The 57,671-nt window shown below is 41.5% G+C and carries 50 protein-coding genes (1 of these 50 running past the window's edge); 41 read left to right on the top strand and 9 right to left on the bottom strand.

Going from position 1 to position 57,671, the window contains the following annotated elements; genetic code table 11:
• On the top strand, positions 1-1,807 hold the 3' portion of the coding sequence (locus I1J71_RS05415; RefSeq protein WP_195184002.1) for a sucrose-specific PTS transporter subunit IIBC. Its footprint begins 98 nt before the window's first position; only the last 1,807 of its 1,905 coding nucleotides appear in the window; the start codon falls outside the window, past its left edge; the stop codon is at positions 1,805-1,807.
• 139 nt (positions 1,808-1,946) lie between these two features.
• On the top strand, positions 1,947-2,834 hold the full coding sequence (scrK, locus tag I1J71_RS05410) for a fructokinase ScrK (protein ID WP_036759224.1): 888 nt from the start codon (positions 1,947-1,949) through the stop codon (positions 2,832-2,834).
• A 42-nt stretch (positions 2,835-2,876) separates the two neighbouring features.
• Here scrK and I1J71_RS05405 read toward each other — a convergent pair whose 3' ends face one another.
• Positions 2,877-4,067: a cation diffusion facilitator family transporter gene (locus tag I1J71_RS05405; RefSeq protein ID WP_195184001.1), complete on the bottom strand. Its 1,191-nt coding sequence runs from the start codon at positions 4,065-4,067 to the stop codon at positions 2,877-2,879.
• A gap of 270 nt (positions 4,068-4,337) precedes the next feature.
• On the opposite strand from I1J71_RS05405, the gene I1J71_RS05400 reads away from it, so the two are divergent.
• From I1J71_RS05400 to I1J71_RS05335, 14 genes are all read left to right on the top strand, one after another.
• On the top strand, positions 4,338-7,022 hold the full coding sequence (locus I1J71_RS05400; protein WP_195184000.1) for a cation-translocating P-type ATPase: 2,685 nt from the start codon (positions 4,338-4,340) through the stop codon (positions 7,020-7,022).
• A gap of 104 nt (positions 7,023-7,126) precedes the next feature.
• On the top strand, positions 7,127-7,537 hold the full coding sequence (locus tag I1J71_RS05395; RefSeq protein ID WP_195183999.1) for a peptide deformylase: 411 nt from the start codon (positions 7,127-7,129) through the stop codon (positions 7,535-7,537).
• Between the two features lie 98 nt (positions 7,538-7,635).
• Positions 7,636-7,800 (top strand): DUF3953 domain-containing protein, encoded by a 165-nt coding sequence (locus I1J71_RS05390; RefSeq protein ID WP_060956070.1) that lies wholly within the window; start codon positions 7,636-7,638, stop codon positions 7,798-7,800.
• 79 nt (positions 7,801-7,879) lie between these two features.
• The gene (gene yaaA / locus I1J71_RS05385; protein ID WP_195183998.1) at positions 7,880-8,602 is read left to right on the top strand and encodes a peroxide stress protein YaaA; all 723 of its coding nucleotides are present in this window, start codon (positions 7,880-7,882) and stop codon (positions 8,600-8,602) included.
• 276 nt (positions 8,603-8,878) lie between these two features.
• Entirely contained in the window at positions 8,879-10,165 is a 1,287-nt protein-coding gene (locus I1J71_RS05380) for a homoserine dehydrogenase (protein ID WP_195183997.1), read from the top strand.
• Position 10,166: 1 nt separating this feature from the next.
• Positions 10,167-11,036 (top strand): homoserine kinase, encoded by an 870-nt coding sequence (gene thrB / locus I1J71_RS05375; protein ID WP_195183996.1) that lies wholly within the window; start codon positions 10,167-10,169, stop codon positions 11,034-11,036.
• A gap of 277 nt (positions 11,037-11,313) precedes the next feature.
• Entirely contained in the window at positions 11,314-12,252 is a 939-nt protein-coding gene (gene msrB / locus I1J71_RS05370; protein WP_195183995.1) for a peptide-methionine (R)-S-oxide reductase MsrB, read from the top strand.
• A 49-nt stretch (positions 12,253-12,301) separates the two neighbouring features.
• Entirely contained in the window at positions 12,302-14,026 is a 1,725-nt protein-coding gene (locus I1J71_RS05365) for an ABC transporter ATP-binding protein (RefSeq protein ID WP_195183994.1), read from the top strand.
• A gap of 1 nt (position 14,027) precedes the next feature.
• Positions 14,028-15,776, top strand: a complete 1,749-nt coding sequence (locus I1J71_RS05360) for an ABC transporter ATP-binding protein (RefSeq protein WP_195183993.1) — start codon at positions 14,028-14,030, stop codon at positions 15,774-15,776.
• Positions 15,777-15,897: 121 nt separating this feature from the next.
• Positions 15,898-17,157, top strand: coding sequence for a TRZ/ATZ family protein (locus I1J71_RS05355; protein ID WP_195183992.1), 1,260 nt, complete (start codon positions 15,898-15,900; stop codon positions 17,155-17,157).
• A gap of 180 nt (positions 17,158-17,337) precedes the next feature.
• A protein-coding gene (gene prfB / locus I1J71_RS05350; protein ID WP_115253954.1) for a peptide chain release factor 2 occupies positions 17,338-18,433 on the top strand; the annotation gives its coding sequence in 2 pieces (ribosomal slippage) (positions 17,338-17,409 and positions 17,411-18,433; 1,095 coding nt in all).
• A gap of 15 nt (positions 18,434-18,448) precedes the next feature.
• Entirely contained in the window at positions 18,449-19,141 is a 693-nt protein-coding gene (gene ftsE, locus I1J71_RS05345) for a cell division ATP-binding protein FtsE (RefSeq protein ID WP_004251332.1), read from the top strand.
• The gene (gene ftsX, locus I1J71_RS05340) at positions 19,134-20,060 is read left to right on the top strand and encodes a permease-like cell division protein FtsX (protein ID WP_004251331.1); all 927 of its coding nucleotides are present in this window, start codon (positions 19,134-19,136) and stop codon (positions 20,058-20,060) included. Before ftsE ends, ftsX begins: the two co-directional genes overlap by 8 nt.
• A gap of 181 nt (positions 20,061-20,241) precedes the next feature.
• Positions 20,242-21,396 (top strand): MFS transporter, encoded by a 1,155-nt coding sequence (locus I1J71_RS05335; RefSeq protein ID WP_195183991.1) that lies wholly within the window; start codon positions 20,242-20,244, stop codon positions 21,394-21,396.
• Between the two features lie 40 nt (positions 21,397-21,436).
• Here the strand turns inward: I1J71_RS05335 and I1J71_RS05330 are convergent, their stop codons facing one another.
• A complete protein-coding gene (locus I1J71_RS05330; protein ID WP_195183990.1) occupies positions 21,437-22,057 on the bottom strand; it encodes a TVP38/TMEM64 family protein in 621 nt (206 codons plus the stop codon).
• Between the two features lie 210 nt (positions 22,058-22,267).
• Between I1J71_RS05330 and I1J71_RS05325 the strand changes: the two genes are divergently transcribed.
• The 21 genes from I1J71_RS05325 to dtd all read left to right on the top strand — a co-directional run bounded on the left by I1J71_RS05325 (position 22,268) and on the right by dtd (position 47,385).
• Positions 22,268-25,330, top strand: coding sequence for a DEAD/DEAH box helicase family protein (locus tag I1J71_RS05325; protein ID WP_195183989.1), 3,063 nt, complete (start codon positions 22,268-22,270; stop codon positions 25,328-25,330).
• The gene (locus I1J71_RS05320) at positions 25,330-26,940 is read left to right on the top strand and encodes an HsdM family class I SAM-dependent methyltransferase (protein WP_195183988.1); all 1,611 of its coding nucleotides are present in this window, start codon (positions 25,330-25,332) and stop codon (positions 26,938-26,940) included. Before I1J71_RS05325 ends, I1J71_RS05320 begins: the two co-directional genes overlap by 1 nt.
• Entirely contained in the window at positions 26,927-28,075 is a 1,149-nt protein-coding gene (locus I1J71_RS05315; RefSeq protein ID WP_195183987.1) for a restriction endonuclease subunit S, read from the top strand. Before I1J71_RS05320 ends, I1J71_RS05315 begins: the two co-directional genes overlap by 14 nt.
• Before the next feature lie 16 nt (positions 28,076-28,091).
• Positions 28,092-29,069, top strand: a complete 978-nt coding sequence (locus tag I1J71_RS05310; RefSeq protein ID WP_195183986.1) for a hypothetical protein — start codon at positions 28,092-28,094, stop codon at positions 29,067-29,069.
• The gene (locus I1J71_RS05305; RefSeq protein ID WP_195183985.1) at positions 29,069-29,644 is read left to right on the top strand and encodes a hypothetical protein; all 576 of its coding nucleotides are present in this window, start codon (positions 29,069-29,071) and stop codon (positions 29,642-29,644) included. The genes I1J71_RS05310 and I1J71_RS05305 overlap by 1 nt, the downstream gene beginning before the upstream one ends.
• A 128-nt stretch (positions 29,645-29,772) precedes the next feature.
• Positions 29,773-30,111, top strand: a complete 339-nt coding sequence (locus tag I1J71_RS05300) for a type II toxin-antitoxin system RelE/ParE family toxin (protein WP_195183984.1) — start codon at positions 29,773-29,775, stop codon at positions 30,109-30,111.
• Entirely contained in the window at positions 30,104-31,189 is a 1,086-nt protein-coding gene (locus I1J71_RS05295) for a HigA family addiction module antitoxin (protein WP_195183983.1), read from the top strand. The genes I1J71_RS05300 and I1J71_RS05295 overlap by 8 nt, the downstream gene beginning before the upstream one ends.
• 129 nt (positions 31,190-31,318) lie before the next feature.
• Positions 31,319-31,723, top strand: coding sequence for a YbgA family protein (locus I1J71_RS05290; protein ID WP_195183982.1), 405 nt, complete (start codon positions 31,319-31,321; stop codon positions 31,721-31,723).
• A complete protein-coding gene (locus I1J71_RS05285; protein ID WP_195183981.1) occupies positions 31,707-32,072 on the top strand; it encodes a TIGR02328 family protein in 366 nt (121 codons plus the stop codon). The genes I1J71_RS05290 and I1J71_RS05285 overlap by 17 nt, the downstream gene beginning before the upstream one ends.
• Before the next feature lie 580 nt (positions 32,073-32,652).
• Positions 32,653-34,902 (top strand): 5-methyltetrahydropteroyltriglutamate--homocysteine S-methyltransferase, encoded by a 2,250-nt coding sequence (gene metE, locus I1J71_RS05280; RefSeq protein WP_195183980.1) that lies wholly within the window; start codon positions 32,653-32,655, stop codon positions 34,900-34,902.
• A gap of 62 nt (positions 34,903-34,964) precedes the next feature.
• On the top strand, positions 34,965-35,825 hold the full coding sequence (gene metF / locus I1J71_RS05275) for a methylenetetrahydrofolate reductase [NAD(P)H] (protein WP_096408101.1): 861 nt from the start codon (positions 34,965-34,967) through the stop codon (positions 35,823-35,825).
• A 361-nt stretch (positions 35,826-36,186) separates the two neighbouring features.
• Positions 36,187-38,397: a polyribonucleotide nucleotidyltransferase gene (gene pnp / locus I1J71_RS05270; protein ID WP_195183979.1), complete on the top strand. Its 2,211-nt coding sequence runs from the start codon at positions 36,187-36,189 to the stop codon at positions 38,395-38,397.
• Between the two features lie 14 nt (positions 38,398-38,411).
• Positions 38,412-39,029, top strand: a complete 618-nt coding sequence (gene cysE, locus I1J71_RS05265) for a serine O-acetyltransferase (RefSeq protein WP_074324843.1) — start codon at positions 38,412-38,414, stop codon at positions 39,027-39,029.
• Between the two features lie 11 nt (positions 39,030-39,040).
• Positions 39,041-39,907, top strand: a complete 867-nt coding sequence (locus I1J71_RS05260; protein WP_195183978.1) for a GNAT family N-acetyltransferase — start codon at positions 39,041-39,043, stop codon at positions 39,905-39,907.
• 3 nt (positions 39,908-39,910) lie between these two features.
• Positions 39,911-40,672: a nucleoside phosphorylase gene (locus I1J71_RS05255; protein ID WP_004251278.1), complete on the top strand. Its 762-nt coding sequence runs from the start codon at positions 39,911-39,913 to the stop codon at positions 40,670-40,672.
• Between the two features lie 43 nt (positions 40,673-40,715).
• On the top strand, positions 40,716-42,059 hold the full coding sequence (gene cysS / locus I1J71_RS05250; RefSeq protein WP_195183977.1) for a cysteine--tRNA ligase: 1,344 nt from the start codon (positions 40,716-40,718) through the stop codon (positions 42,057-42,059).
• A complete protein-coding gene (locus I1J71_RS05245) occupies positions 42,052-42,438 on the top strand; it encodes a Mini-ribonuclease 3 (RefSeq protein WP_004251273.1) in 387 nt (128 codons plus the stop codon). Before cysS ends, I1J71_RS05245 begins: the two co-directional genes overlap by 8 nt.
• A 2-nt stretch (positions 42,439-42,440) precedes the next feature.
• Entirely contained in the window at positions 42,441-43,310 is an 870-nt protein-coding gene (locus tag I1J71_RS05240) for a helix-turn-helix domain-containing protein (RefSeq protein ID WP_195183976.1), read from the top strand.
• Between the two features lie 112 nt (positions 43,311-43,422).
• Positions 43,423-44,553: an ABC transporter ATP-binding protein gene (locus tag I1J71_RS05235; RefSeq protein ID WP_004251267.1), complete on the top strand. Its 1,131-nt coding sequence runs from the start codon at positions 43,423-43,425 to the stop codon at positions 44,551-44,553.
• A gap of 141 nt (positions 44,554-44,694) precedes the next feature.
• On the top strand, positions 44,695-46,911 hold the full coding sequence (locus I1J71_RS05230; protein WP_195183975.1) for a RelA/SpoT family protein: 2,217 nt from the start codon (positions 44,695-44,697) through the stop codon (positions 46,909-46,911).
• Positions 46,912-46,941: 30 nt separating this feature from the next.
• Positions 46,942-47,385 carry a D-aminoacyl-tRNA deacylase gene (dtd, locus tag I1J71_RS05225; RefSeq protein WP_195183974.1) on the top strand — a complete coding sequence of 148 codons (444 nt, stop codon included), beginning with the start codon at positions 46,942-46,944 and terminating at the stop codon, positions 47,383-47,385.
• Positions 47,386-47,425: 40 nt separating this feature from the next.
• Here the strand turns inward: dtd and I1J71_RS05220 are convergent, their stop codons facing one another.
• The 5 genes from I1J71_RS05220 to I1J71_RS05200 all read right to left on the bottom strand — a co-directional run bounded on the left by I1J71_RS05220 (position 47,426) and on the right by I1J71_RS05200 (position 51,292).
• A complete protein-coding gene (locus I1J71_RS05220; RefSeq protein ID WP_016465543.1) occupies positions 47,426-48,076 on the bottom strand; it encodes a metal-dependent transcriptional regulator in 651 nt (216 codons plus the stop codon).
• A gap of 81 nt (positions 48,077-48,157) precedes the next feature.
• A complete protein-coding gene (gene tpx / locus I1J71_RS05215) occupies positions 48,158-48,652 on the bottom strand; it encodes a thiol peroxidase (RefSeq protein ID WP_195183973.1) in 495 nt (164 codons plus the stop codon).
• A gap of 108 nt (positions 48,653-48,760) precedes the next feature.
• Entirely contained in the window at positions 48,761-49,693 is a 933-nt protein-coding gene (locus I1J71_RS05210; RefSeq protein ID WP_195183972.1) for a metal ABC transporter substrate-binding protein, read from the bottom strand.
• 31 nt (positions 49,694-49,724) lie between these two features.
• The gene (locus tag I1J71_RS05205) at positions 49,725-50,573 is read right to left on the bottom strand and encodes a metal ABC transporter permease (RefSeq protein WP_195183971.1); all 849 of its coding nucleotides are present in this window, start codon (positions 50,571-50,573) and stop codon (positions 49,725-49,727) included.
• On the bottom strand, positions 50,570-51,292 hold the full coding sequence (locus I1J71_RS05200) for a metal ABC transporter ATP-binding protein (RefSeq protein WP_016465546.1): 723 nt from the start codon (positions 51,290-51,292) through the stop codon (positions 50,570-50,572). Before I1J71_RS05200 ends, I1J71_RS05205 begins: the two co-directional genes overlap by 4 nt.
• Positions 51,293-51,471: 179 nt before the next feature.
• Here I1J71_RS05200 and I1J71_RS05195 point away from each other — a divergent pair, with 179 nt between their 5' ends.
• Positions 51,472-53,364, top strand: coding sequence for a M13 family metallopeptidase (locus I1J71_RS05195; protein ID WP_195183970.1), 1,893 nt, complete (start codon positions 51,472-51,474; stop codon positions 53,362-53,364).
• 38 nt (positions 53,365-53,402) lie between these two features.
• On the opposite strand, the gene I1J71_RS05190 is transcribed toward I1J71_RS05195, so the two are convergent.
• Positions 53,403-54,032, bottom strand: a complete 630-nt coding sequence (locus tag I1J71_RS05190; RefSeq protein ID WP_195183969.1) for an MBL fold metallo-hydrolase — start codon at positions 54,030-54,032, stop codon at positions 53,403-53,405.
• Between the two features lie 104 nt (positions 54,033-54,136).
• On the bottom strand, positions 54,137-55,213 hold the full coding sequence (locus I1J71_RS05185; RefSeq protein ID WP_195184003.1) for a DUF2974 domain-containing protein: 1,077 nt from the start codon (positions 55,211-55,213) through the stop codon (positions 54,137-54,139).
• A gap of 95 nt (positions 55,214-55,308) precedes the next feature.
• Here I1J71_RS05185 and I1J71_RS05180 point away from each other — a divergent pair, with 95 nt between their 5' ends.
• The 3 genes from I1J71_RS05180 to I1J71_RS05170 form a co-directional block, all read left to right on the top strand.
• Complete coding sequence (locus I1J71_RS05180) at positions 55,309-55,986, top strand: response regulator transcription factor (protein WP_000548968.1); 678 nt, start codon at positions 55,309-55,311, stop codon at positions 55,984-55,986.
• Entirely contained in the window at positions 55,979-56,953 is a 975-nt protein-coding gene (locus I1J71_RS05175; RefSeq protein ID WP_195183968.1) for a sensor histidine kinase, read from the top strand. The genes I1J71_RS05180 and I1J71_RS05175 overlap by 8 nt, the downstream gene beginning before the upstream one ends.
• Before the next feature lie 434 nt (positions 56,954-57,387).
• A partial coding sequence (locus tag I1J71_RS05170) for an ATP-binding cassette domain-containing protein (RefSeq protein WP_195183967.1) occupies positions 57,388-57,671 on the top strand: 284 nt, incomplete at its 3' end.

Genomic DNA, 57,671 nt, shown 5'->3' with positions numbered 1-57,671 from the left:
GGTAAAAGATGAAGCGAAAATCAATAAGGATGCTATCGAGAACTTGGAAAAAGTTCAAGGTGCTTTCTTTAACTCAGGTCAATACCAAATCATCTTTGGTACTGGTACAGTAAACAAGATGTACGATGAAGTCGTAGCTCTTGGTTTGCCAACTTCTACAAAATCTGAAATGAAAGCAGAAGCTGCAAAACAAGGAAATTGGTTCCAACGTGCCATCCGTACTTTCGGTGACGTCTTTGTACCTCTTTTGCCAGCAATCGTTGCTACTGGTTTGTTTATGGGAATTCGTGGGGCTATTGTTCAAGATCAAGTTTTGGCTTTGTTTGGAACAACTGCAGAAGCTTTTAAAGCAACAAACTTCTATACCTATTCAGTTGTTTTGACAGATACAGCTTTTGCCTTCTTCCCAGCCTTAATCTGTTGGTCAGCCTTTCGAGTCTTCGGTGGAAATCCATTGCTTGGTTTGGTTCTAGGATTGATGATGGTAAACTCATCCTTACCAAATGCCTGGGCTGTGGCCTCTGGTGACGCTCAACCAATCCTCTTCTTTGGTTTTATCAAAGTTGTCGGCTATCAAAACTCAGTTTTACCAGCCTTCTTCGTTGGTCTGACTGGTGCTAAACTAGAAAAGTGGCTCCGTAAGCGTATTCCAGATGTATTAGATTTACTCCTTGTACCATTCTTGACTTTCTTAGTAATGTCTATTTTGGCCTTGTTTGTCATTGGACCTGTATTCCACGAAGTTGAAAGCTATGTCAAAGTCGCTACTGTTTGGTTGCTCAGTCTTCCAATGGGTCTAGGTGGATTAATCCTTGGTGGTGTTCATCAGGTCATCGTTGTTACAGGTGTTCACCATATCTTCAATCTCTTGGAGGCTAACCTTGTTACTTCTACAGGTTCAGATCCTCTTAATGCTATTATTACAGCAGCTATGACTGCTCAACTTGGAGCAACGCTTGCTGTTGGTGTAAAAACAAAGAATCCCAAAATTAAAGCTCTTGCCTTCCCAGCTGCACTTTCTGCTGGACTTGGTATCACTGAACCAGCTATTTTTGGTATCAATCTTCGCTATGGTAAACCGTTTATCATGGGGCTTATCGCCGGTGCTGCTGGTGGTTGGTTAGCAAACATTCTAGGTTTGGCAGGTACTAGCTTTGGTATTACGATCATTCCTGGAACACTTCTCTATATCAACGGTCAACTCCTTAAGTATGTCTTTATGGTCTTAGTTACAACTGCCCTTGGTTTCGGTTTGACATATGCTTTTGGTTACAAAGAAGAAACAGAAGTTGTTGAAGAAACAGTTTCTGAAGAAACTACAGTGGTAAATGAAGAAGTACCAGCAACTCTTCAAGACGAAACAATCCAAACACCAATCGTTGGTGACGTTGTTGCTCTTTCAAATGTGAATGACCCAGTATTCTCAAGCGGAGCTATGGGACAAGGAATCGCCGTGAAACCTAGTCAAGATGTTGTCTATGCACCAGCTGATGCTGAAGTGACAATCGTCTTCCCAACTGGCCATGCTTATGGATTGAGAACAGCTAACGGTGCTGAAATCTTAATTCACGTTGGTATCGATACTGTTTCAATGAACGGTGAAGGCTTCAACCATAAAGTTGCTCAAGGTGACAAGGTTAAAGCTGGAGATGTTCTTGGAACATTTGACTCAGCTAAGATTGCTGCTGCAGGACTTGATAACACTACTATGGTTATCGTAACAAACACTGCAGACTTTGCTTCAGTAAATCCAGTTGCTTCTGGATCAGTTGCTAAGGGTGACGCAGTCATTGAAGTTAAAGCTTAATAAATCAAAAAACGAACAAATGTCATGTTTGTTCGTTTTTGATTGAATGGTAAAATTTACAGAGGAAAATCTAAAATATTGAGCAATTTTCAGTCTGGAAATATGCTATAATAGAGAAAATAAATACAAGAGGTTTATCATGACAAAACTATACGGAAGTTTGGAAGCGGGCGGTACAAAATTTGTCTGTGCTGTCGGAGATGAAAACTATAACGTTGTAGAAAAGGTACAATTTCCTACAACAACACCTATTGAAACAATCGATAAAACTATAGAGTTCTTCTCAAAATTCGACAATCTTGCAGGACTTGCCATTGGTTCATTTGGTCCAATTGATATCGATAAAAACTCAAAAACTTACGGCTTTATCACAACAACTCCAAAACCTAACTGGGCAAATGTAGACTTGCTTGGTGCTCTTCGTCGCGCTCTAAACGTGCCAATGTACTTCACAACAGACGTAAACAGTTCTGCATACGGTGAAGTGGTTGCTCGTAATAATGCCGGCGGTCGTATTGAAAACTTGGTTTATTACACAATCGGTACAGGTATCGGTGCAGGTGTTATCCAACGTGGCGGGTTTATTGGCGGTGTTGGTCACCCTGAGATGGGTCATTATTATGTGGCTAGACACCCAATGGACATTGAAAAAGAATTTAAAGGTGTTTGTCCTTTCCATAATGGATGTTTGGAAGGTTATGCAGCTGGTCCAAGTTTGGAAGCTCGTACAGGTGTTCGTGGGGAAAACATTGAACTCAACAACTCTGTCTGGGATGTTCAAGCCTACTACATTGCTCAAGCTGCAGTGAATGCGACTGTAACTTTCCGTCCAGATGTCATCGTCTTTGGTGGTGGGGTTATGGCTCAACAACATATGCTTGACCGCGTACGTGAGAAATTCACAGCCCTACTCAATGGCTACCTACCAGTTCCAGATGTACGTGACTATATCGTGACTCCAGCTGTTGCTGGCAATGGTTCAGCTACACTAGGAAACTTCGTTCTTGCTAAGAGCGTTGCAAAATAAGAATATAAAAAATTCCCAACTGAGAAAGTTGGGAGTTTTGCTTTAGTCTTTTTCTATTTTGGTTTCCTGATGGAAAATATTTTGCCAAGTTTCGTGGCGGCGCCAGATACTGGTATGAATGGTATCACCGACTTGGTAGCGGATGAGTTTAGTCTTTTGACTGATAGAAGTTAGATGAAGCTCCTTGATAGCAGAGGTTAATTCTTTTTCAGACTTATAGGCATCTTTGTCCAGTTCTTGTCCGTCCTGGCGGATATAAATGAAGTCTTCTGCAAGTAATTCCTCCAGTTGATTTCCTTGGTCAATCAGTTGCTCTCTCATGAGCAATTTTTTATAGACATTATCTAGGATTTCATCCTCAGGGATTGGTGCTGGTTCGATATGAATGTCTGTATCAAAGACACCAAAGCGTTCTGATAACATGGATTCGACCTGGTCCGCAATTTCGTGACTTTCAAAAACAGACAGATCTGGGTTCATTTCAAGTGTGATGTCCAGATAAATATTGCTTCCGTAGGTACGACCCCTTTGAGATTTGACCTTGCTAATCTTAGGAATTTCCATGATAGCCTTTTGGTAATCTTCTAGCAAGTGTTCATCAAAACCATCAGAAAGGCTGAAGGATGACTCGATAAAGATATCATAAGCAGTTTTAAGAATAAAGAAGGTAATGATAATAGCGACCAACTTATCCACGATTGGATAGTTGAAGCTACTAGCCAGGATAGCAATAGAAGTTCCAAGAGATGTTACCGCATCTGATAAATTATCCTTAGCGGCTGCCTTGAGGGCCTTTGATTTAGCTTGCTTACTCAGATGGGTATTGTAGAGATAAACGGCAAACATGATGATAGCAGAGATGACTCCCAGAGTCGCACCAAGTGGGTCAATGACCGTTTGTTCTCGGCTGAGTATCTTTTGAATGGTGTCACGTAGAACATCAAAGCCAACGTAAAACATGATGATGGAAGTGATGAGACTTGCCAAATCCTCTATTTTCCAGTGGCCGAAGCGATGATCTCTATCTGCCGGTTGGCGAGCCAAACGAATCCCGATGAGAAGGGCCACGTTTCCAACGATATCTGAAACGTTGTTAAAACCATCTGCCACCAAACTGGATGAATGGAGGAGGTGTCCGGTCGCTAGCTTAGCTGCAGACAAGAATAGATAGGTCAAGATGCTGATAATGGCACCACGCTCAGCTAATTTTAAGTTTGAAACCGATTGATTCATCTAACTCCCCTTCTAGCATTTTAGTATTCTTTCATTATACTGGTTTTCTAAGGAAAATTCAAATGTGGGAAGTAAGTTAAATACACCTCAAAACTTGAAAACTTTTGAAATTCTGATATAATAGAACTACTCAAGGGAGTAGCTGGCGGTTAACCGCGATAGTGTCGTCATTACGAATTATTTCCGGCACTATATTAAACAGCGAGACTTGTTTTTTTAAAAAACAGGTCTCTTTTTTTGTAAAAAGAGGCCAAAAAGGAGGAGACTGTTTTGTCAAAAGAACAAAATAAAGACTTGTTTTACACACAAGCCTCAGAAGAAGTCCTAAAGAACTTGGACTCATCTATCGAAGGTTTGTCAACGGCTCAAGCTCAAGAACGCCTAGCGACTTATGGTCGTAATGAGTTGGAAGAGGGAGAGAAACGTAGCCTACTAGCTAAATTCCTTGATCAATTTAAGGATTTGATGATTATCATCTTGCTTGCGGCAGCGGCACTTTCTGTGATTACAGAAGGAATGGACGGTCTAACGGATGCCATTATCATCTTGGCCGTTGTTGTCTTGAATGCTGCCTTTGGGGTTTACCAAGAAGGGCAAGCAGAAGCAGCCATTGAAGCTCTGAAAAATATGTCTAGCCCGATGGCTCGTGTTCGTCGTGATGGTCATGTTATTGAAATTGACTCAAAAGAATTGGTGCCTGGGGACATCGTCTTGCTAGAAGCGGGAGATGTCGTGCCTGCCGATATGCGTTTGCTTGAAGCGGCGTCTCTTAAAATCGAAGAAGCTGCTCTTACAGGGGAGTCTGTCCCAGTTGAAAAAGATGTGACAGAACTTGTTGAAGCAGATGCTGGTATCGGGGATCGTGTTAACATGGGTTACCAAAACTCAAACGTAACTTACGGTCGTGGTATTGGTGTTGTGACTAACACTGGTATGTATACAGAAGTTGGTAAGATTGCAGATATGTTGGCTAATGCCGACGAGACAGAGACACCATTGAAGCAAAGCCTGGAACAATTATCTAAGGCCTTGACTTACTTAATCATTGTGATTGCAGTGATTACCTTCTTGGTTGGAGTCTTTGTTCGTGGTGAACATCCATTAGAAGGCTTGATGGTGGCGGTTGCCCTTGCAGTAGCGGCTATTCCAGAAGGGCTTCCTGCCATTGTAACTATCGTTCTATCTTTGGGAACTACAACCCTTGCAAAACGTAATTCGATTGTCCGCAAATTGCCAGCGGTTGAAACTCTTGGTTCAACAGAAATCATCGCATCTGATAAAACAGGTACCTTGACTATGAACCAAATGACGGTTGAAAAAGTTTATACCAATGGTCAATTGCAAAGTTCGGCATCTGAAATTGCTGCTAACAATAATACCCTCCGTATCATGAACTTTGCCAATGATACCAAGGTGGATCCATCTGGCAAATTGATCGGTGACCCTACTGAAACTGCTCTTGTACAGTTTGGTTTGGACCACAACTTTGATGTTCGTGAAGTCTTGAAGGATGAGCCACGTGTTGCTGAATTACCATTTGACTCAGACCGTAAGCTTATGTCGACTATCCATAAGGAATCTGACGGTTCTTACTTTATCGCTGTCAAGGGTGCACCTGACCAATTGCTCAAGCGTGTGACTCGTATCGAAGTCAATGGGGAAGTTCGCCCCATCACAGAAGAAGATAAACAAGCTATCCTTGTAACCAACAAAGACTTGGCTAAACAAGCCCTTCGTGTCTTGATGATGGCTTACAAGACAAGTAACGAAATTCCAACCTTGGAATCTGAAATTGTTGAATCTGACCTTATTTTCTCTGGTTTGGTCGGAATGATTGACCCTGAGCGCCCAGAAGCTGCCGAAGCTGTACGTGTCGCTAAGGAAGCAGGTATCCGACCAATCATGATCACAGGTGACCACCAAGATACAGCGGAAGCTATCGCTAAACGTCTTGGAATCATTGATCCAAATGATACAGAAGATCATGTCTTCACGGGTGCTGAGTTGAATGAACTCACTGATGAAGAATTCCAAAAAGTCTTCAAGCAATACTCTGTTTATGCTCGTGTATCACCTGAGCACAAGGTTCGTATCGTTAAAGCTTGGCAAAATGAAGGCAAGGTTGTTGCCATGACAGGTGATGGAGTCAACGATGCGCCTTCACTTAAGACAGCTGACATTGGTATCGGTATGGGGATTACAGGTACAGAAGTTTCTAAGGGAGCTTCTGATATGGTCCTTGCCGATGATAACTTTGCAACCATTATCGTAGCGGTTGAAGAAGGACGTAAGGTCTTCTCAAATATCCAAAAATCAATCCAATACCTCTTGTCTGCCAATATGGCTGAAGTTTTCACCATCTTCTTTGCAACCTTGTTAGGTTGGGATGTGCTTCAACCAGTGCATTTGCTATGGATTAACCTGGTAACAGATACGCTACCAGCCATCGCTCTTGGGGTGGAACCAGCTGAACCAGGTGTCATGACCCACAAACCTCGTGGGCGTAAGTCTAACTTCTTTGATGGTGGTGTATTCGGAGCTATCCTTTATCAAGGGATCTTCCAAACCATGCTCGTTTTAGGTGTTTATGGCTGGGCTATTCTCTTCCCAGAGCATCAAGTTCAAAGTGAAATCCACGCAGATGCCCTTACAATGGCTTTTGCAACTCTTGGTTTGATCCAATTGCTCCATGCCTTTAACGTTAAGTCTGTATACCAATCAATCTTTACAGTTGGACTCTTCAAGAACAAGACCTTTAACTGGTCAATCCCAGTTGCCTTTGTCCTCTTTGTGGTGACGATTTTGGTTCCTGGATTTAATAATCTCTTCCACGTTTCAAACTTGAGCTTGACTCAATGGATGGTGGTCGCTGTAGGAGCACTTATGATTGTAGTCCTTGTTGAAATTGTCAAAGCAGTTCAACGAGCACTTGGAAAAGATAAAAACGCTATTTAAACATTGAAAAGTCATCTTTGGATGGCTTTTTTGTTTTTATATATGGTAAACAGAGATAGATTTTATGCTATAATCAAGTTGAGAAAAAGATGGAGGAAAGAATCTTGGAAAAGAAAATTGTAAAAGATATCTTGTTTTTGTCGCAGGTATCCCAGCCTGCTAGTCAGGAAGATTTACCCCTAGCAAAGGATTTGCAGGATACCCTATTGGCTAACCGAGAAAGCTGTGTTGGACTAGCGGCCAATATGATTGGGGTACAAAAATGCGTCATTATTTTTAATATCGGAATGATTCCTATGGTTATGTTTAATCCAGTTCTCCAATCTTTTGAAGGACCATACGAGACAGAGGAAGGTTGTTTGTCTTTGACAGGTGTAAGACCGACAACTAGGTATGAGAAGATTACAGTAAGCTACAGAGATTTCCATTGGCAAGAGCAAACCATTACCTTGGCAGGATTTCCTGCTCAGATTTGTCAGCATGAATTGGATCATTTAGAAGGTCGTATTATTTAGGCTCAAATCCTTCAAACTAAGTAAAGCCTCGTTTTTCTTGCACTCTTGTTTGAAATTTGTGATAATGAAAGAAAGAATAATAAATGGAGGACAGTCAAATGGGATTTTATCTGATGATTGGTTCGATGTTGCTTGGTCTTTTCGCTTTGAAGATAGGATTTTCTCATCTAAAGGAGAAAAAGGTTACTCTTTCATCTATCTTGACAAGCTGCCTTGGGACAGCACTAGTTCTCTTTGCAATCTGGTTAGGATTGCCAAAATAAGGAAAGAAGCCTCGGGATTCACCGAGGTTTTTAGGTGCAAATCCTTGGTAGTCCTAAAAAAATATGCTACACTAACACTATGAAAATTCTAATCCCAACCGCAAAAGAAATGAATACCGAAATCCCTAGTTTAGAGGCTAAACCCTTGCGTCCTGAAAGTCAGGAAGTGCTGGATGAATTGGCCAGATATTCTGCCCAAGAGCTGGAGAGTTTTTACAAAATATCCGCCGAAAAAGCGCAAGAGGAGTACGACCATATCCAGGCCTTGAAAAATGGAACCGCGACAAACTATCCAGCCTTGCACCTCTTTGATGGACTCATGTATCGCAACATCAAACGGGACGATCTCACCAAGGAGGAGCAAACCTATCTGGAGAAACACCTCATGATAACGTCAGCTCTCTATGGTGTGATTCTAGCCTTTGAACCGATTGCACCTCACAGACTGGACTTTTTGATGAAACTCAAAGTCGCTGGAAAAAGCTTGAAAAGTCATTGGCAGGTAGCTTATGAGGAATCAATGAAAGACCAGGATTTAATCTTTTCACTCTTGTCTTCAGAGTTTGAAACTGTCTTTCCTAAAGAAATCCGTGAGAAAATGGTGACCTTCAAGTTTATGGAAGAGCGAGATGGAAAACTAAAAATCCACTCAACCATTTCTAAAAAATCCCGAGGAGCCTTTTTGACAGCCTTGATGGAAGGTCAGGTAACTTCGGTTGAAGAGATTAAAAAGCTTAACTTTGCGGGTTTCAATTATCGAGAAGACTTGTCTAGTGACAAGGAATTGGCTTTTGTAAAATAGAGAGAGTGGGACAGAAATCGGTAATTCGTTAGAATTCGATTTCGTCGTCCCACCTCCGCACAGTTGAGTAGGGCTGTAAAAGCTGATGAAATCAGCGTAGTGGAGCCCACTCAACCACTGCGTCTTGCTCGACAATCCATAGACAAATGAGAGGCTAGGACTTTTGTCCCAGCCCTTTTTTTGTGATTTGGTGCTCCTATTTTTAGTTTAGAATGGTAGGAATTTTCTCACAATTTTGGTATAATAGGACTATTAGAAAATTTCGAGGAGACAAACATGTCAGTTAAGATTGCTTTACTTGGATTTGGTACAGTAGCAAGTGGTGTGCCATTCTTGCTAAAGGAAAATAGAGAAAAAATTGTTCAAGCAGCCCAGTCAGAAATTGAAGTAGCTAAAGTTTTGGTCAAAGACGAACAAGAGAAAGCCCGCTTGCTTGAAGCAGGAAATGATTTTAATTTTGTAACAAACATCGATGAAATCTTGTCAGACAAAGACATCACGATCGTTGTTGAGTTGATGGGGCGTATCGAACCTGCTAAAACATTTATCACTCGTGCTTTAGAAGCAGGGAAACACGTCGTGACTGCTAACAAGGATCTTTTGGCAGTCCATGGTGCAGAATTGCTTGAGATTGCCAAAGCTCACAATGTTGCCCTCTACTATGAAGCAGCTGTTGCAGGAGGAATCCCAATCCTTCGTACTTTGGTTAACTCACTAGCATCAGACAAAATCACACGTGTTCTTGGTGTTGTGAACGGAACATCTAACTTTATGATGACCAAAATGGTAACAGAAGGCTGGTCTTATGAAGATGCTTTGGCAGAAGCCCAACGACTTGGCTTTGCTGAAAGCGACCCTACCAATGATGTTGACGGGATTGATGCAGCCTACAAGATGGTCATCCTCAGTCAGTTCGCCTTTGGAATGAATGTCAAGTTTGAAGATGTAGGCCACCAAGGAATTCGCAACATCACTCCAGAAGATGTAGCAGTAGCTCAAGAGCTTGGTTATGTTGTGAAATTAGTTGGTTCTATCGAAGAAACGGCTTCTGGTATTGCTGCTGAAGTTACGCCAACCTTCCTTCCTAAAGAACACCCACTTGCAAGTGTTAACGGTGTAATGAATGCTGTCTTTGTGGAGTCTATCGGTATTGGCGAGTCTATGTACTATGGACCAGGTGCAGGTCAAAAACCAACTGCAACAAGTGTTGTGGCTGATATTGCCCGTATCGTTCGTCGTTTGAATGATGGAACAATTGGAAAAGCCTTTAATGAATACAGCCGTCCAGTGGTCTTGGCTAATCCAGAAGATGTCAAAGCCAACTACTATTTCTCAATCTTGGCTCCAGACTCAAAAGGTCAAGTCTTGAAATTGGCTGAACTCTTTAACGCAGAAGATATTTCCTTCAAGCAAATCCTACAAGATGGCAAGCAAGAAGGCAAGGCTCGTATTGTCATCATCACTCATAAAATCAACAAGGCGCAACTTGAAAATATTACAGCAGCTTTGAAGGGTGTATCTGAGTTTGAACTTCTCAATACCTTCAAGGTTTTAGGAGACTAAGATGAAGATTATTGTACCTGCTACAAGTGCCAATGTGGGTCCTGGCTTTGACTCGGTTGGTGTAGCTGTAACTAAGTATCTAGAAATTCAGGTTTGTGAGGAACGTGAAGAATGGATGATTGAGCACCAATTAGGCAAATGGATTCCACGTGATGAACGTAATCTTTTGCTGAAGATTGCTCTACAAATTGTTCCAGACCTACAACCAAGACGTCTGAAGATGATTAGTGATATTCCACTTGCGCGTGGACTGGGTTCTTCTAGTTCAGTCATCGTTGCAGGAATTGAGCTGGCAAATCAATTAGGGAACCTAAAATTAACGGATCACGATAAGTTGCAATTGGCGACTAAGATTGAAGGACATCCTGATAATGTTGCACCTGCTATCTATGGAAATCTGGTTATTGCCAGCTCGGTAGAAGGTCAGGTTTCAGCAGTTGTGGCGCCTTTTCCAGAGTGTGCCTTTCTAGCCTACATTCCAAATTATGAATTGCGTACTCGAGATAGTCGTGGTGTCTTGCCTAAGAAACTTTCTTATAAAGAAGCTGTTGCAGCAAGTTCTATCGCCAATGTGGCTATTGCAGCCCTGCTGACTGGAGACATGGTCAAAGCAGGACAAGCTATTGAGAGTGATCTTTTCCACGAGCGTTACCGTCAAGAATTGGTGAGAGAATTTGCGACGATCAAGAAAGTTGCCAAGAGAAATGGTGCTTATGCGACCTACTTGTCTGGTGCTGGCCCAACTGTTATGGTCTTGGCTGATCCTGACAAGATGCCTAAGATTAAGGCTGAGCTTGAAAAGCAACCTTTCAAAGGCAAGCTTCATGATTTGCAAGTAGATACACAAGGCGTTCGCGTCGAAGCAAAATAAATTTAGCAATAGGATGGGGAAACTCTCTATTAGAGGGCTTCCTGTCCTTTTTTTGAAAATGAAACATGGGAATTGATACTCAATGAAAATCAAAGAGCAAACTAGAAAGCGAGCCGCAGGTTGCTCAAAGCACTGCTTTGAGGTTGTAGATAAGACTGACGATGTCAGTTACCTATATCTACGGCAAGTCGAAGTTGACGTGGTTTGAAGAGATTTTCGAAGAGTATGAAATGTTTCCCGTGTTTAGCGACCGCTGGACGGTCAAGGAGGATTTGAAATGGCAGAAATATATTTAGCAGGTGGTTGCTTTTGGGGCTTGGAAGAATACTTTTCACGTATTTCTGGAGTGCTGCAAACAAGTGTTGGTTATGCCAATGGTCAAGTTGAAACTACCAATTATCAATTAATCAAAGAAACAGATCACGCAGAGACAGTGCAAGTCGTCTACGATGAAAAGGTGGTATCGCTTCGTGAGATTTTACTCTATTATTTTCGAGTCATTGATCCTCTATCTGTTAACCAACAAGGAAATGACCGTGGTCGTCAGTACCGCACAGGGATTTATTACCTAGAAGAAGCTGATCTACCGACGATCAATACAGTAGTTCGCGAACAAGAACTCCTCATCGGTCGTAAAATAGCAGTGGAAGTGGAGAAACTACGTCACTACATCTTGGCTGAAGACTATCACCAAGACTATCTCAAGAAAAATCCTGGTGGTTATTGCCACATTGATGTGAGGGATGCTGAGAAACCACTGATAGATGCTGCAAACTACGAAAAACCGAGTCAGGCAGTTTTACGAGAACAACTGTCTGAAGAGTCCTATAGAGTAACGCAAGAAGCAGCAACGGAAGCTCCTTTTAGCAATGCTTATGACCAAACTTTTGAGGAAGGAATTTATGTCGATATCACGACTGGTGAGCCCCTCTTCTTTACTAAGGATAAGTTTGCCTCAGGCTGTGGTTGGCCAAGCTTTAGCCGTCCTATTTCCAAGGAACTCATTCATTACTACCAGGACTTGAGTCATGGTATGGAGCGTATCGAAGTTCGGTCACGTTCAGGGAATGCTCACTTGGGACATGTCTTTACAGATGGCCCTCGTGAACTAGGTGGTCTCCGTTACTGTATCAATTCTGCATCCTTACGTTTTATCGCTAAGGATGAAATGGAGGAAGCTGGCTATGGCTACTTGCTTCCATATTTGAATAAGTAAAAAGATGGTGGTTTTTCCACCTTCTTCATTTTGGAAATAGAAGGGACACATGAAACACTTACTTTCTTACTTTAAACCTTACCTCAAGGAGTCTTTCCTAGCGCCCTTGTTTAAGTTGCTAGAAGCCGTTTTTGAACTCTTGGTTCCAATGGTGATAGCTGGGATTGTCGACCAATCTATCCCCCAAAAAGATCAGGGTCACCTCTGGATGCAAATGGGTTTCCTCTTTGTTTTTGCGGTTATCGGCGTTTTGGTAGCCTTAGTTGCTCAGTTTTACTCAGCCAAGGCAGCAGTAGGATTTGCCAAGGAGTTGACCAATGACCTCTATCGTCATATTCTTTCCTTGCCCAAGGATAGTAGAGACCGTTTAACAACCTCAAGTTTGGTGACGCGTTTGACTTCAGATACCTATCAGATTCAGACAGGGATTAATCAATTTTTACGCCTATTTTTAAGGGCTCCTATTATTGTTTTTGGTGCCATTTTTATGGCCTATCGTCTCTCGCCTGAATTGACCTTCTGGTTTTTGGTCATGGTTGCCATTTTGTCCTTTGTCATTGTCGTGTTATCACGCTTGGTCAATCCTCTCTATAGTATTTTGAGAAAGAAAACAGACCAGCTGGTTCAGGAAACACGCCAACAGATACAAGGGATGCGCGTGATTCGTGCCTTTGGCCAAGAAAAACGAGAAATCGAGAACTTCCAAGTACTCAATCAAGTCTATACAGCTATCCAAATGAAAACAGGTTACTGGTCCAGTCTCTTGACACCCTTGACCTATTTGATCGTCAATGGAACTTTGCTGGTGATTATCTGGAATGGTTATATTTCTATCCAAGGGGGTTGGCTCAGTCAAGGTGCCTTGATTGCCTTAATCAACTATCTCCTGCAAATCTTGGTAGAATTGATAAAATTGGCCATACTCATCAATTCACTCAACCAGTCTTATATTTCTGCCAAGCGAATTGAAGAAGTCTTTGAAGAAAAGCCTGAAGATATACTGGCAGAAATTGCTCAAAAAGAAACTTCCTCGAACCAGTCCTTACAAGTCGAACACTTGAGCTTTACCTACCCAGATGCTGCTCAACCATCCTTGCGAAATCTTTCTTTTGCTATGCAACAAGGACAAATTCTTGGAATCATCGGGGGGACTGGTTCTGGTAAGTCAAGTTTGGTACAGGTCCTACTTGGCCTTTATACAGCAGATAAGGGAAGCATTTCCCTTTATCGAGATGGACGTAGTCCTCGCAATCTTTCTGAATGGCGATCTTGGATGGCCTATGTTCCTCAAAAGGTTGAACTCTTTAAGGGGACCATTCGTTCCAACTTGACTTTGGGTATGGAAGAAATAGTCTCTGACCAAGAACTCTGGCAGGCTTTAGAAATTGCCCAAGCCAAGGATTTTGTCAGTGACAAGGAAGGTCAGCTGGACGCAGAGGTTCAAGCAGGTGGTCGTAATTTCTCAGGTGGGCAAAAGCAACGTTTATCGATTGCCCGGGCAGTCTTGCGTCGAGCACCATTCCTCATTCTGGATGATGCGACTTCTGCCCTTGATACCATTACTGAGTCCAATCTTCTAAAGGCTGTTCAAGATAAGCTACCAAACACCAGCTTGATCTTGATTTCCCAACGAACTTCAACCTTGAAAATTGCAGATCAAATTCTTCTTTTAGAGAAAGGGGAGCAATTAGCACTTGGAAATCATGAGGAATTGATGGAGACTAGCCAAGTCTATCGTGAAATCAATGCATCCCAACATGGAAAGGAGGACTAGAATGAAAGGCAAACACGCAAGTCAAACCCTTAAACGATTAGCAATAGATTTAGCTGGTCATCCCGTCCTTCTTTTCCTGGCTTTCTTGGGTACCATTGCTCAGGTAGCCCTATCAATCTATCTACCAATCTTGATAGGACAGGTGATTGACCAAGTCCTAGTTGATGGTTCATCCCAGCTATTTTGGCAGATTTTCCTCCAGATGATTTTGGTGGTCATAGGAAATACGCTGGTACAATGGGCCAATCCTCTCCTCTATAATCGACTGATTTTCTCCTATACCAGAGATTTGCGCGAAAAAATCATTGAAAAGCTCCATCGTCTTCCGATTGCCCTTGTAGATAGACAAGGTAGTGGGGAAATGGTCAGCCGTGTGACGACAGATATCGAGCAGTTGGCAGCGGGTCTGAATATGATTTTCAACCAATTTTTCATAGGAGTTTTGATGATTTTGGTCAGCATCCTTGCTATGCTACAAATCCATCTATTGATGACTCTCTTGGTTCTGCTCTTGACACCTCTATCTATGGTCGTTTCACGCTTTATTGCCAAGAAATCCTACCATCTCTTTCAAAAGCAGACAGAGACTAGGGGAATTCAGACTCAGTTGATAGAAGAATCGCTCACCCAACAGAACATTATCCAGTCCTTCAATGCTCAGGAAGAATTTATTGAGAGACTTCATGAGGCAAATGACAACTACGCAGGTTATTCTCAGTCGGCTATCTTTTATTCATCGACAGTCAATCCTTCCACCCGTTTTGTCAATGCCCTCATTTATGCTCTACTTGCTGGTGTTGGAGCCTTGCGCATCATGGCGGGTTCTACTTTGACGGTTGGGCGTTTAGTGACCTTTTTGAACTATGTGCAGCAGTACACCAAGCCTTTTAACGATATTTCATCAGTCTTAGCCGAGTTGCAAAGCGCCTTAGCTTGTGCAGAACGTGTTTATGCTGTTCTAAAAAGTCCAGAGGTTACAGAAACTGGTCTTAAAGAATTGAACAGCGACCAAGTCAAGGGAGCTATTTCCTTTAAACATGTTACATTTGGTTACAATCCTGAAAAGATCTTGATTAAGGATCTGTCTATTGATATTCCAGCTGGTAGTATGGTTGCTATCGTTGGACCAACGGGTGCTGGTAAGTCTACCCTTATCAATCTCCTCATGCGTTTTTACCCGATTAACTCAGGAGATATTTTGCTAGACGGTCATTCTATTTACGACTATACTCGAGCATCTCTTCGACAGCAGTTTGGGATGGTGCTCCAAGAAACTTGGCTCAAGCAGGGAACCATTCATGACAATATTGCCTTTGGCAATCCTGATGCTAGCCGAGATCAGGTCATTGTAGCAGCCAAGGCAGCAAATGCGGATTTCTTTATCCAACAATTGCCACAGGGATATGATACCAAGCTTGAAAATGCAGGGGAATCCTTGTCTGTTGGTCAAACTCAGCTTTTGACCATTGCCCGCGTCTTTCTAGCCATTCCTAAGATTCTAATCTTAGACGAGGCGACTTCATCCATCGATACCCGGACAGAGGTGCTGGTTCAGGACGCCTTTGCCAAACTCATGAAAGGTCGGACAAGTTTTATCATTGCCCACCGTTTATCGACCATTCAAGATGCTGATTTGATTCTTGTCTTGGTCGATGGAGATATTGTCGAGCACGGCAATCATGAGGAACTTATGACGAGAAAAGGCAAATACTATCAAATGCAGCAAGCAGCAGCTTTTAGCCCAGAATAAATGGGAAAGCCGTTATAATGCTAATGAACAAACAAGAAAAGTTGCCTTAGGGTGACTTTTTTGTTACAATAGCTAGAAAAATTATCCAGTATGAATACTTATATAGAAAAGGAGCCTAGGGATGAAAGTCTTTCAGCATGTAAATATCGTGACTTGTGACCAAGATTTCAATGTCTATCTAGATGGGATTTTAGCTGTCAAAGAATCTCAAATCGTCTATGTTGGCCAAGAGAAACAAGAAATCTTAGATCAAGCTGAACAGCTTATAGACTATCAGGGTGCCTGGATTATGCCTGGTTTGGTTAACTGCCATACTCACTCTGCCATGACAGGTTTGAGAGGTATTCGTGATGATAGCAATCTCCACGAATGGCTAGAGGACTATATCTGGCCAGCAGAAGCAGGATTTACGCCTGACATGACCACAAAAGCTGTCAAAGAGGCTCTAACGGAGATGCTTCAATCAGGGACAACAACCTTCAATGATATGTACAATCCTAATGGAGTGGATATAGCTGAGATTTATGCGGCAGTCAAGGTTTCCAAGATGCGTTGCTATTTTTCTCCAACCCTCTTTTCTTCAGAAGCTGAGACTACGAATGAGACTATCGCTAGAACTCGAGCTGTTATCGAGACAATCAAAGGCTACAAGGATCCCAAGTTCAAGGTTATGGTGGCCCATCATTCGCCCTACAGTTGTAGTCTAGATTTGCTGGAGGCAAGTCTTGAGCTAGCAAAAGAAGAAAACATTCCACTTCATATCCATGTTGCAGAAACACAGGAAGAGTCAGGCATTATCCTGAAACGCTATGGCAAACGCCCATTAGCCTTTCTAGATGAGCTTGGATATTTAAATCATAAAGCTGTCTTTGCCCATGGTGTGGAGTTAAATGAAGCAGAAATTACCCGCTTGGCAGATTCACAAGTTGCTATCGCCCACAACCCTATCAGCAACCTCAAATTAGCCTCAGGCATTGCACCAGTCGTTCAACTTCAACAGGAAGGAGTAGCAGTTGGTATTGCGACGGACTCAGTTGCTTCTAACAATAACCTGGATATGTTTGAGGAAGGGCGGACAGCAGCACTCTTACAGAAGATGAAGAGTGGCGATGCCAGCCAATTTCCAATCGAAACTGCCCTCAAGGCCCTGACCATTGAAGGAGCCAAGGTATTGGGAATGGAGGATGAAATTGGCAGCCTAGAAGTCGGCAAGCAGGCTGATTTTCTCGTCATTCAACCCCAAGGAAAAATCCATCTTCAACCTCAAGAAAATATGCTATCTCACCTCGTTTATGCCGTCAAATCCAGTGATGTTAATGATGTCTATATCGCTGGTGAGCAAGTCGTGAAAGGCGGTCAAGTGCTGACGGTTAACTTGTAAAAAAGTAGTATAAATTCTCTAAATCTCACGGGAAAATTCTTGTGAGGTTTTTAAAATTTTGCTAGAAATCAGGCGAGTAGATGTCTTGCAGAAATATATTGATACTAAATTAGAAAAACACCGATTAGATAAATAAAAAAAATTATGGTATAATAAAACGATACAATTAAAGGAGTATGTATGGACATTTCAGAAATTCGTCAAAAAATTGACGCAAATCGTGAAAAATTAGCTTCTTTCAGGGGGTCTCTTTGACCTCGAAGGTTTAGAGGAAGAAATTGCCATTTTGGAAAACAAAATGACAGAACCTGATTTTTGGAACGATAATATTGCGGCCCAAAAAACGTCGCAAGAATTAAACGAACTCAAAAATACCTATAATACCTTCCACAAGATGGATGAGTTGCAGGATGAAGTTGAGATTTTACTGGACTTTTTGGCAGAGGATGAATCCGTTAAGGATGAGTTGGTTGAGAAACTCTCTGAGTTAGATCAGATGATGACTAGCTACGAAATGACCCTTCTCTTGTCAGAACCCTATGATCACAACAATGCCATCCTTGAAATCCATCCTGGTTCAGGGGGGACAGAGGCTCAAGACTGGGGCGATATGCTCCTTCGTATGTATACTCGCTATGGAAATGCCAAAGGCTTCAAGGTTGAGGTCTTAGACTACCAAGCAGGTGATGAGGCAGGAATCAAGTCAGTAACCTTGTCTTTTGAAGGACCAAATGCTTATGGTCTTCTCAAGTCAGAGATGGGAGTTCACCGTTTGGTCCGTATTTCACCATTTGACTCTGCTAAACGTCGCCACACCTCATTTACATCTGTAGAAGTTATGCCAGAATTGGATGATACCATCGAAGTTGACATCCGTGAGGATGATATCAAGATGGATACCTTCCGTTCAGGTGGAGCAGGTGGACAAAACGTCAACAAGGTTTCAACAGGTGTCCGCTTGACTCACATTCCGACAGGGATCGTCGTAGCATCAACCGTCGACCGTACTCAGTACGGAAACCGTGACCGTGCTATGAAGATGCTTCAGGCAAAACTCTACCAGATGGAGCAGGAAAAAAAAGCTGCTGAGGTAGACTCGCTCAAGGGTGAGAAAAAGGAAATTACATGGGGAAGCCAAATCCGCTCCTATGTATTTACGCCTTATACAATGGTAAAAGACCATCGTACAAACTTTGAAGTAGCGCAAGTAGATAAGGTAATGGATGGAGACCTAGATGGTTTCATCGATGCTTATCTGAAATGGCGTATCAGTTAAAAGAAAGGAAGTCACATGTCAATCATTGAAATGAGAGATGTTGTCAAAAAATATGACAACGGGACAACAGCCCTACGTGGCATCACTGTAAATATCGATGCAGGAGAATTTGCCTACATCGTAGGACCTTCAGGTGCTGGTAAATCAACTTTTATCCGTGCCTTGTATCGTGAGGTCAAAATCGACAAAGGGAGCTTGCAAGTTGCAGGTTATAACCTCGTTAAGATTAAAAAGAAAGATATTCCGTTCTTGCGTAGAAACGTTGGAGTAGTCTTTCAGGATTACAAACTTTTGCCAAAGAAAACCGTTTATGAGAACATTGCTTACGCCATGGAGGTTGTTGGTGAAAGTCGTCGTAACATCAAAAAACGTGTTATGGAAGTCTTGGACCTTGTCGGTTTGAAGCACAAGGTTCGTTCATTCCCGAATGAACTTTCAGGTGGTGAGCAACAACGTATCGCCATTGCGCGTGCTATCGTAAACAATCCTAAGGTTTTGATTGCCGACGAACCAACAGGAAACTTGGACCCAGATAACTCATGGGAAATCATGAACCTCTTGGAACGTATCAATCTTCAAGGGACAACTGTTTTGATGGCGACCCACAACAGCCAAATCGTAAATACCTTGCGCCACCGCGTTATTGCCATCGAGAATGGTCGCGTGGTACGTGATGAAGCGAAAGGAGAGTACGGATACGATGATTAGTAGATTTTTCCGCCATCTGTTCGAAGCTTTAAAAAGTTTAAAGCGTAATGGATGGATGACCATTGCTGCGGTCAGTTCAGTAATGATTACCTTGACCTTGGTTGCTATCTTTGCTTCAGTTATCTTCAATACTGCGAAATTAGCAACTGATATTGAAAACAACGTCCGCGTCATGGTTTATGTTCGTAAAGACGTTGAAGACAACAGTGAAACCATTGTAAAAGAAGGCCAAACAGTCACGAACAATGACTACCACAAGGTCTATAACGCCCTTAAAGCTCTGCCAGCCGTTAAAAATGTAACCTTCTCAAGTAAAGAAGAGCAGTACCAAAAGCTGACTGAAACTATGGGTGACGAGTGGAAGGTATTTGAAGGAGATGCAAACCCTCTTCATGATGCCTACATCGTAGATACCAATTCACCAAGTGATGTAAAACCTGTAGCTGAAGAAGCTAAGAAAATCGAAGGTGTCTCTGAAGTTCAAGACGGTGGTGCCAATACCGAACGTCTCTTCAAGTTGGCTTCCTTCATCCGTGTATGGGGATTGGTCATCGCAGGACTCTTGATCTTTATCGCAGTCTTCTTGATTTCAAATACCATCCGTATTACTATTATTTCACGTAGTCGTGAAATCCAAATCATGCGTTTGGTTGGTGCCAAGAACGGTTATATCCGTGGGCCATTCTTGCTAGAAGGTGCCTTTATCGGATTGTTGGGAGCAGCTCTTCCATCAGCATTGGTTTACTTTATCTATAACCGAGTGTTCCAATCTGTCAACCCATCCTTGGTTGGTCAAAACCTATCTTTGATTACACCGAATACCTTTATTCCATTGATGATCGGTCTCTTGTTCCTCATCGGAATCTGTATCGGTTCACTAGGTTCAGGAATCTCAATGCGTCGATTCTTGAAAATTTAAGTCACATAACTGGATAAAACACATAAAAAAGTGGGATGTCATCAAGACTTCACAGCTCTTGATGCCCCCCGCTTTTTCTTTTGGTCTTGGTGCTCAGTCGCTTGCCAATTTTGGCTAAAGAGTGTATGATAGGAAAGGACCTTTTTAATAATATGAAAAATGAACAATGAATGAGGAAAAGATGAAACAATTTTTGGAAAAAGTGAGCATACTCTCCCTATCGTTAGTATTGATCACATCGTTTTCAATTTCGAGTGCCCTGCCTGCTATGTTTGACTATTATCAGGGCTATTCGACTGGTCAGGTTGAACTCTTGGTCAGCCTCCCTTCCTTTGGGATTATGGCCATGCTTTTATTAAACGGAGTTCTAGAGCGTATTTTTCCTGAACGTCTCCAGTTGACCTTGGGACTCTTGATTTTATCCATCAGTGGAACTGCACCTTTCTGGTATCAGGGTTATTACTTTGTCTTTGCGACACGCTTGCTATTTGGGCTTGGAGTAGGAATGCTCAATGCCAAGGCTATTTCGATCATCAGTGAACGTTACCACGGCAAGACTCGTATCCAAATGCTTGGTTTTCGTGGATCGGCTGAGGTAGTAGGAGCATCCATCTTAACCTTGGCAGTCGGTCAGCTCTTAGCCTTTGGCTGGACAGCAACCTTCCTAGCCTATGCAGCTGGTCTAGTAGTTCTCGTACTCTTCCTTCTCTTTGTCCCTTACAACAAGGAAGAAATTCACGAGTCCAAGCATCAGACAGAAGAAGCAGCGAAACTGACTCGTTCCATGCTCCAATTGATTTTCTTCCTTGCTATTGCAGCCGCAGTGATTGTATGTACCAATACTGCTATCACCTTCCGTATCCCAAGTCTTATGATTGAGGCAGGGTTTGGAGATGCTCAGTTGTCCAGTTTGGTACTTAGTGCCATGCAGTTGATTGGGATTCTAGCTGGAATCAGCTTTTCTTTCCTGATTTCGACCTTCAAGGAAAGACTTCTATTGGTCGCTGGTGTCACTTTTGGTATCGGACAAATCATCATTGCTCTTTCCCCATCACTCTGGGTGGTGGTTGCAGGTTCTATCCTGGGAGGATTTGCCTACAGTATCGCTCTGACGACAGTCTTTCAGTTGATATCTGAGCGAATTCCTGCAAAACTCCTCAACAAAGCAACTTCCTATGCTGTTTTGGGATGTTCTTTTGGAGCATCATTAACACCCTTCGTTCTTTCAGGGATTGGCTTGGTGACTGCAGATGGTCGAATGACCTTCATCATTCTAGGAGCATGGATGATTGCTACATCAGTGCTTGTTTCATTTTTATTGAAAAAAGAAGCCTAATACAAAAAAAATCAAGGATGAATCCTTGAGTTTTTTTGTATTAGCCAAACATCTGCCAAAAGTAATCGATGATGTAGGTCAAGCCATAGGTGTAAACGACCAGGGTAAAGGGTTTGGTCAGGATAATAATGGTCATATACCGCTTGAAGCTCATCTTGGTCAAAGCAGCCAACATGCAGAGAAAATCAGCTGGACTAACTGGCCAAATCATCATAAAGATAAAGAATCGGTCAAAGCGATTGCCCTCATCTAACCAACCGATATACTTGTCATAGGTGCGTTTGCTGACCATGGACTGGACAAAGGGTGCTCCGTAGAGACGAACCAAGTAAAAGATAATGGCACAACCAATGACAATACCGATATAGTTGTAAATGGTCCCGATGATATGCCCGTAGATAAAGACACCTGCAACGGAGGTAAGAGCACCTGGAATGATAGGAACAACCGTCTGCAAAATCTGTAAAAAAATAAAAAGTGGTGGCCCCCAGATACCCGCCTGTTGGATAAAGGCAGATAGGGTTTCCTTGGAGTGCAAGATACCCGCCTGATAGGCCCAGATACAGAATATTACAGTACCAACTCCACCGACGATGGAGGAAATATGAATCGCTTGCTGTAGAAGGGGAGAAACAGCTTTCATTTCTTTCTCGTGTGACATGTAAACTCCTCTTGTGTAGTATGATTCTACTATACCATATTTTAGGGAGAAAGACTATGTGGTTTTTGGGAAGGAAGTAGGATCTAGAAGGCGTTTTCTGTATGGGATATGATATAATAATAGATAATTAAGAATTCGATAAATTGGAGAGATAGTCTGAAAGATATTGTTAGTAAAAATAGACAGTTCTGACTAGCAAAAGGAAGTTTTATGGCAAAGAGAAAAGATTTTTCTGAACTAACCAGGGTACAAATCCCAGCAGCTCTGCATCTCATGCGTATGGGCTATACCTATCTTCCTCGTAATGGGAAGGAGATTGCAGAAAGAGATCCAGATACTAATATCCTTGTATCTGTTTTTAAGGAGCAATTTTTAAAATTTAACAACTACTTGACAGAAGATGACTTTGAAAGAGAACTAGCCAATATCAAGTTGGAACTAGATCAAAACGATTTAGGACGTTCTTTCTTTAAACGTCTGCAAGGTCAGGAAGATGCCATTTATATTGACTGGGAGAATCCTGAAGCCAACACATTCCATCTAGCCCTTGAAGTTACTTGTCAAAATGGTCAGGATGAATTTCGTCCGGATATCGTTATTTTTGTCAATGGTCTGCCTCTTTCTTATATCGAAGTGAAACAGCCCAATGCGATTCGTGATGGTAAGACTGGAATTCAGTCAGAGCAGGACAGAACCAGATACCGTTTTGAAAACCGTAAGTTCCGTCGTTTTAACAATATCACCCAGTTGATATCCTTATCTGATAACTTAGCGTATATCAGTGGACAAGGTCAGCAAAAACAGGGTTCTTATTACGGTTCAAACGCCTATTCAAAAACTAAATTTAATGCTTTCAAGGAAGAAAGAGTAGAAGATTTCCTTCATTCCCTTTCCCCTCTAACCGAGGACCAAATCGACTTTGTCCTAGAAGACATGAAGCGCTTTGCCCTCAAATCTCAGCCAGAGTTTACAACAAACCTAAACTCTGATACACCTTGCAATGCCTTCCTGTCTTCCTTGTACCAGAAGGAACGCTTGCTCTTTATGCTTCGCTTTGGTCTGGTCTATGTCGAAGAACAAAGCAAGGATGGGCAGATGCAACTGCAGAAGCACGTCATGCGCTATCCTCAGTATTTTGCGACACGTGCCATCGAAGAAACAATCGCAAAAGGTGTCAAGAAGGGGGTTATCTGGCATACCCAAGGTTCAGGTAAGACTGCCTTGGCTTTCTTCAATATTCGCTATCTAACCAACTATTTCTCAAAAGAGGGCATCGTACCTCAGTTTTACTTTGTCGTCGATCGTCTGGACTTGGCAGACCAAGCCTTTAAGGAATTTACCAAACGAGGGCTCAAGGTGAAGCGCATCAACAACCCTCAAGAACTCAATCAAAAACAAGACGGCTATGATGTGGCTGTGGTTAATATCCAGAAGTTTAAGGATGATTCAGACCTGACTGACCGCTCTGGCTATAATCTCAATCGTCAAAATGTTTATTTTATTGATGAAGCCCATCGTTCCTACAATGAACGAGGTTCCTACCTGCCAAATCTCTATCAGGCTGATACCAAGGCTATTAAGATTGCCTTGACTGGAACGCCATTAATCACCTATAAGAAAGATGGCAAGACCAAGGAAAGTCATGCGACTACACGTGATATCTTTGGGGATTACATCCACAAATACTATTACAACCAGTCTATCGATGACGGCTTTACCCTACGCTTGATGCGAGAAGATATCGAGACTTCGTATAAAGATAATCTTAGATCTATCAACGAAGAAATCCAACGTGGGGACCTGTCCAAGGAAGATATCTTTGCCCATCCGCATTACGTAGAGCCTATGTTGGACTTTATCATCGAGGACTTCAATCGTGCGCGTGATCTGGTCTTTGATGATCAGACCATCGGTGGTATGATTGTCTGTGATTCGTCCAAGCAGGCGCGTGAGCTTGAAAAGCAATTGGAAGAACGTCGTCAAGCTGGTTCAACCAACTTGACTTCTGCTCTTATCCTTCATGACGAGGGAGACAAGGAAGAGAAGAAGGACAAGGTAGACGCCTATAAGGAAGGAAAGATTGACCTGATCATCGTTTACTCCATGCTCCTGACAGGTTTTGATGCACCTCGTCTCAAGCGCCTCTACCTAGGGCGCAAGATCAAGGCCCACAATCTTTTACAGACTCTAACCCGTGTCAATCGTCCCTACAAGGACTATCTCTTTGGCTATGTCATCGACTTTGCGGATATTTCCAAGGAGTTTGACAAGACCAATCGTGCCTATCTGGAAGAACTCAACCAAGAGTATGATACGACCCTGACAGGGGAAAATGGCGAGGATGTTTTTGGCTCACTCTTTGTCTCAGCTGATGAGATTTCTCAAGAGTTGAGCAAGACCGAGCATATCCTCATCGACTATCCAACGGACAATCTAGAGTACTTCTCCCAAGCTATCAATGATATCAAGGATAAGAAGCAGTTAATCGACCTTCGCAAGGCCTTGGAGTCTGTCAAGCAGTACTACAATATTGCCCGTCTCCTCGGCTATGAACACCTGCTTGAGCAGATTGATATCGCGCAGATTGCAACCTTGCTCAATGTCCTCTCTAGACGGATGCTGACACTGTCTCTAATTGATAAACCAGATGACTTCTCTAGTCGAACTCTCTTAAATCTTGCCATGTCTGAAACTAGCTTTAACTTTGTCAAGATTGCAGAAGAAGAACTCCGTCTAGCAGCCAATGACCTAGAAGATTTGAAACGTCGAGTTGCAAGTGGGATTAAAAACCAACGGGATGAAAAGGACCCTGAGTGGGTCTCTCTCTACGAAGAATTCCAGCGCATCATGAAAAAACATTACATCCATGGGCAAGAAGGTTTTACCATGGAGAATATCAAGGAAACCCAAAAAGACTATGAAGAACTCTTTAAGTCTGTGGAAGACTATCATACTCGTATGAGACGCCTAACCATGAACTTTAACGGAGATGAGATGGCAGCTCGTTCCTACAAGCACGTGACCAACTCGACTATGGTTAGCGATTTTCCTGCTATTTATCATGTCATCAAGGGTTCTAAAGTCAGACTAGACCGTAAAATCGGTCAAAACCAAGGAGTGCTCGATAACGAGGACTTCCTCAAGAAGATGATTCGAGAAGAAGCTCGGATTGAAATGAAAACCAACCAATCTGCAAGTAGTTTGACGAGAGATGATTTTAAGGATATCGTCGAATCACTATTTGAAGGATATGAAGAGGAATACCAACACTAATGAATGAAACATACAAAGTCCAAGTCCAAGACTTGGTAGATGATTTGAAAGCCGTCTTTACCCATGCAGGACTAGGAGGAGAAGCGGGTGAGTACAAACTCCTCACCCAATCCTTCCTCTACAAATTTTTAAATGACAAGTTTTTGTATCAAGCCAAGGTCCTAGATGAGTCCAACACCTATGAAAGCTTGTTGGCTATGAGTGAGGAAGATTATGACTGGCTCTTGGAGGATATCGGTACTAGCACGGCTTGGCTCAAGCCTAACCAGTTGATCGAGACCCTCCACCGTCAGCAAAATGAGTCGAGTTTCTACGAAACTTTTGAGAACACACTCAACCAAATCGCTATTGACAATAACGATATCTTCTCAGTGCATACGGATGGGGATACTGCCATTCGTCTTTTTGATGAACGTTTGATTACTGATACCATCTCAGATAGCAGTAAGCGTAACGAGGTGGCAAAATCCATCATCAATCTCCTTGCACGCGTTAAGTTTGATGAAACTATCTTTTCACAAGGTTTTGACTTTTTCTCTACCCTCTTTGAGTACATGATCAAGGACTACAACAAAGACGGTGGTGGCAAGTATGCCGAGTATTACACGCCTCACTCTGTTGCTAAGATTATCGCGGATATCTTGGTGGGAGATGATAAACCTCAAAATGTGCGCCTCTATGACCCGTCAGCTGGTTCTGGAACCTTACTTATGAACCTGGCTAGTCGTATCGGTGTAGACAAGACCACTGTCTATAGTCAAGATATCTCGCAAAAATCGTCTAATCTTCTCCGTCTCAACCTGATCCTGAATGGACTTCAACACTCCATTCATAATATCGTACAAGGAAATACCATCATTGCCAACCGTCATCCTGAAAAGATGGATTATATCGTGTCCAACCCTCCTTTCAAGCTGGACTTTTCAGAGTGGCGTGACCAAGTGGAGACCTTGCCAGAAGCTAGTGAGCGTTTCTTTGCAGGTGTGCCAAAGGTTCCAGCCAAGTCTAAGGACAAGATGGCGATCTACGAGCTTTTTGTTCAGCATATCATCTACTCCTTGAAGCCAGATGGTCAAGCAGCCGTTGTCTTGCCGACAGGCTTTATCACGGCTCAGTCAGGGATTGACAAGACCATCCGTCAGCACTTGGTGGACAATCAAATGCTGGCAGGTGTCGTATCTATGCCATCCAATATCTTTGCGACGACAGGTACCAACGTCTCCATCCTCTTTATTGATAAGAAAAATAAGGGCGATGTCGTCCTCATCGATGCTTCAAATCTCGGAACCAAGGTCAAGGAAGGCAAGAACCAAAAGACCGTGCTGTCTCCTGAGGAAGAGCAGAAGATCGTCGAGACCTTTATCAGAAAAGAAGCCGTCGAGGACTTTTCTGTCACGGTCTCTTATGAGGACATCAAGGAGAAAAACTACTCTCTCAGCGCTGGCCAATACTTTGACATCAAGATAGACTATGTAGATATCACAGCAGAAGAGTTTGAAGCCAAGATGACCGCCTTTCAAGATAAACTCTCAAACCTCTTCCAGCAATCGCATGCATTGGAGCAGGAGATTGAAAAGCAAATGAAGGGGTTGCAGTATGGTAAAGATTAAATTAGGCGATGTAATCGATTTTAAAAATGGAAAATCGGTAAAAAAAAGTGATGGAATTATACCTATATATGGGGGCAATGGAATATTAGGTTATACCGATAAATCTAATTTTAGTCATACTATAGTTGTTGGAAGAGTGGGTGCATATTGTGGAAGTATACATGTTGAAGAAAATTCATGTTGGGTATCAGATAATGCAATCGCAGGTGTCCCGAGAGAAGGACAAGATTTAACTTATTTGTACTATGTATTGAAGTCATTAAATCTAAATAGTAAACAAATTGGTTCTAGTCAACCACTTATTACTCAAAGTATGTTAAAAGACATGGTTGTTGATATTGAAATCGATATTGAAAAACAAAAAAAAATTGCAAATTCAATATCAATAATTGACCAAAAAATCCAAATCAACAACCAAATCAACCAAGAGTTGGAAGCTATGGCTAAGACCCTCTATGACTACTGGTTTGTGCAGTTTGATTTCCCAGACCAGAATGGCAAACCCTACAAATCATCAGGCGGAAAGATGGTCTATCACCCAGAACTCAAACGCGAAATCCCAGAAGGGTGGGGAGTGGATTCTTTATGGAATATAGCGAATTTTTATAATGGTCTTGCTATGCAAAAATATAGACCAGATACAAATGAGGATGATTGCCTTCCAGTTATTAAAATTCGAGAAATGATGAACGGCTTCTCAAAGGATACAGAAAAAGCAAGATTAGATATTCCCACAGAAGCAGTTGTAGAGAGAGGAGACATATTATTTTCTTGGTCTGCAACATTAGAGGTTATAATCTGGGGGAAAGAAAGAGGAGCTTTAAATCAACATATTTTTAAAGTTACTTCTGATACTTATCCAAAAACCTTTATCTACTTTGAATTGAAAAGCTATTTGAAGGTGTTTAAATCAATTGCTGAGTTGAGAAAAACAACTATGGGACATATTACTCAGGACCATTTGAAACAGGCTAAGATTGTAGTTCCGCCTATTAAACTTATTTCAAAATTAGATGCCCAACTACAACACATAATGTCACAGCAACAGATTTTAGAAAACCAAAACCAAGAACTCACCCAACTGCGCGATTGGCTCTTGCCAATGCTGATGAATGGACAGGTGAAGGTGGAGTAGAGGAAAGAGGCATAAATTGATTCAAATAAACATTAATGACGAAAAAAACCGGTTGATTTCTTTTAGTCAACAACCAGATTTTGATGAATATGTTAAGATTTTTCTAATTAAAATTAAGAAAAATGAGATTTTTTTATATAAACAAGATGCTGATAAGAAAACTAAAGAAAATATACTTAAAGCAATTATTGAAAGTATGAATAAATCTACTTTTAGTAATCGAGAAATAAAACCATATGATCCAGTCATAACATATAAGAATGTACATGAGCAAGTAGAGGTTTCAGAATATGAGAATGTTCAATCTGTAATTTCACAATTTAATGATGAACAACAACATCTACTGAGTACAAGTTGTGAGACGGAAAAAGATTTGCATAACTATTTGATTGAAATAAAGAAGAGTGGTGTTATTAATCTAAAATTTATCGGTTCTTTTGTGAATGCATTTCAATTGAAAAAAAAGATGTTATTTGGTAATTTTACGGATAGTAAAATTAAATTAAGAGAACGAAATAATCTATTTGGTTTAAATAAAAAGATTGATTTAATGATTGTAAATGATGAAAAAATTTTAATCAATCAAGCAGAATCAAAATTTGATTCTATATTTGGTATGAATAAAAAATTTGCTGAGCAAGCAACAGAAATTCTAAATACTGATGCAAATATAAAAACTATATTTGAACAAGCTTCAATTAATTTTTTGAAAACAAAAGTGATCAATGGTAAAAGACTTGCTACGAGGTTAATTAAAATTGTTTCTGATACGAATCGTTTTACAGAAACAGTTAAACATATTGACAAAATACAAACTATAAAAGATGATCCTAATCATAAATTTTATAAAGAAATTGAAGGGGTTACGTTCAGTAATAGAAAGCTAAGTATTACTGATGAGAAAAATTGTGTACAATTGATTAATGCTATATCAGATGCTCTTGTAACAGCTTATATTTCCGAAGTTGAAACGGTTGAAGAAGGACGTATGTAATGCAGCGAGATCTTTTTTCTAAGTGGACATTGTTTATCACCTCGTATCTACCACTATATTTATGGCTTCTTTTTAGTAATATTAATTATTCCAAATTCTCATTTGAGAGATTAATAGCTTTTGATTTTGACCATAAATTGATTCGTATAGTTTTTGTTGTTCTAATTTTTATTTCAATTATTAAATTATGGAAATTATTTAAGTTTGACGGTAAGGAAAATCTCAAAATACCGAGGGAAATGGAAATATCACCGGAAAGTGACTCATTGATGAACTACATTGTTACGTATTTTACTCCGTTACTGTCTTTTGATATGAATAATACAACTAGTATTTTCATGAATTCATTGTTATTTCTTTTGATTGGATTAATGTATGTTGGTAGTAATGCAAGTTATCTAAACCCTGTTCTAGGAGTTTTTGGGTTTAAGATATTTGGAGTTACAGGTTTTCCTCACGCTCATCATATCATAACAAATCTCTCGTTTGATGATATAGAAACAGCGAGATCAACAGATGTAGAATTAACTAGTTATAGATTAGGTGATGGAATTTACATTTTAAAAAGAAAATAAGTAACATTTCTTATTCTAAATTAATAACTATAATCCCAGCCAAGTCAAGCTTTTGCTGGCTTTTATTTTTTATTCATGTTATAATTAAATTACCTAAAAGGTAATTTAATTATAACAGAAAGGAACTTATGAAGCTTATCTATACAAACAAAACTGTTAAAAAGCAGTGCACAGAGCTGAGACAGGCGAAAAAGGATTTTTCGGATAAGATTGCGGTAAAGTTGCATCTCTTGATCAACTTTTTGGAAGCGGCAGATTCTTTGGCTAGTGTGACAGCTTTTCCTAAATATCACTTTCACCAACTCAAGGGAAAGAGACAAGGTCAGTTTGCTTTGGATATAGATGGTCGGAAAAGTTCCTATCGGTTGATTGTCGGTTTTCTTGAAGAGGATTTAGAAAAGGTGTTTCCAAATCCTGTTAAAATCGAAATCCTAAAAATAGAGGAGGTCAGCAATCACTATGAGTAATAAAATTGTTGAATACAAAGACCTGATTGCTTTTCATCCAGGTCAGTATGTTGAAGAATTAATTGAAGATTATAACGTAACGCAGAAAGAGTTTGCGGAGCGCTTAGGAGTTTCAGCAAAGACTGTCAGCAAGCTGGTCAATGCGGAGGAGTCTATTAGTAAAGAGACGGCTCATAAGTTGGCCAAGTTAAGCGGAGTTTCCATGCAAACTTGGCTCAATCTTCAGAATGCTTATGATGTAAAAGTTGCAGAGATTGTAGAACAAAAAGAGCTAGAAGAAGGTGGCGAGAAAGAAACCTGTGAGATGATTGATTTCAAGTATTTTAAAGAAAGAGGCTACGTGCCAGACAAACGCTATAGCTTGAAGGAAAAGATTATAGAACTTCGCAAGATTCTAGGTGTGGCAAGTTTAGAAAACCTTACATATTTTAATCATCTAGTCAGCTATCGGAATACGCGTGAATTCACGACTAAAAGTATAGTGAACTCCAATATCATGTTGGAGTTGGCATCTAAAAAAGCGCGTGATGTAACAACTACCAAGCTCAATCGCAAAAAGTTAGAGAAAAGCTTGCCTGCCTTAAGAGAGTTGACCAGACAGGCCCCAGAAGCCTTTCCTCAACGCTTATATGATATCTTGCTAGATTGTGGTGTTGTCCTAGTCGGTCTACCTGCTTTGCCAAATGCCAATCTAAATGGTGCTACGAAAAAATTTGGAGATGGCAGTGCCTTGCTTTTACTTACGGATAGAAACAAAGTGTCTGATATTTTCTGGTTCTCACTTTTCCATGAGATTGGACATATTCTGGAGAACGATTTTTCATCTGATGATGGAAATGGTGAATTATACCGACGTTCTGAGGAACGAGCAGATCAGTTTGCAAAAGATTTCTTGATTAGACCCGAAGATTATCAGGCTTTTGTTGAAAAAGGAAATTTTGATAAGTCGGATATTCTACGCTTTGCTGAGGAAATTGATATTCATCCTAGTGTCGTTTTAGGCAGATTGCAAAATGACGGCATTCTCAGCTTTGACCGTTTCCGAGAACTAAAAGAAAATTATTACTTTGTTTCATGAGTCGTAGGAAGTTTTTAAAGATGAAAAAAGCTTCTTACGGCTAGTACTAAGAACTTCTTTATTCACTCATTTTATAGATATAACTTTGTTTCCGTATTTCCTGGGAACTAGTAGAAAGTTAGGAGAAATATGGAAAACAACAACCAACGTGCCCAGTGCCAACAACTCTGGGCAGAAAACAAATACCTTGTTTTGAGTCATTCCAGCAATATTTACAAGGACATTCGCCAGTATCTCAAGCAAGAAGTGGTGGAGGTCAGTCAGGTTCAAGAGATGATTGACCGTGCCTGCCAGATTCCAGAACACAGGGGTCAGGTTTGCAATGCCTTTCAGCATATTTGGGGCTATTTTAAAAAGCAAGCTAGCCTTGATGAGCGTAAAGACTATATGCTCTTGCTGGATCGCTATCGTTTTGGTCAAGCTTCTAAGGAAGACTTGATTGCTAGGACTCGAGACTTGCTTGAACGCTACCCAAATGCTTATCTGCAACATTCTACCTTGTTGAAAGGAGACTCCCATGAGACTTTGGCATGAGGCTTTGATCCCACAGCTTCCCCGTCCGCAGCTCTTGGGGCAACATCGAGAGTGCTGCGCCCTTCGTGGTAATGGCTGGGGCAGAAAGCATGCGACGGTTGACTATATCTTTACCCACTCGCCCTATCGTCTCTATGCCTATCATCGCTTGATCATGGAGGAGATGGCTAGCCGTGGCTACAATGTCAGTCCAGAGTGGCTAGACAAGAACTACCGAGGCAAGACTTGCCCTCCTTATCAAGACTTAGCTGAGGAAAAGCTGAATAGTCCTATCTATAGCGAGCATGACACAGCCTACTACGAGGAGTGTCTGGCTAATCTCCGAGAGAAGGGGATAGAGCTGGAGTAAGAATATGGATTAGTTCCACTTTATAACTCTTTTCGTAATCTTTTCGAATAATAAAAATGAGACCTTTAGAATGATTCTAAGGTCTTCTTTTTATAAGTGTTACGATTTACTTTTAATAAGTTGTGTATTCTATTTAAAGGACAAGGGCGAACGAAGTGAGCTTTTAGAAGATATTTCCCGCTATAGTGGTATTCTAGATAATAATTTATTATTAGCTAGAACGGGATTTTTGAGACACTCTGGCTCAAAAATTAGGGATGAAATTACGAAGTAATTTGCTCCCGTCCGCACTTTCTAAGGGAAATATCAGAATTACAAAATAAAAATCAACCTATAGTCTTTTCTAATAGCAAGCCATAGTCAACTGTCTGTTTACTCAAGTTTGACTATGAACAGGACTATCTTGAAATACTGTTAACCATTGTCTACCAAAGGATTTGGAGAATCTTCTCCAAATCCTTTTTTGTACTTCAAATAACGATATAGTTTCAAACTATATCAAAGCCTAATTTTTTACAATTATACAGACAGTTTCTTTTCTGTTAAGATAGTTTCAACAACAATTTTTGGAGGACAAAACATGTCAACTACAATTATCGGTTTCCCTCGTTTGGGTGAATTCCGCGAATTAAAATTTACAACTGAAAAATACTTTAGAAAAGAAATCTCAGAAGAAGAACTCTTGGCTGCGGCTAAAGAATTGCGTGCAAAACACTGGAACATCGTCAAAGAAAAAGGCATCACTGAAATCCCATCAAATGACTTTTCTCACTATGACAACTTCCTAGACGCTGCTTTCCTTTTCAACGTAGTTCCTGCATCTGTTCAAAACTTGGAATTGTCTGATCTTGAACGTTACTTTGCTTTGGGACGTGGTTACCAAGGAGAAAAAGGGGATGTTCGTGCCCTTCCGATGAAGAAATGGTTCAACACTAACTACCACTACATCGTTCCTAAATTTGAAAAAGACACTAAAGTAAAATTGGCTGGCCACAAGATTTTCGATGAGTTCCAAGAAGCAAAAGAACTTGGTCTTAACACTCGTCCTGTCCTTGTAGGTCCATTCACTTTCCTTCAATTGTCAGACTTTGAAGAAGGCGTAAAAGCAGAAGATTTCGTAGATAGCTTAGTGGCTGCTTACCAAGATGTTTTTGCGAAATTGGCTGAACTTGGTGCAACTCGTATTCAACTCGATGAAGCTGCTCTTGTCAAAGACTTGACAGAAGAAGAAAAAGCACTCTTCTTGAACATCTACAACAAGCTTTTGGCTGACAAAAAAGGTCTTGAAGTCTTGCTTCAAACATACTTCGGTGATGTTCGTGACGTTTACGCTGACCTTGTGAAATTGCCAGTAGATGCGATCGGTCTTGACTTCGTTGAAGGTAAGAAAACTCTTGAACTCGTTAAAGGTGGCTTCCCAGCTGACAAGACTCTTTATGCAGGTATTGTCAATGGTAAGAACATCTGGCGTAACAACTACGAAAAGAGCTTGGCTATTCTTGAGCAAATCCCAGCTGAAAACATCGTTTTGACTAGCTCATGCTCACTTCTTCATGTCCCATTTACAACAGCTAACGAAGACTTTGAACCAGCTATCTTGAACCACTTTGCATTTGCAGTAGAAAAATTGGATGAGATCCGTGACTTGGATGCTATCCGCAACGGTCAAGGTGCAGAAGCTCTTGCAGCAAACAAAGAACTCTTTGCAACTGAACGTGTTGGTGAAAATGCTGAACTTCGTGCACGTATCGCTGGATTGACTGACGCAGACTACACTCGTTTGCCAGCTTTTGCAGAACGTGAAGCAATCCAAGAAGAAGCTTTCAAACTTCCAGCTCTTCCAACAACAACAATCGGTTCATTCCCTCAAACTAAGGAAGTTCGTGCCAAACGTTTGGCCTTCCGTAAGGGTGAATTGTCACAAGAAGAATACGATGCCTTCCTTGCTGAGACAATCGACGAATGGATCAAATGGCAAGAAGAAGTTGGATTTGACGTGCTTGTGCACGGTGAATTCGAGCGTAATGACATGGTTGAGTACTTCGGTCAAAACTTGTCAGGATACCTCTTCTCTAAGAACGGTTGGGTACAATCATACGGTATGCGTGGGGTTAAACCACCAATCATCTGGGGTGATGTAACTCGTCTCAACCCAATCACTGTGAAATGGTCTAGCTACGCACAAAGCCGTACTGACAAACCTGTTAAAGGTATGTTGACTGGACCTGTTACCATCCTTAACTGGTCATTCCCACGTGAAGACATCTCTATTAAGGATTCTACTCTTCAAATCGCTCTTGCAATCAAGGATGAAGTTCTTGACCTTGAAGCTGCAGGTGTTAAAATCATCCAAATCGACGAGGCTGCTCTTCGTGAGAAATTGCCACTCCGTCGTAGCGACTGGTACGAAGACTACCTTGACTGGGCTATTCCAGCCTTCCGCTTGGTACACTCAACAGTAGCACCAGATACACAAATCCACACTCACATGTGTTACTCAGAATTTACAGATATCATCCCAGCTATCGACAACATGGATGCGGACGTTATCTCATTTGAAGCTAGCCGTTCAAATCTTGAAATCTTGGACGAACTCAAAGCTCAAAACTTCCAGACAGAAGTGGGCCCTGGAGTTTACGATATCCACTCTCCTCGTGTGCCTAACGAAGGCGAAATCGACCACACCATCGAAGCCATCCTTGCTAAAGTACCAAGCAAGAAAGTATGGATCAACCCTGACTGTGGTTTGAAAACACGTGGTATCCCAGAAACGAAAGAAAGCTTGATCCGCCTTGTAGACGCTGCGAAAGCTGCGCGTGAGAAATTGTAAGAAAAGACAATTCTCCCTACACGGTTGATCAGTAAGAAATCAACTAGAAAAGGTTCATACATATGTCACGTCAAACACCGTCCCTCTCATTTGAAGTTTTCCCTCCAAACCCAGAAGTAGGCAATGACAAAATTATCGCAGCCCTGAAAGACATGCAGGGCTTGGCGCCACACTTCATCAGTGTGACTGCTAGTAATAATAAATTTAATATCAAAGAGACGACGGTTCGTTTGGCAGACTATATCCAAAATGACTTGGAGATTCCAACCATTGCTCACTTGCCAGCTATCTATTTGACTAAGGATAAGGTGGCTGAGACCATTGCGGATTTGGATAAAGTTGGTGTTCAGAAAATCTTGGCTTTGCGTGGGGATATCATTCCAGGTGTTGAGCCGCAGAAGGATTTCCGTTACGCAACAGACTTGATTGAGTTTATCACTGAACAGGCACCACACTTTGATATTGTTGGAGCTTGTTACCCAGAAGGGCACCCGGATTCGCCAAACCAAATCTCAGATATCCAAAATCTTAAGAAAAAAGTGGATGCAGGCTGCTCAAGCCTTGTCACTCAGCTATTCTTTGACAATGAGCGTTTCTACGATTTCCAAGATAAGTGTACCTTGGCTGGAATTGATGTTCCCATTCATGCAGGGATTATGCCAATCCTTAACCGTAACCAAGCGCTTCGTCTCTTGAAGACTTGTGAGAATATCCATCTCCCACGTAAATTTAAGGCTATCTTGGACAAGTATGAGAATGACCCTGAGTCACTCAGAGCAGCAGGACTTGCCTATGCCGTAGACCAAATCGTGGACTTGGTAACGCAAGACGTAGCAGGCGTGCATCTCTACACCATGAACAACGCAGACACTGCTCAGTACATCCACCAAGCTACCCATGCCTTGTTCAATCATCAACCTTAAAATAATCAAAAGCAAACCATTCTTCTTTTCATAGCAGAATGGTTCCTTTTTTATAGAAAAGACCGTACTTTTTAAGAAAAATATGATAAAATAGACTCTGTACGTACTTGATACAAAGATGAGGGTATAAACGATGTTTAAGCAGTCTTAATCTTATATCAAAGAGATGTAAGGTAAAGAATCAGACCTAAAGTATTTTCGGAGTTGAACACGGGCTAAATCCCTAGTGAAAAAGATAGATTTCCTGATGTGCATCGCACACTGCGTCAATCTCCTATTTTCATACGGGATTCTTAACGCCCTTTGTATCCTGATTTTTGTAGGCAAGGCGTATAATATTAACAATCCAAAGGGGATTAAAATGACAAAACATGTGTTTCAAACGACTTTTGCGGGTCGTGAGTTGATCGTAGAGACTGGTCAGGTTGCTAAGCAAGCAAATGGCTCTGTTGTGGTACGTTACGGTGAGTCAACTGTCTTGACGGCTGCCGTTATGTCTAAGAAGATGGCAACTGGGGATTTCTTCCCGCTTCAAGTCAACTACGAGGAAAAAATGTATGCGGCTGGGAAATTTCCTGGTGGCTTTATGAAACGTGAAGGACGTCCTTCAACAGATGCGACTTTGACAGCGCGTTTGATTGACCGTCCAATCCGTCCAATGTTTGCGGAAGGTTTCCGTAATGAAGTGCAAGTCATCAATACAGTTCTTTCTTACGATGAAAATGCATCTGCACCAATGGCAGCTATGTTTGGTTCATCATTGGCCTTGTCTATCTCAGATATCCCATTTGATGGCCCAATCGCTGGAGTACAAGTAGGTTATATTGATGGGGAAATCATCATCAACCCGACTCAAGAACAAGCAGAGCAATCGCTTCTTGAATTGACAGTAGCAGGTACGAAGTACGCCATCAACATGGTAGAGTCTGGTGCCAAAGAATTGTCAGAAGAAATCATGTTGGAAGCTCTTCTTAAAGGACATGAAGCCGTTAAAGAATTGATTGCCTTCCAAGAAGAAATCGTTGCGGCAGTCGGTAAGGAAAAAGCAGAAGTAGAATTGCTTCATGTAGATACTGACTTGCAAGCTGAAATCATCGCAGCCTACAACAGCGACCTTCAAAAAGCGGTCCAAGTAGAAGAAAAATTGGCTCGTGAAGCTGCAACTCAAGCAGTGAAAGACCAAGTCACAGCAGTTTACGAAGAAAAATATGCAGACCATGAAGAATTTGACCGTATCATGCGTGATGTAGCTGAAATCTTGGAACAAATGGAACACGCAGAAGTGCGCCGTTTGATCACAGAAGACAAGGTACGTCCTGACGGTCGTAAGGTCGATGAAATCCGTCCTTTGGATGCGGTTGTTGACTTCGTTCCCCGTGTGCACGGTTCAGGTCTCTTTACTCGTGGACAAACGCAAGCTCTTTCTATCTTGACTTTGGCGCCAATGGGTGAAACGCAAATCATCGATGGTTTGGATCCAGAGTACAAGAAACGCTTTATGCACCACTATAACTTCCCACAATACTCTGTAGGGGAAACTGGACGTTACGGTGCACCTGGTCGTCGTGAAATTGGTCACGGTGCTCTTGGGGAGCGTGCTCTTGCTCAAGTATTGCCAAGCTTGGAAGAATTCCCATATGCGATTCGTCTGGTAGCAGAAGTCTTGGAATCAAACGGTTCTTCATCTCAAGCCTCTATCTGTGCGGGAACTCTTGCCCTTATGGCTGGTGGTGTGCCAATCAAGGCGCCAGTAGCTGGTATTGCAATGGGTCTTATCTCAGATGGTAATAACTACACAGTTTTGACAGATATCCAAGGTTTGGAAGACCACTTTGGAGACATGGACTTCAAGGTTGCAGGAACTCGTGACGGGATTACAGCCCTTCAAATGGATATCAAAATCCAAGGAATTACTGCAGAAATCTTGACAGAAGCTTTGGCTCAAGCCAAGAAAGCTCGTTTTGAAATCCTTGATGTGATTGAAGCAACGATTCCAGAAGTTCGTCCAGAATTGGCTCCAACTGCACCGAAAATTGATACTATTAAGATTGATGTGGACAAGATCAAGATTGTTATCGGTAAGGGTGGAGAAACAATCGATAAGATCATTGCTGAAACAGGCGTTAAGATTGATATCGACGAAGAAGGTAACGTATCTATCTACTCTAGCGACCAAGATGCCATCAACCGTGCTAAAGAAATCATTGCTGGTTTGGTTCGTGAAGCAAAAGTGGACGAAGTTTACCATGCCAAAGTTGTGCGTATCGAGAAATTCGGTGCCTTTGTCAACCTCTTTGACAAGACAGATGCCCTCGTACACATCTCTGAAATGGCTTGGACACGTACCAATAATGTAGAAGATTTAGTTCAAATTGGTGATTTTGTAGATGTGAAGGTTATTAAGATCGATGAAAAAGGTCGTGTAGATGCTTCTATGAAGGCACTCTTGCCACGTCCGCCAAAACCTGAACGTTCAGAAGAAAAAGGGGAAAAAGGTCATCGTCCTCGTCACCATCACAAGGACCACAAACCAAATAAAGAATTTACTGAAACACCAAAAGACTCAGAATAAGAAGGGAGAAATGTATGGGATGGTGGCGTGAAACCATTGATATCGTAAAAGAAAATGATCCAGCGGCTCGCACCACATTGGAGGTTCTTTTGACCTATCCTGGTGTGAAAGCCTTGGCTGCCCACCGTCTCTCTCATTTTCTCTGGAAACATGGCTTTAAGCTTTTAGCTCGTATGCACAGCCAGTTTTGGCGTTTTTGGACTCAGATTGAGATTCACCCTGGAGCTCAAATAGAATCAGGTGTCTTTATTGACCATGGAGCAGGACTTGTGATTGGGGAGACAGCTATCGTTGAAAAAGGTGTTCTCCTTTATCATGGGGTAACCCTTGGTGGGACAGGTAAGGATAGTGGCAAACGCCATCCGACTGTTCGTAAAGGAGCGCTCATTTCTGCTCATGCCCAAGTCATCGGACCTGTAGAGATTGGTGAAAATGCCAAGGTCGGTGCTGCAGCAGTTGTCGTGGCAGACGTACCAAGTGACGTGACGGTTGTCGGAATTCCAGCCAAGATTGTCCGAGTGCATGGGCAAAAGGATGAACCAACCATTCACGAAGTCGAAGAAAAACGGGAATATTACGTCAATAAACTCGAGCAGGCTAGAGATGCCAGTCACAGGTCGTCTGGTTTATAGAGGATACCTATATGATTCAAGCAAGAAACAAGTTAAGCCAAGAGGAGCTATCTGAAGCGAAAAAACTAATTAACTGTTGCCAAGCCTATGATGGAACTTACCGTGATCCTTATCTTTCTAATATGCTCAATTTTAACCCCGATATGCCCGCCTTTTTCCTTTATTATGAAAAAGGTGAACTTGTTGGCCTATTAACCGTCTATGCAGATGACCAAGATGTGGAAGTAGCGATCCTGGTCCACCCTAATCATCGTCGTCAAGGAATTGCGCGGGCTTTGTATAGAAGTTTTGAGAAAGAAACGGCATCTTATCCAATTGAGTCTGTGACTTTTCAGACAGAGCGTGTTTTTCTAGAGCGCCATCCTGATTTTGTCAACAACTGGGGACTGGTCGAGGATGAAGAGACAGAGACCTGGTTAGGTAAGGATAGAAGACCTTATCCGTTAGCAACTGTTTCCAATCTGGACGTTTTGTTAGCAGATCGTTCCTATCAGGATCAAATTAGTCAGTTAAAATTTCAGGCATTTTCAGAGGAACATGAATCTAGAGAAGTTGTGGATAGATATGTCGCTGAAGCTCTGAAAGATCCAGAAAGTCGCTTATATATTTTATTAAAAGACGATCAGGTTATTGGAACTTGCACGGTTGATTTATCAAGCGATACGAATTACTTCTACGGTTTAGCAATATCGGAACCTGAACGTGGAAAAGGCTATGGAAGCTACTTAGCAAAATCCCTCGTCAACAAACTGATTGAGCAAAATGACAAGGAGTTTCAGATTGCCGTGGAAGATAGCAATGTAGGTGCCAAACGTTTGTATGAAAAGATTGGCTTTGTTAAACAGACCCAGGTGGTTTATCTGAATGCGAAAGAGTAATAAATGCTATTAGAAGAATTTGAAAATGTACCTGCTGTTATCGAGCCAACTGATCGAAGCCTCCTTAGTGGTGGAGAAATCTGTGATACGATTATTTTATCTTTTAATGGAGAAATCGTTGAACGAGTAAAGCAGTTTGAAGATGTTTACGAAGGTGGCTATCTAACCAATCTAAATGGTAGATTTCCATGGTATATCTATGAAAAAGATGGGAGTAAGGTAGCAGTTGCTATAGCTACGATTGGAGCCCCGATGGTTGTTGGACTCTTAGAAGAACTCAAAGCAAGAGGATTTAAGAACTTTATTGTTTTGGGTTCTTGCGGAGTTCTAGATAAGTCTATTCAGGCAGATAAGATTATCCTACCAAGTTCAGCTCTACGTGATGAAGGTACAAGTTACCATTACGCTCCTGCAAGTGATGAAATAGCTTATGATGAAACTCTACTCTTAACCATAGAAGAAGCTTTAAACAAATCTGATATTGAGCACATTCGAACAAAGGCTTGGACCACAGATGCTTTCTATCGTGAAACAGCTGATAAGGTCAAACGTAGACTAGCAGCAGGTGCGACTGTTGTAGATATGGAAGCCTCAGCAATCATGGCTTGGGCACAATTTCGACAAGCAAAAGTTTATCAATTTTTTTATACAGCTGATTATGTTGACCATCATAATCATGAGTGGGATGCAAGATACGAAGAAAGAAAAGCAGATGCTATGACTTTCTTTGAGATAGCATTAGTAATTGCTAGAGAGTTGGATTGAAACAACTCTTTACGATAAACAAGACACAGAAAGGAGTAAGTGAGTGATTAAAATCTATGACACCATGTCTCGTGATTTGCGAGATTTTGTCCCAATCGAGGACGGCAAGGTTAAGATGTATGTCTGTGGGCCGACTGTATACAACTACATTCACGTAGGGAATGCCCGTTCGACAGTAGCCTTCGATACCATTCGTCGCTATTTTGAGTATCGTGGCTACGAAGTAGCCTACATTTCCAACTTTACGGATGTGGATGACAAGATTATCAACCGTGCTAAGGAAGAAGGTATCACACCTCAAGAAGTCGCGGATAAGTACATCGCTGCCTTCCGTGAAGACGTGACGGCTCTTGGTGTTAAGCCTGCGACTCGTCATCCGCGTGTAGTGGAGTTTATGGCGGATATCATCCGCTTTGTCTCTGACTTGATTGAAAAAGGCTATGCCTATGAGAGTCAAGGGGATGTCTATTTCCGTGTGGAAAAATCCCACAACTATGCTAAATTGGCTAATAAAACCTTGGAAGATTTGGAGCTAGGTGCTTCAGGTCGTACCGATGAAGAAACGGCTCGTAAGGAAAATCCTGTGGACTTTGCCCTTTGGAAATCTGCAAAACCAGGAGAGATTTCTTGGGATAGCCCTTGGGGTCCTGGTCGCCCAGGCTGGCATATCGAGTGTTCGGTTATGTCAACGGAGATTTTGGGTGATACTATTGATATTCACGGTGGTGGAGCTGACCTTGAGTTTCCACACCACACCAACGAAATTGCCCAGTCAGAAGCCAAAACAGGTAAGACCTTTGCTAACTACTGGATGCACAATGGCTTTGTCAATATCGACAATGTCAAGATGTCCAAGTCATTGGGGAATTTCATCACCGTGCATGATGCCCTCAAGACCATTGATGGCCAAGTGCTTCGTTTCTTCTTTGCGACTCAGCATTACCGCAAACCTATCAACTTTACGGAAAAGGCTGTGCGTGATGCCGAGACCAATCTCAAGTATCTGAAGAACACTTATGAGCAACCATTTACTGGAACTGTAGATGCAGAGGAATTGCAAGCTTTTAAAGATAAGTTCGTAGCTGCAATGGATGAGGATTTCAATACAGCAAATGGTATCACAGTCGTCTTTGAAATGGCCAAGTGGATCAACTCAGGCAACTATGATGCAGCGGTTAAGGAAGCTCTTACGGCTATGTTAGAGGTCTTTGGTATTGTCTTTGTCGAGGAAGTTTTGGATGAAGAGATCGAAGCTTTGATTCAAAAACGCCAAGAAGCGCGTGCCAATAAAGACTTTGCAACAGCTGACCAAATCCGTGACCAACTGGCTGCACAAGGGATTAAGCTACTGGATACCAAGGATGGAGTGAGGTGGACACGTGATTGATGTCAATCTCATTAACGGGATTGCGCTAGCCTTTGAAGGAGATGCGGTGTATTCTATGTATATTCGACGTCACCTCATCCTAAAAGGCATGACCAAGCCCAATAAACTCCACCAAGAGGCAACCAAGTATGTGTCGGCCAAGGCTCAGGCACGCTTGATTTCCCTTATGTTAGAAGAAGAAGTCCTGACGGAAAAGGAAGAAGAAATCTATAAACGGGGTCGCAATACCAATAGTCATACCAAGGCAAAGAACGCAGATGTAGTGACCTACCGTATGTCTACAGGTTTTGAAGCGGTCATGGGTTATCTTCATATGACTGAAAATGTGGAGCGCCTAGAAACCTTGATTTCTTGGTGTATCCAAAAAGTGGAGGGCTAGGAATGATTGCAAAAGAATTACTAGATTGGTTTCCACAAGCTCAAATCGTAGACCAGCCAATTGATAAGGAAGGTTTTCTTACGCTACCAGTTTCCTCGCAACAGTGGATTTTACTGGAGGAAGTTGGACTAAGTGAACGTGAGAAACAGTTGGTAGCTCTCTTAACCCAGCAGGAACAAACCATTTCTTTAAATCCTTGGTATAGTTATTTGATTGAGGGCAAGGGACAAGCACCGCAAAGTTTTAAAAAGCTACAAGTTGTCTATTGTCACCTTTCTTATTACCAACAGGAAAACCTAACTTCTTGGCTAGATATGATGAGAACTCTCTTTCCTAATTGCGAGACAGTGCTTCAGGTGGGAGCTCAGGATTACCTATTTGTTCTCCAACAGGACAAATACACTTCTGTTCGGTCTATCTTAACAGATACCTTGGAAGCAGTAGAGTATGACTTTGGGGTTCGCTTATCCATCATGCTTGGTCAGGTCTGGTCGCAAACAGGAAATCAGAGTTTGACAGATCTCATCAAAGCAGAACGTGACTTGTTCAAAAATTGGTGGCGACAAGGACACCAAGGATTCCATACGTTTTCTCAGCTCTACCTTTGGAGTATGGGTGAAAAAATGGTGGATCTTGGTTTGATAAAAGATTATCTACACCAGATGATTTTGGATCAGGATCAAATTCAGGAAATCATTCTCTCCTTATGGGAAAATAGTGCAGTCCTAACTAAAACAGCACAACAGCTCTATCTACACCGCAATTCTCTCCAATACAAGATTGATAAATGGGAAGAGTTGACAGGGCTTCAGTTGAAAGAATTGACAGATTTGACCTTGTGCTATCAATTGATATTACCAGATATTATTTAAAGTTTTGTGCAAGTTGCACAGAACTTTTTTATTTTTTTGGTCACCTTGCCATAGAAATGTAAAACGTTTTCATCTATAATAAAACTATCAAAAATTAAAGGAGTTCACCGAAATGGTAGAATTAAATCTTAAAAACATTTACAAAAAATATCCAAACAGCGAGCACTATTCAGTTGAAGACTTCAACTTGGACATCAAAGACAAAGAATTTATCGTTTTCGTAGGACCTTCAGGATGTGGTAAATCAACTACTCTCCGTATGATTGCAGGTCTTGAAGACATCACAGAAGGTACTGCATCTATCGATGGCGTTGTTGTCAATGACGTAGCTCCAAAAGACCGTGACATCGCCATGGTATTCCAAAACTACGCTCTTTACCCACACATGACTGTATACGATAACATGGCTTTCGGTTTGAAATTGCGTAAATACAGCAAAGAAGACATCGACAAACGTGTACAAGAAGCAGCAGAAATTCTTGGATTGAAAGAATTCTTGGATCGTAAACCAGCTGACCTTTCAGGTGGTCAACGTCAACGTGTTGCCATGGGTCGTGCGATCGTCCGTGATGCTAAGGTATTCTTGATGGACGAACCTTTGTCAAACTTGGATGCAAAACTTCGTGTATCTATGCGTGCTGAAATCGCTAAAATCCACCGTCGTATCGGAGCTACAACTATCTACGTAACTCACGACCAAACAGAAGCGATGACACTTGCAGACCGTATCGTTATCATGTCAGCTACTAAAAACCCTGCTGGTACTGGTACTATCGGACGTGTTGAACAAATCGGTACTCCTCAAGAAGTTTACAAAAACCCAGTTAACAAATTCGTAGCAGGATTCATCGGAAGCCCAGCTATGAACTTCATCAACGTAAAATTGATCGGTGACCACATCGTTGGTGACGCCTTTAACTTGAAAGTCCCAGAAGGTGCTTTGAAAGTTCTTCGCGATAAAGGTTACGAAGGTAAAGAATTGATCTTCGGTATCCGTCCAGAAGACGTGAACGCAGAACCTGCTTTCCTTGAAACATTCCCAGAATCAGTTGTGAAAGCAACTATCTCTGTATCAGAATTGCTTGGTTCAGAATCTCACCTATACTGCCAAGTTGGTAAAGATGAATTCGTTGCTAAGGTTGACGCACGTGACTACTTGCAAGCTGGTGCTACAGTTGAACTTGGATTTGACTTGAACAAAGCTCACTTCTTTGACGTAGAAACTGAAAAGACAGTTTACTAAGATAGATTTGAATCAATCAACACTACTAGAGTTTCTCTAGTAGTGTTTTTTAGACTTCAGCAAAGTCTTATGGAGTAGGCTTTTCTAGTTTTCTTATTGATCAAAAAGTGTTAAAATGGTAGGAAGAACTGGAGAGTATGCATGCCAAAAGAAGTAATTTATTCTGGCGATGAAGTCGTCGCTTTAACGCAAAAATATTTATCGAAAGAAGATGTGGCTTTTGTCCATAAGGCCTTGGTTTATGCTGTAGAGTGCCACAGTGGCCAATATCGTAAATCAGGCGAGCCTTACATTATCCACCCTATCCAGGTAGCAGGTATCTTGGCTAAGCTCAAGCTGGACGCTGTCACTGTTGCCTGTGGTTTTTTGCATGACGTGGTAGAAGACACAGATGCTACTTTGGATGACTTAGAGCGTGAGTTTGGACATGATGTTCGAGTAATTGTAGATGGGGTTACCAAGCTTGGTAAGGTTGAATACAAGTCATTTGAAGAGCAGTTGGCTGAAAACCACCGCAAGATGCTCATGGCTATGTCTGAGGATATCCGTGTTATCTTGGTCAAGCTCTCTGACCGCCTGCACAATATGCGCACCCTCAAGCATCTTCGTAAGGACAAGCAAGAACGTATTTCCCGAGAAACCATGGAAATCTACGCACCACTTGCTCACCGTCTGGGGATTTCAAGTGTTAAGTGGGAACTAGAAGACCTTTCCTTCCGTTACCTCAATCCGACAGAGTTTTACAAGATAACTCATATGATGAAGGAGAAACGTCAAGAACGTGAAGCCTTGGTCGATGAAGTTGTGACGAAACTCGAGGAGTATTCATCTGAACGCAATCTTACAGGAAAAATCTATGGCCGTCCTAAGCATATCTACTCTATTTACCGTAAAATGCAGGACAAGAAAAAACGCTTTGAGGAGATCTATGACCTGATTGCCATTCGCTGTATCCTAGATACTCAGAGTGATGTCTATGCCATGTTGGGTTACGTCCATGAGCTATGGAAACCAATGCCAGGACGTTTCAAGGATTATATTGCCAATCGTAAGGCCAATGGTTACCAGTCTATCCATACGACTGTTTATGGACCAAAAGGGCCGATTGAGTTCCAGATTCGTACCAAGGAAATGCACGAGGTTGCTGAGTACGGGGTTGCGGCTCACTGGGCCTACAAAAAAGGAATCAAAGGTCAGGTTAATAGCAAGGAATCTGCTATTGGAATGAACTGGATCAAGGAGTTGATGGAACTCCAAGACCAGGCGGATGATGCCAAGGAATTTGTAGATACTGTCAAAGAAAACTATCTGGCTGAGGAGATTTACGTCTTTACTCCAGATGGAGCGGTTCGTTCTCTTCCAAAGGATTCTGGACCGATTGACTTTGCCTATGAGATTCATACCAAGATCGGGGAAAAAGCAACTGGTGCCAAGGTTAATGGACGTATGGTTCCTTTGACTACCAAGCTGAAAACGGGTGACCAGGTTGAAATCATCACCAATCCAAATTCATTTGGACCAAGTCGTGACTGGCTCAATATGGTTAAAACCAGCAAGGCCCGTAACAAAATTCGTCAGTTCTTTAAAAACCAAGATAAAGAATTGTCCATCAATAAAGGCCGTGAAATGCTGATTAGTCAGCTTCAAGAAAACGGCTATGTGGCCAATAAATTTATGGACAAGCGTCACATGGATGAAGTCCTTCAAAAAACCAGCTACAAGACTGAAGAAGCTCTCTTTGCTGCGATTGGTTTTGGAGAAATCGGAGCCATTACCGTCTTTAACCGTTTGACGGAAAAAGAACGTCGTGAAGAAGAGCGTGCCAAGGCTAAGGCAGAAGCAGAAGAACTGGTCAAGGGTGGCGAAGTAAAAGTAGAGAACAAGGATACGCTTAAGGTGAAGCATGAGGGTGGAGTTGTCATCCAAGGTGCTTCTGGGCTCTTGGTCCGGATTGCCAAATGTTGTAATCCTGTTCCAGGTGATGGTATCGTTGGTTATATTACCAAAGGTCGTGGTGTTGCCATCCATCGTGTGGACTGTATGAACCTTCGTTCACAGGAAAACTATGAGCAACGTTTGCTAGATGTTGAATGGGAAGACCAATTCTCAACCAAGGAATATATGGCTCATATCGATATCTATGGACTTAACCGTTCTGGCCTTTTGAATGATATCTTGCAAGTCCTATCAAACACAACTAAGAATATCTCTTCGGTTAATGCCCAACCGACCAAGGATATGAAATTTGCCAATATCCATGTATCCTTTGGAATTTCTAACCTTTCAATGTTGACAACGGTGGTTGATAAGATTAAGAGTGTACCAGAAGTCTACTCAGTCAAACGGACCAATGGTTAAGTTGGCTCGATAGATATAGAAAGGATTTCTATGAGAATTATCGTTCAGCGAGTCAAGCAAGCTCAGGTTTCTATTGAGGGGCAGATGCATGGTCAAATCAAACAAGGACTCTTGCTCCTAGTGGGTGTTGGACCTGAGGATCAGCAAGAGGATTTGGAGTATGCAGTCAGAAAACTGGTCAATATGCGGATCTTTTCAGATAACGAAGGCAAGATGAACCTATCTGTTAAGGATATCCAAGGAGAAATCCTCTCCATCTCTCAATTCACTCTGTTTGCCGATACCAAAAAAGGCAATCGTCCAGCCTTTACAGGCGCCGCTAAACCAGATATGGCTGAGGCCTTCTATCAAGATTTTAACCAGGAACTAGCCAAAGAGGTTCCTGTTGAAACAGGTGTCTTTGGAGCAGATATGCAGGTAGGACTGGTCAATGATGGGCCGGTAACCATCATCCTTGATACAAAAAATAGATAAGAAAAACCAAGCTTGTTAGCTTGGTTTTTTTGTGACGGATTTAGTTCATCTTTTCAACATAGAGCTGTTTGGCGATTTCTAGACTTACCAAGAGTTCTTCATTGTTGTGAATCAAAGTAAAGGTATTAGAGAAATCATCAAACTGTTGAACTTGGAGTTTGTCTCCGATATTGATGGCATGTTTTTCCAGATATTTTAGGAGATCAAAGCTATCGTGAACCCGAGTTAGGAGATAGGTTCCAGCTTCTTTGGTTTCTGATAGTGGTAGGTTGTTGATTTCAACCAAAAGCTCTCCTTTAGCAGGAATGGTACCACCGTGAGGGCAAGTTTTTGGGAAACCTAGCATACTTTCTAATCTCTCTACAAAAAAGTCTGAAACGGTATGTTCTAATACTTCAGCTTCCTCATGAATTTGGTCACTGGTATAGTCTAGATGGTGGACCAGAAAAACCTCAATCAGACGATGTTTACGATAAAGTTCTGATACAAGTGTTAGCCCAATATCGGTTAGCAAGTATCCTTTCTTCTTATCTTTTAAGATGAGATTTTCAGACTGCATGCGCTTAATCATTTCAGTTACAGCTGGAGGAGATACCTGCATCCGAGCAGCAATTTCCTTATTGGTAATTTTAGGAACATCCATGCCAATCTCATAAATACATTTTAAGTAGTCTTCTTTATTTGGTGTCATTCGCATTTCCTTGTTTATTATCTCCATCTAGTATACCAAAAAAAGCTAGATTTCTCTAGCTTCTTGCTACAAGAGCTGGACTTAGTTGAGTTCTTTTGCTGCTGCAATAGCGGCTTCAAAGTCTGGCTCGCTGTTGATATTGTCTACGTATTCGACGTAGCGGATGGTATTATCTGCATCGAGAACAAAAACTGCGCGTGCAAGCAGATGCCATTCATTGATTAAGAGGGCATAATCGCGTCCAAAGGAGTGGTCGAAGTAGTCTGAAAGCATGATGGCATTCTCAATTCCTTCAGCACCGCACCAGCGTTTTTGAGCAAATGGAAGGTCCATAGATACCGTTAGGACAACAGTATTGTCTAAGCTAGCCAGTTCTTCATTAAATCGACGAGTTTGAAGGGAACAAATTCCAGTATCGATAGAAGGAACCACACTTAAAATCTTTTTCTTTCCATCAAAGTCTGATAGTGATTTTTTTGAAAGGTCAGTCGTTGTGAGAGAGAAATCAAGTGCTTTGTCTCCTACTTGTAGTTGTTTTCCTGTAAAAGTAACAGGGTTTCCAAGGAATGTAGTCATAAGCTACTCCAATCTTTTTTCTTTCATTTTACCTGGAAATGTTCAATTTTTCCAATGATTTGACCGTAAAAAAACGCCAATTCAAAGTGACTGACGTTTTTTAATGGATTATTTTGACAAACCTTCAGCAATCTTGTCGAGGTTGTATTTCATCATGTTGTAGTAGCTGTCACCTTCTTTACCTTCTTCAGCAATTGAGTCAGTAAAGATTTGTGCGTAAATTGGAATATTTGTGTCTTTAGAAACAGTCTTCATTGGACGATCATCGACACTGGACTCAACAAATAGTGATGGAACTTTTGTTTGGCGAAGTTTTTCAACCAAAGTCTTGATTTGGTCAGGTGTTCCCTCTTCTTCAGTGTTGATTTCCCAGATGTAGGCACTTGGGACACCGTAAGCTTTTGAGAAGTATTTGAAGCATCCCTCGCTGGTTACGATGAGTTTCTTGTCCGCATCAATAGCGTTAAATTTCTCTTTGGCTTCCTTGTCAAGCTTGTCTAGTTTTTCAGTGTATTCTTTGAGATTTTTTTCGTAGAATTCCTTGTTGTTAGGGTCTTTAGCGATGAGTTGCTTAGCAATGTTTTGCGCATAAATAATCCCGTTTTCTAGGTTGAGCCAAGCATGTGGGTCTTCTTTCCCTTTTTCATTTTGGCCTTCTAAGTAGATGATATCAACGCCTTCACTGACAGCAAAGTAGTCCTTGTTTTCAGTTTTCTTGGCATTCTCAACTAATTTTGTAAACCAGGCATTTCCACCTGTTTCAAGGTTGATACCGTTGTAAAAGATTAAGTCGGCCTGTGACGTTTTTTTGACGTCTTCAGGAAGAGGCTCGTACTCGTGTGGATCTTGTCCAACAGGCACGATACTATGAAGATCAATCTTGTCTCCTGCGATATTTTTAGTAATATCAGCGATAATTGAGTTTGTAGCTACGACCTTTAATTTTTGGTCACTTGTGGCCGTGTCTTTTTTTCCAGTAGAGCATGCTACAAGAGCAATTACAGAAAGAAAGAGAACGAATAATGTACCTAATTTTTTCATTAGATCCTCCAATTTATTGGGGTCTTTCCCCTTATTTTAACAAATGTTTATTTTTCAGTTTCAAATATCGTTGTTTAGGAGAGATAAAGAAACTGATTAAGAAGAAGCTAGCAGCTGTGAGCACGATGCTAGAACCAGCTGCTAAGTTTAAACTATAGCCAATAAAGAGTCCCAAAACTGAAGCAGTAGCTCCAAAGGTTGAGGAAAGAAAAATCATACTTTTCAGGCTATTAGCATAAAGATAAGCAGTTGCAGCTGGGGTAATCAGCATGGCTACAATCAGGATAGTTCCGACACTTTGCATGGCTGTCACAGACACGAGAGTCAGGAGTACCATGAGAAGGTAGTGATAGAAATTGACAGGCATTCCCATGGCTTTAGCCAAGAGTTCATCAAAGGAAGTTATCAAGAGTTGTTTGAAGAAAATCCAGATTAACAAGAGAATGACTGCCCCAACACCCATAGTAATAAACATATCCGTATCTTGGACGGCCAGGATATTACCAAAAAGGATATGGAAAAGGTCAGTTGAACTTTTAGCGACACTAATCAAGATGATACCGAGGGCTAAGAAAGAAGAAAAGGTAATGCCGATGGCGGTATCGCTTTTGATAATCGAGTTTCCCTTGATGTAGGTAATGATGATGGCAGCTAGCAATCCAAAGACAATGGCTCCGATAAAGAAGTCAACGCCCAAGATGAAGGAGAGGGCTACACCTGGTAAGACAGCATGTGAAATGGCATCTCCCATGAGTGACATCCCGCGTAGGATGATGAAACATCCCACAGCTCCAGCTACGACCCCGACGACAATAGCTGTTATCAAGGCATTTTGTAGGAAGTGGAAATTCTGCAATCCATTTATAAATTCTGCAATCATAGGTCACCTCCATTGAAAAAGAGTCGATTACCGTAAGCTTCTTTGAGATTGGCTTCAGTAAAGGTTTCTTTGGTTGGACCAAAGGCAATCACTTCTCGATTGACAAGCAAGACTTGATCGAAGTAGTGAGGAACCTTGCTGAGGTCGTGGTGGACGATGAGAACCGTCTTCCCAGCTTTTTTCAAATCTCTCAGCGTATTCATGATGATTTCCTCACTGACAGAATCAATCCCAACAAAGGGTTCATCTAAGAGTATATAATCGGCTTCCTGCACCAAACATCTGGCAATCAAAACCCGCTGGAATTGACCTCCAGACAGTTGACTGATTTGCCGTTCTGCATAGTCTGAGAGTCCAACAATTTCAAGGGCTTCTTGCACTTTCTTCCAATGTTTAGCGTTTAAACTGCGAAAGAGTGGGATAGAGGGAAATAGTCCTAGCGAGACGCATTCCTTGACCTTGATGGGAAAGTTGTAGTCGATATTGATTTTTTGTTCGACATAGGCAATTCGGTGTAAGGATTTTTTAACTTCCTTATCATCGAGAAATGCCTGACCTTGATGTGGGATAATTCCCAGCATCCCTTTTAATAATGTTGATTTTCCAGCACCGTTTGGACCAATGATACCGGTAATTGTTGGTCCTTGAAGCACTAGTGAAATATCCTTAAGTGCCGATGTTTCTTTGTAGGAGACACTGAGGTTTTCTATACGTATCATAAACTTGTATTCCTCCTGTCTCTTAATATACATTAAAAAAAAAATTAAGTCAAGTTAATTTTTGAAAAAATTAAAATAATAACTGAAAAATGATGGAAAAGGAAAGTTCATTTTTAATTGCATTCCCCAGGGATTTTTGCTAAGCTAAGAATAAGTGAAATTAGGAAAGCGAGAACAAGATGACACGTTATCAAGATGATTTTTATGATGCCATAAATGGTGAGTGGGAAAAGACTGCTGTTATTCCAGCAGATAAGTCGAGAACAGGTGGTTTTATCGACCTTGACGAAGAAATTGAAGAGTTGATGCTAACGACGACGGACAAGTGGTTGGCAGGAGAAGATGTGCCAGAAGATGCCATCTTAGCAAACTTTGTCAAGTACCACAGCATGGTGAGAGATTTCGATAAGCGAGAAGAAGATGGAATTGAGCCAGTCCTTCCTTTATTGAAGGAATACCAGAATTTAGAAAGTTTTGCGGATTTCGCAGGTAAACTAGCAGCATTTGAATTAGCTGGCAAACCAAACTTCCTTCCATTTGGAGTATCACCAGACTTTATGGATGCTAGAACCAATGTTCTCTGGGCTAGTGCTCCAGGAACTATCTTGCCTGATACAACCTACTATGCGGAAGACCATCCTCAGCGTGAGGAATTATTGAACCTTTGGAAAGAAAGTACTTCAAATCTCCTCAAAGCCTATAACTTCTCAGATGAAGAAATCGAAGACTTGCTAGAGAAACGATTGGAATTGGACCGTCGCATCGCAGCTGTCGTCCTTTCAAACGAGGAGAGTTCAGAATATGCCAAACTTTACCATCCTTATTCTTATGAAGATTTCAAAAAGTTTGCACCTGTCCTACCTCTCGATGACTTCTTCCAAGCTGTGATTGGACAAACTCCAGATAAGGTGATCGTAGATGAAGAACGTTTCTGGCAAGCAGCAGAGCAATTTTATAGTGAGGAAGCTTGGCCTTTACTCAAGGCAAGCTTGATTTTGAGTGTGGTCAATCTTTCAACGAGTTTTCTAACAGATGAGATTCGTATCTTGTCAGGTGCCTACGGACGAGCTCTTTCAGGTGTTCCAGAGGCTCAAGACAAACGCAAGGCTGCTTATCACCTAGCTCAAGGACCATTCAAACAAGCGCTCGGCCTTTGGTATGCTCATGAGAAATTCTCTCCAGAAGCCAAGGCAGACGTAGAGAAAAAAGTGGCAACCATGATTGATGTTTATAAGGAACGCTTGGCTAAGAATGATTGGCTGACACCTGAAACTCGCGAAAAAGCCATCGTCAAACTCAATGTCATCAAGCCTTATATTGGTTATCCAGAAGAACTGCCAGCTCGCTATAAGGACAAGGTAGTGGATGAATCTGCTAGTCTTTTTGAGAATGCTCTAGCCTTTGCGCGTGTGGAAATCAAGCACAGTTGGAGCAAGTGGAACCAGCCAGTTGACTACAAGGAGTGGGGTATGCCTGCTCACATGGTTAATGCTTACTACAATCCACAAAAGAACTTGATTGTCTTCCCAGCTGCTATCTTACAGGCACCATTTTATGACTTGCATCAGTCATCTTCTGCCAACTATGGTGGTATCGGAGCGGTTATTGCTCACGAAATTTCTCACGCTTTTGATACCAATGGAGCTTCCTTTGATGAAAATGGTAGCCTCAAGGACTGGTGGACTGAGAGCGACTATGCTGCCTTTAAAGAGAAAACGCAGAAGGTTATCGACCAGTTTGATGGCCAAGAATCTTACGGAGCAACTATTAATGGGAAACTAACTGTATCTGAAAACGTTGCCGACCTTGGAGGTATCGCTGCTGCCCTTGAAGCTGCTAAGAGAGAACCAGACTTCTCAGCTGAAGAATTCTTCAACAATTTTGCACGTATCTGGCGTATGAAAGGCCGTCCAGAATTGATGAAACTCATGGCTAGTGTCGACGTACACGCGCCAGCTAAACTCCGTGTCAACGTCCAAGTACCAAACTTTGATGACTTCTTTACAACCTATGATGTCAAAGAAGGCGACGGTATGTGGCGTGCACCAGAAGATCGTGTGATTATTTGGTAATACAAAAACCAAGGATGATTGTCCTTGGTTTTTATGTTTTAGAAAAATGGATTGAAGGTTTTTTCGTGCGCGATAGTCGTAGCCGGACCATGTCCTGGATAGACATCGTAGTTTGGAAGGGTGAAGAGCTGGGTTTCGACACTATGAAGGAGTTGTTCCATACTACCAGTTGGCAAATCTGTTCGACCAATGGTTTCTCGAAAAAGGGCATCTCCCGTTAAGACCAAGTGTCCATCTGGGAAAACCAATGAAACTCCACCGATAGAGTGGCCTGGCGTTGGTAAGACTGTAAAGCGGAATTCTTCAATCTGGTATTCTTCATGAAAGACATAAGTGTGTTCAGCTGGTTTGCAGATGACATCCGCCATATCATCGTGTCGAGGGAGACCTGAAAGGTTGTCAACAGGAGTATAGAGCCAAGAAGCTTCACTTTCTGCCACATAGACTGGAGGATTTCCATAAGTATCTCTGACCAAGTCAAGACTCATAATATGGTCGTAGTGAGTGTGGGTCAGAAGAATGGCACAGACCGGTTTGTTGATGGTTTCGATAGTCTTGCGAATAGCCTCCCAATGGCTACCAGGATCGACTATAATCAGGTGTTGGTCTCCTTCAATATAATAAGTATTTTCATAGGCAACAGGATTCACAGTTTTATGGATTTTCATAGGATTTCCTCTTTCAAAGATTTACAGTTTCTAGTATAACACAGAAGAATAAAATAAGGAATCAACAAGAAAGTCCCTCCATAAAGGAAGGGACTTTTAACTTTTTAAAAATGATTTTTCCAGGCTTGGAAGCGTGCATCCAGTAGGAGTTGTGTCAGATTTTTTAAGATTTCAACTTGCTCGAGCTCCAGTGTCTGGGCTTGAGAAACAAGTTGTCGAACATGGTCGATAGCATTTCTAGAAGATAAATCGTTGATGGAAGTGATTCCAGATTCTAGGATGGTTCCGAAAAAGAGATCAAAGTAGAGCTCTAGTTCTTCATCGGGAACACTGTCCACCCATTCTTTAAGAGCGTCTTTGATTTGCAGACTTTCGCTACTAATTTCCTCTAGTTGGACAAAGTGGTGTCCATCAGTTAGCCAGCTGAAAGTATTGTGTTGAGCGATTCCACCGAGAGCCGTAGATTTGACAACGGTAGGAGTATCAGGAACTTCTAGCATCATGCCGATGACAGAACCTTGTGGGACATAACGGTGAAATTTAGGGATAACATCTTGATAACCAGTCGTTTCTGTCAGATGAGCCTGCAAACCAGGAGCATCGTAGGTATAAACTGCTGATATCTTTTCCTGCAATTCAGGCTGGATTTGACTAGCAGCAAAGACGGCTAGATTCCCACCTTTAGAATGCCCAGCAAGAAGTACTTTTTGTTTTGGATATTGTTTAAAGAAATCTTCCAAGTATTCAAGAGCATGCTTTTGGGCAGGGATTTCCTTCATATAGGTCATATGGAAATCTTCCTTCCAACCAATAATACTGTCGTCTGTGCCACGAAAGATAATCAGATAAGTATCTAGGTTCAGACGATAGGTCATAGCAGCGAACTGTTTCTGTTGCTCAGTATCAATCTCGTTAATAAAGTTTGATAGCTTGCAATTTTTAAAACGTTTGTGGTGGGCAAGCTGGTCTAAAAGTTGCAGACGTTCTTTATTGGTCAACATGGTGCTTTCTCGAGGGACACGTGTTGCGACATCGCTTAAACGATTGACAGGCTGGTCCAATAAGTCATCAAAAGGAAGATAAGTCAGCTCTGTCAAAGCAAGTACATCCAGTTCATTTAAGGGAAGATCATAAAAAGAATCGTATTGAACATCAGTTAGATAGTCAAAAATATTGGCCATGGGAATTCCTTTCTTAACTTTTATCATATCAGATTTGCATCAATTTCGCTAGTAGTCAGAAGAATTTTGCTATAATATAAAAAAAGGAGGAGCAGATGCATAAGATTTTACTAGTAGAAGATGATCCAGTAATCCGTCAGCAAGTTGGGAAAATGCTCTCCGAATGGGGTTTTGAAGTAGTCATGGTTGAAGACTTTATGGAAGTTCTGACGTTATTTGTTCAGTCTGAGCCTCATCTGGTCCTGATGGATATTGGATTGCCTCTCTTTAATGGTTATCATTGGTGTCAGGAAATTCGCAAGATTTCCAAAGTTCCTATTATGTTTCTGTCTTCAAGAGACCAGGCTATGGACATCGTGATGGCTATTAATATGGGAGCTGACGATTTTGTGACCAAGCCTTTTGACCAGCAGGTCCTTTTAGCTAAGGTACAAGGATTATTGCGCCGCTCTTATGAATTTGGAAGGGATGAAAGTCTCCTAGAGTATGCTGGAGTTATTCTCAATACCAAGTCTATGGATGTGCATGTCAATGGCAAAGCTATCAGCCTAACCAAGAATGAATTTCAGATTTTGCGAGTTTTATTTGAGCATGCAGGAAATATCGTAGCGCGTGATGATTTGATGCGGGAACTCTGGAACAGTGACTTTTTTATCGATGACAATACCTTATCTGTTAATGTCGCTCGTTTGCGCAAGAAACTGGAGGAAGAAGGTTTGATTGGTTTTATTGAAACCAAGAAAGGGATAGGGTATGGATTGAAACATGCTTGAACTTAAAAGTTTTTTTCTAGCTTATATCCGTTCGCGTAGTCGTTTTTTCGCTTTTATTTTGTTATTGACGGGTCTCATCTTTCTTTTTGATGTCCTATTTGTTAGTCAAGGACCTTACTTTAACTATTTTTTCCTTCTATCATCAGTTTTTTCCTTTATATTCTTGATATGGGATTTTTGGGTGGAATTGCAACGTTATCGTAAGGAATTGCTCTATGGCGAAAGAGAAGCTAAGTCACCAATGGAAGTCCTTCTAACTGAAAAATTAGAAAAAAGCGAAGCTGAGCTCTACCAAAAGAAATCAGATGCTGAAAACCGCTACAATGATTTAGTGGACTACTATACTCTCTGGGTTCATCAGATAAAGACACCGATTGCGGCCAGTAAACTCCTAGTGAGCGAGGTGGCGGATCGTCAACTGAAGCAACAGTTGGAACAGGAAATTTTTAAGATTGATTCCTATACCAATCTCGTACTCCAATATCTACGCTTAGAAAGCTTCCATGATGATTTGGTGTTGAAGAAAGAAAATATAGAAGATCTGGTCAAGGAAGTCATTCGCAAATATGCCATTTTCTTTATCCAGAAAGGTCTAAGTGTCGATCTGCATGACTTGGATAGAAGGATTGTGACGGATAAAAAATGGCTGTTGGTAGTCATTGAACAAATCCTATCAAATAGTCTCAAGTACACAAATGAAGGTGGGGTTGAAATCTACATGGAAGGTTCAGACCTTTGCATCAAAGATACTGGGATTGGTATAAAAAACAGTGATCGGTTGCGAGTCTTTGAACGTGGTTTTTCAGGATATAATGGTCGAATGACCCAGCAGTCATCTGGACTTGGGCTTTATCTAACCCAGAAAATCAGCCAAGAATTAGGACATCAGATTCAAATAGAATCCGAACTTGGGCAAGGAACAACTGTGAGGATTAAGTTCTCTGAAGTGAATTTACTGATTGAATGAAAAGAATTGTGAAGAGCTTGGAAGAAACCTTTCAAGCTCTTCTTTAGACCTTGATATGGTGAGAAAAAAGGCTCCAATCAGATAATACTCTTCGAAAATCAAATTCAAACCACGTCAGCTTCGCCTTGCCGTACTCAAGTACAGCCTGCGGCTAGCTTCCTAGTTTGCTCTTTGATTTTCATTGAGTATAAAATAGTTTAATCTTACAAAAATGTAAGATTAAAGGCCTCTTTTGTAAGGTTATGTTATGGCAAGTCCTCTTTTTTTGGAGTAAACTTAGAGCATAAAGAAAAAGGAGAGAAACCATGAAAACAATTTTACAAAAGAAACAAACAAGTAAGCCGAGTCCAAAGGAAATCGAGCGAGTTCAAATCGGCATCGAAATGATGCAAGCTCAGTTTCAATTAATGGGATATTAAGAAGGAGAAGTTAAAATGACACTACTAGATGTAAAACACGTTCAAAAGATTTATAAAACTCGCTTTCAAGGCAACCAAGTAGAAGCCCTGAAAGATATTCACTTTACCGTTGAAAAAGGCGACTACGTCGCTATCATGGGTGAGTCTGGTTCTGGTAAATCGACCCTACTCAATATTCTTGCTATGCTTGACAAGCCAACGCGTGGGCAGGTCTTCCTAAACGGAACTGACACAGCTACCATTAAAAATTCTGAAGCATCAAGCTTCCGTCGTGAAAAGTTAGGCTTTGTCTTCCAAGA

This window comes from Streptococcus infantis, assembly GCF_015546995.1.
GTDB lineage: Bacteria > Bacillota > Bacilli > Lactobacillales > Streptococcaceae > Streptococcus > Streptococcus infantis_J.
Note: the sequence above shows the minus strand (reverse complement) of the source record. Positions and strands in the feature narration are given on the sequence as shown.

Coding starts and splice junctions, on each gene's coding strand:
- I1J71_RS05180 (WP_000548968.1), top strand. CDS start 55,309: ATGCATAAGATTTTACTAGTAGAAGATGATCCAGTAATCCGTCAGCAA.
- I1J71_RS05175 (WP_195183968.1), top strand. CDS start 55,979: ATGCTTGAACTTAAAAGTTTTTTTCTAGCTTATATCCGTTCGCGTAGT.
- yaaA (WP_195183998.1), top strand. CDS start 7,880: ATGAAAATTCTAATCCCAACCGCAAAAGAAATGAATACCGAAATCCCT.
- I1J71_RS05210 (WP_195183972.1), bottom strand. CDS start 49,693: ATGAAAAAATTAGGTACATTATTCGTTCTCTTTCTTTCTGTAATTGCT.
- scrK (WP_036759224.1), top strand. CDS start 1,947: ATGACAAAACTATACGGAAGTTTGGAAGCGGGCGGTACAAAATTTGTC.
- I1J71_RS05305 (WP_195183985.1), top strand. CDS start 29,069: ATGCAGCGAGATCTTTTTTCTAAGTGGACATTGTTTATCACCTCGTAT.
- I1J71_RS05255 (WP_004251278.1), top strand. CDS start 39,911: ATGCTATTAGAAGAATTTGAAAATGTACCTGCTGTTATCGAGCCAACT.
- I1J71_RS05335 (WP_195183991.1), top strand. CDS start 20,242: ATGAAACAATTTTTGGAAAAAGTGAGCATACTCTCCCTATCGTTAGTA.
- I1J71_RS05405 (WP_195184001.1), bottom strand. CDS start 4,067: ATGAATCAATCGGTTTCAAACTTAAAATTAGCTGAGCGTGGTGCCATT.
- I1J71_RS05260 (WP_195183978.1), top strand. CDS start 39,041: ATGATTCAAGCAAGAAACAAGTTAAGCCAAGAGGAGCTATCTGAAGCG.
- I1J71_RS05320 (WP_195183988.1), top strand. CDS start 25,330: ATGAATGAAACATACAAAGTCCAAGTCCAAGACTTGGTAGATGATTTG.
- I1J71_RS05290 (WP_195183982.1), top strand. CDS start 31,319: ATGGAAAACAACAACCAACGTGCCCAGTGCCAACAACTCTGGGCAGAA.
- I1J71_RS05360 (WP_195183993.1), top strand. CDS start 14,028: ATGAAAGGCAAACACGCAAGTCAAACCCTTAAACGATTAGCAATAGAT.
- I1J71_RS05300 (WP_195183984.1), top strand. CDS start 29,773: ATGAAGCTTATCTATACAAACAAAACTGTTAAAAAGCAGTGCACAGAG.
- I1J71_RS05355 (WP_195183992.1), top strand. CDS start 15,898: ATGAAAGTCTTTCAGCATGTAAATATCGTGACTTGTGACCAAGATTTC.
- msrB (WP_195183995.1), top strand. CDS start 11,314: ATGGCAGAAATATATTTAGCAGGTGGTTGCTTTTGGGGCTTGGAAGAA.
- pnp (WP_195183979.1), top strand. CDS start 36,187: ATGACAAAACATGTGTTTCAAACGACTTTTGCGGGTCGTGAGTTGATC.
- I1J71_RS05315 (WP_195183987.1), top strand. CDS start 26,927: ATGGTAAAGATTAAATTAGGCGATGTAATCGATTTTAAAAATGGAAAA.
- I1J71_RS05325 (WP_195183989.1), top strand. CDS start 22,268: ATGGCAAAGAGAAAAGATTTTTCTGAACTAACCAGGGTACAAATCCCA.
- I1J71_RS05205 (WP_195183971.1), bottom strand. CDS start 50,573: ATGATTGCAGAATTTATAAATGGATTGCAGAATTTCCACTTCCTACAA.
- cysE (WP_074324843.1), top strand. CDS start 38,412: ATGGGATGGTGGCGTGAAACCATTGATATCGTAAAAGAAAATGATCCA.
- I1J71_RS05380 (WP_195183997.1), top strand. CDS start 8,879: ATGTCAGTTAAGATTGCTTTACTTGGATTTGGTACAGTAGCAAGTGGT.
- dtd (WP_195183974.1), top strand. CDS start 46,942: ATGAGAATTATCGTTCAGCGAGTCAAGCAAGCTCAGGTTTCTATTGAG.
- I1J71_RS05390 (WP_060956070.1), top strand. CDS start 7,636: ATGGGATTTTATCTGATGATTGGTTCGATGTTGCTTGGTCTTTTCGCT.
- metE (WP_195183980.1), top strand. CDS start 32,653: ATGTCAACTACAATTATCGGTTTCCCTCGTTTGGGTGAATTCCGCGAA.
- I1J71_RS05330 (WP_195183990.1), bottom strand. CDS start 22,057: ATGTCACACGAGAAAGAAATGAAAGCTGTTTCTCCCCTTCTACAGCAA.
- I1J71_RS05220 (WP_016465543.1), bottom strand. CDS start 48,076: ATGACACCAAATAAAGAAGACTACTTAAAATGTATTTATGAGATTGGC.
- I1J71_RS05365 (WP_195183994.1), top strand. CDS start 12,302: ATGAAACACTTACTTTCTTACTTTAAACCTTACCTCAAGGAGTCTTTC.
- I1J71_RS05285 (WP_195183981.1), top strand. CDS start 31,707: ATGAGACTTTGGCATGAGGCTTTGATCCCACAGCTTCCCCGTCCGCAG.
- I1J71_RS05295 (WP_195183983.1), top strand. CDS start 30,104: ATGAGTAATAAAATTGTTGAATACAAAGACCTGATTGCTTTTCATCCA.
- metF (WP_096408101.1), top strand. CDS start 34,965: ATGTCACGTCAAACACCGTCCCTCTCATTTGAAGTTTTCCCTCCAAAC.
- ftsE (WP_004251332.1), top strand. CDS start 18,449: ATGTCAATCATTGAAATGAGAGATGTTGTCAAAAAATATGACAACGGG.
- tpx (WP_195183973.1), bottom strand. CDS start 48,652: ATGACTACATTCCTTGGAAACCCTGTTACTTTTACAGGAAAACAACTA.
- I1J71_RS05190 (WP_195183969.1), bottom strand. CDS start 54,032: ATGAAAATCCATAAAACTGTGAATCCTGTTGCCTATGAAAATACTTAT.
- I1J71_RS05200 (WP_016465546.1), bottom strand. CDS start 51,292: ATGATACGTATAGAAAACCTCAGTGTCTCCTACAAAGAAACATCGGCA.
- thrB (WP_195183996.1), top strand. CDS start 10,167: ATGAAGATTATTGTACCTGCTACAAGTGCCAATGTGGGTCCTGGCTTT.
- I1J71_RS05195 (WP_195183970.1), top strand. CDS start 51,472: ATGACACGTTATCAAGATGATTTTTATGATGCCATAAATGGTGAGTGG.
- I1J71_RS05230 (WP_195183975.1), top strand. CDS start 44,695: ATGCCAAAAGAAGTAATTTATTCTGGCGATGAAGTCGTCGCTTTAACG.
- I1J71_RS05240 (WP_195183976.1), top strand. CDS start 42,441: ATGATTGCAAAAGAATTACTAGATTGGTTTCCACAAGCTCAAATCGTA.
- I1J71_RS05185 (WP_195184003.1), bottom strand. CDS start 55,213: ATGGCCAATATTTTTGACTATCTAACTGATGTTCAATACGATTCTTTT.
- ftsX (WP_004251331.1), top strand. CDS start 19,134: ATGATTAGTAGATTTTTCCGCCATCTGTTCGAAGCTTTAAAAAGTTTA.
- I1J71_RS05235 (WP_004251267.1), top strand. CDS start 43,423: ATGGTAGAATTAAATCTTAAAAACATTTACAAAAAATATCCAAACAGC.